This is a genomic window from Geothermobacter hydrogeniphilus, from assembly GCF_002093115.1.
Lineage (GTDB): Bacteria > Desulfobacterota > Desulfuromonadia > Desulfuromonadales > Geothermobacteraceae > Geothermobacter_A > Geothermobacter_A hydrogeniphilus.
The window spans coordinates 1-57,127 of sequence record NZ_NAAD01000004.1 but is presented as its reverse complement, the minus strand read 5'-3'; the positions used below and the strand labels follow the sequence as shown (position 1 = coordinate 57,127).

The following is a 57,127-nucleotide window of genomic DNA, read 5'->3' as shown; positions in this document are numbered from 1 at the left end:
TGGCGGAACGACATTGGCGCCTTACCCTGGACCGACAGGAATAGTCATCGGAGCTTACCGGCATCAACACCATCTGCGAATTTGGCACGGAACCTGTATAAACTTCGGGTACCTCCATACAATTCGCCTCCAGTCCTGAGCATGACAGAAAAAGGCTCTTTTTTTCTTCCCCTGTATCCCGGACGCCCCACCCCGCTGTCAACCTCGTTTCCCCGCTGCCCGCACAGATCTATCCCACGGTCGTTTCCCTCCGTCTGTCTCCGCGGCCGACCTCAGCAACAGAATCACGATCGCAACAACCTGTGGAATATTCCACGCTCTGCTGGGGATTATTCTCCAACAGACTTGCTGTCCACGGCTTACCCCCCCGAAATAAGCACTTATTGATCTGGCATTCAAATTGCTCCTTTACACCTTACAACTTACGTGTCCACTGCCGGGCGCCTGAATTTCAACCGGGGAGAGTCACCATGATGATTCGCATCAGATATCGGGACGGTCGTTTTGACATGGTCAAGGCGAACCAGATTGATTCGCTGCTGCGGTCGGGAAAGATCAACGCCTTCCGACGCGCTGACGGTTGGGCGGAACCCGACCGGGTTCCACTGCGGGGATATGCTGCCGATACCTATTATCTCGGATATGACCGTCGGGCACCACAGGGTCCGGCGCCATCTTCAACCGCCGTCATGGCCGAAACCGGGGAAACGGAGCAGTGAATGATTCTATGAATTCCTGTCCCGGGTGTGGAGGAATACGGCAGCAGTCACGGGACTTCTGCCCGAGGTGTCGTTCACTTCTGGAGTTCGGTCAAGAGGGGTTCGAAGAACGGGATCCGACGGCTGCAGCCAGGCCGGGCAGGCATCTGCTGCTCGCCGGCCTGCTCACCGCAATTCTTGTTCTTGCCGGACTGAATCGGGGGGATTTTCCCTGGTCAGACTCGGCCGGTTGCCGACAGGCGGCCTGCCCTCCGACAACTGAAAACTGCGTTTCCTGCTGAGTCTGCCACCGCAGATGGGCGTTTTCATTCGCCTGCCATGGCAATCGTTATCCACACGCGAGTTCCATCTTCAGGCAGCACTCCCGGTATCAGCGACCAGCGGCTTTTTCCCTGCATATAGTCCCGAACTGTCAGGGCCCGGTTCGGACAGACTGCTCCGACACACCCGTACAGACAAATGACACAGTTGGATGGATGCTGTTTGCCGATATAGACCAGGTCGAGTTTTTTCCCGCTCGTGTTGCTCAGAAATTCATCGGCAGACACGGTTTTACGACCGAAAAAGCCATCCCAGCTGACCGTCAACCGCAGCTTGGAACCCTGGGGCCGCAGGTCCGGATAGGACGAATCCGCATCCATCCGGCGCGTAAAACTGCGCTTGTCAAATTTCTCACCACGGGCGCCGAGGGTTGACAACGCGGCAGCAATTTCCTCATCGGTCGCCCAGGCGGAAAAGATTGCCACCCGGCCGACCGCCTGATTGGCCTGGGTGGCGCTGATGATCAGATGCCAGTGATCGGGATCGAAATTCCGCGCCGCCGGATCGGCCCGGGGCTGCCGCTCCCATAAGGAAGCGGTAACCACTGCGGCAAAAGTGATCGAACGCTGCTGCCAGTTGACATGCACCAGTTCCGGAAACTCCGGCCCGGCCGCGTTGACCTGACCCGCCACAAGCAGGCAGAGCGCAGAAATTGTTATCACCATCCACCGGAATCCGGCGCCGGCCTTCTTCTCTGCAGCCTTGGCCATCATCTCTCGGGCAGCTCAATCTTGCCGGCAACACGGGCCGGATCAACCACCGGCAGATCCGGATTATGCGCCCATTCGATCCAGGAACCGTCGTAGTTCTTCACCCGCGGATATCCCAGACCCAACAGCACCAGGGTGGCGTATGAAGAACGGATACCGGTCTGGCAGTGGGCCAGGATTTCCTTGTCCGGGGTAATCCCCCTGTCAGCCAACAGGCTCAACAATTCTTTTTTCGACTTCAGCACCCGAACCCCGTTGACTTCGGTCTGCAGTTCCGTCCAGTTCAGGTGAATCGCGCCCGGGATATGACCGCCGCGAGCGGCCCGCACCTCGGTTCCCTGATACTCACTGGTCCGCCGCGTATCCCAGACCAGGGTGTCGGGATGATCGAGACGGGTCAGAACATAATCTTCCTCGGCACGGATGTCGGGGGCATGCTTCAGGACATATTCTGTCGCGGCCGGCTGATCGGCCGACATCATTTCAGTTTTACGTCCCTCTTTTTTCCACTTGTCGTAGCCGCCATCAAGAACATAGGCCTTTTCATGCCCGTGGAAGCGCAGGGTCCAGACAAACCGGGCCGAATAGGAGCCGCTGTCGGAGGTATAGGCAACCACGGGGGTATCCGCCGTGATCCCGAGCCGGCTCATCAGGGCGACAAATTCATCCGCCGTCGGCACCAGGCTCTTGGTGCCGTTGCGGGTGGAAAGAAATTCACTCCGTTCGACATTCACCGCGCCGGGAATATGACCGAACAGGTACCCGGCAGCCTTGCGCACATCGACCACGCGTACCTTTTCAAGATTGTCGGCAAGCCACCCGGTTGAAACAAAGTAATCCTCCAGCGCCGCCTGGGCCTGGACAGCGCCTCCCGCAATCAGCAGCAGGACGATGATCAGTTTTTTAACCATTTCACGACTCCTTCCCCGTTGTTTTAATCAACTTTACGACAATAGTTCTTGATTTGACAAGTAAGTTTTTTTACGGTGGTTTTACCGGTGACTTGCAGTAGTTTATTCATAAACCTGCGCACGGGCGATACACCGCCATCCTTACCGTAAAAATTCGGCAGGCCGGTGATCACCCGTCGGGCGGTCGGGGAGCAGTCTCGAGAGATCGAAAACGTGACGTGTTGTTCGTCGGCACAGAAGAGGAAAGGGGAAGGGAAAGGGGAAGGGAAAGGAAGAACGGCGACCGGGCCGGTCATCCGCGGGAGCAGAAACCAAGGCTCCAGGCGGATGACCGGCGCGGCGGCTTCATTGTTTCTGGTCGAACACAAACTGCAGCAGGTAACTGGAACCCGCCTGCTTGAGCTGCGAGGAAGTGCGGCTTTCCACCACCAGCACCCGGCCGCGTTCCGCCCAGACACCCTGCAGGGGATTTTCCCGGTCGCCGGGCAGTCGCCCCTTTTCGAACAGGCCGTTGCGGAACTTGACAACAGCGACCCAGCTCTTCTCGATCGAGGGAAACAGTCCCTGAATCTTGATGGAATTCCCTTCCGCGGCCAACGCCACCAGTTCCAGCACCCCGTCTCCATCAATGTCGGCCACGGCCGGCGGCACTTCGAAATTAACGGTGCGATGCAGCAGATCGACGGAACCGGGATTGGTGTCGTAGGTCAGCGAATCAAGACTGCCGCCCATCTGTTCGGAGGACTGGTAAAGCTTCTTTTTTCCCGCAAAGATACTCAGGTAGCCGTGCCGGACAACGACCACCTCGGGTTTCCCGTCCCCGGTCAGATCAGCCATCAGGCTGCCGGGAACCGTGAATTCCTGCGGCAGTTCGAAGGGGACCGGCGTTTCTTTCAGGCTGGAACCGTCCAGGGACAGAGCCGCAACCTTGCCGTAGGTGGTATCCAGATCGAACCGCTGGCCGAGCAGGATCTCCGGCCGACCGTCCCCGTCCCGGTCGTAACTGCCGAGAAACCAGCGCAGCCGATTGACGACGGGCACCAGCTTGCCGTCCCGCCACTCGATCACCGCCCCGGCCATCCGGGTATAGACTTCATTACCGTAATTGCGATCATCTTCCTCGGCCCCGCTGACCACCAGGAAGAGGCGCCCGTTGGCCTGCGGCTGCCACCAGGCGACGGTCAGCGGCTGGACAACGCCTTTGCCGACCCGCGTTTCGCCAACCAGCCGCGGACCATCCGTCACGCGGTAAACCCGCAGACTCTTTCCATCCACCGTGGCCATCAGCAGGTCCTTTCCGGCACGATGAAAAGCGGCCATCCGCACCCGTTCCGCGAGTTCTCCGAGGTTGCCGAAACGGCCGTAATCAACCACGCCGCGCCCGGCGGGAGCGGTCTGCAGCGAGCCTTTCACCACCGGCACCGGTACCGGGGCGGGAACAGGAACCGATGTCACCCGCGGAGCCGGCGTCGGAACCACCGGCGGCGGCGCACCTGTCTTGGCTTTTTTGGTCGGCACGGCGTCGAAAAGCTTGAGATCATAACCGCGCACCCTGCCGCCCCTGGCGTCCATCAGGTTGAGGGTATCCCCGGTCAGGGCAAAGACCAGGTCGACCTCGGGCTGCTCCCCGGCAACAAACTGCCCCTGCCATTCCAGATCCGGCAGGGCCTTGCGGAGCGCATCGTAAAACTCCCGGTCACCGCCGACCAGGGCGGCACTCAGCGCCGAAAAACGTCTGCAGACGGCCCCGTTGCTGATCTTTTCCCGCTCATCAACCACTTCGGCATAGGAATAACCATTCTTGACCCGGGTCACCTTGAGAACCGCGGTCACCTCGTCAAGGCTGCCGAGGATCTTGCCGGTCACCGGATGAACCACGCGTTCCCCGGGCTTGATCACACTGATCAGGTCTCCGACCCTGGTGCCGCGGCTCGCGTCCAGGTCGATGAGATACTGGCCGTCAACCGGCATGATCACGTACCCTGAAGCGGGGGCGAGGTCATGGCCGACGGCCGCCACCAGGTCCACCGCCGCGGCGTTGCCGGCGGCAGAAAGCAGACCGATCGAACAAACGATTGCCAACATCAATCTTCGCATATCTCGACGTTTCCCTTCTCTTGTTTTCCTACCGGTCCTTCACCCAAATCAAGGACAGCGTTGACAAGGGATCCCGCGCCTCCCGCGGACTCCTTCACTTGGGTCATGGATCGGTGAAAAAAAGGCCGGGCACTCGGCCCGGCCTTGAGAATTAGCATAAAAAAGACTGCTTGAGCAAATCAGAACTTGTAGCGGACGCGGGCGGTGGTGCGGAAAATGTCCTCGTCGGCCTTGCCGTTCTGCTCAACTTCCCAGTAGTCCATGGCATCGTCGGCGGCCAGGTAGCCGGCGTTCAGAGCCACTTCGCAGTTCGGGTAGAGCTTGTACTTGACATAGGCGTCAACTTCCACGCCGATGGTGTCGCTGGCATAGTTGACACTACCCACGGAGTAGGTGATGTCTTCAGCGGTCAGCATGTAGAGCACGGCGCCGCCGACGGTCAGCTTGTCGGTGGCCTTGTGGTCAACGGCGACCTTGTTCATGATGAAGCCCTTGTCGAGCAGGTAGGGCATTTCGGTCGGGGCGTTGTCATCGGTGTAGCCGCCCTCGAACAGCACGACGCTGTCGAAACGGTCGACGTCAACCGACAGGAAGGCGTCGAGGTCCTGGTCAGCGGAGTTGTCGTCACCGGAAGCGTACCAGCCAGTGTAGGTCAGGCGGGTCTTGCCGAGGTTCAGGCCGACGTCGGCATGCACCAGGTAGGCGGACAGGTCGACGTCCTGGGCACCGTTGGTGGTCTGGTAGTTGTCGATGCTGCCGTTCTCATAGATGGCGTCCCACTTGACGAAGAAGTCGCCGGCACCGGTCGGGGTGCTGAAGGAGCCGTCGGTACCGATCGCCAGAACATTGAGCTCGGCGGTGCCGAAGGACTTGATCTCGTAGATGGCGGGATCAAGCGCAGCGGTACCGGTCGGGGCACCTTCGAACATGTAGCTGGCGAAGAAGCCGGCCTTGACGTTGTCCTGCTTCAGGTCGTAGCGGGCGGTCAGGGCGTCGAGGTCGTTGTCGCCCCAGCTGTCGCCGGAGGAAGTGATAGCTTCCTTGCCGCGCATCCAGGAGAGGTGCAGATTGTCCATGTTCAGAGCCACGCCCATGGCGGTCTCCTGCCAGAGGAAGCCGTTGATCTTGAAGGGCTGCAGACCCATGCGCACGCGGGCTTTCTGCGAGACGCCCGGCAGCTGGAAGTCGGTGTAGGCCCAGCGGGTCTCGACGTTGATGCCGTCACCGGAGAAGGCGCCACCCTTGGTTTTGTTGCCGTAGCGGACGGCACCGATCTCAATGGCGTACACGCCCTTGATCTTGCCGTCGTTGGTGGCGGCTTCGGTCCACAGGCGATACTTGATCTCACCCCAGGTGTCCTCGGCCTTGTCTTTGCCGATCGGAGCCACGCCGTCGGCCCGCTTGCCGTTCAGACGCTGCATGTTGCCGAAACCGGAGTAGAGGTCGGCATGGTTGGTGTAGAGATTGAAACGGTTGTTGAGGTCGCCGTGGAACTCGAAAGTGGCGGCCATCGCCGAACCGGCTGCCAGCATCAGCAGCACGACCAGCAGGGAAAGGACTTTTTTCATCTTTTGTTGCCTCCTGAATAAAAAGGTGTTGCGTTTTCGCCTCCCGCAAGCGAAGAGGCGTTGACCGGCCCCCATGGCCGGGACAATCACATTGTTGCTGATTAAACGTCTCCACCCGCCGGAAGCCTGACCTTCCGTCAGCGGGACATCTGACGCAGGTTTCTCACCATCGGGCTTCTTTCGTGCAGGTAACCCGAAAAACGGTGAGCATTCCGGCCAGCGAAAATCCAGCACACATTTTCATCGGTTCACCTCCTTTCGCACACATCGAGCGCGGACTCATCGGCGGCCGACGTGAAGCAGGTCGGCCCGCCTCTGACGCACTGGCCGGGGCCACGATTGAAAACTATTCGGTCCAGCTTCTATCTACAAAAAGGGTGCCACCGCCGTGGACAGCGATGAGGGGGCCGGGACTGCCCGATATCTCCTTGAATTTCAACCATTTAACGGCCCTTAATCAGGGCCAAACAAAAGTTTGCTCTGCAAAACTCCGTTGTTTTTACGCCACACTGTGGCAAAGCCACTACAGCAACCGGCAACGGAACGGATGGACGGGAATTACCCCTTGTCCCCCTTCTTCAGCATCGGCCTGATCAGGTTCTGCAACGCCTGAGAGGTCAGCAGACTCCCGTCGCGAACAATTTGAAACTCCCGGTTGACGACCAGCAGCCTGGGAATCAGGTAAACATTGTATTTCTGGCGCACCTGCCCATCATCAAGCAGCGGAATCAACTCCTCGGGGTGACGCTCCTTGGCCAGGTATTCCGTTATCATCTCCCTGGTATCCTGAAGGAAGACCTCGACCACCTTGATATTGTTCTTTTTCAGAAAGGGAGCGGCCTCGGCCAGCTCAAACGACTGCTGTTTGCAGGTCGGGCACCAGGTCGTCCCCAACTTGAGAATGACAATCTGCCCCCGGTGGTCCGACAGCCTGAAGGTCTTGCCGTCAAGCCCCGGCAACTCGAAATCCGGCGCGGGATCACCGAACTCGAGGGCGGAAGCCGTGACCGCTCCAAGGCACAACAGGACAGTTAAAAACAGAAATATGCGCGCGGCCTTCATAAGTACCTCCAGGTGCCGGGGCGATCCGGGGAGCAAAACCTTTTTCCCGCCGCCCAGTCTAACAATCCCCTCCGGCAGGTCAAGGGGCGAAAAAACTCCCACCGTTCTACAACCTGGTCAGGCTAACTTTCCATGAAAGTTCATGTCAAGCAAAAATGACTGATTTAGATAGGAATTTAATAATAGAACGCTTTTTCATCGAACATCGAAACAATTGAAAAATAAACCGGTTTCACGTCGACTGACAGAGCTCGGTCAGCACCCCGCCGGTGGCCCGGGGATGCAGAAAGGCGATGCGGGTGCCATGTGCCCCCTGCCGCGGCTGCCGGTCGATCAGGCGCACCCCCTGTTCCCGAAGCCGGTCCAGAGCGACGACAAGATCGTCGACCTCGTAGGCGATATGGTGAATCCCTTCACCATTTTTCGCGATGAAGCCGGCCACCGGTGAATCGTCCGCAGTCGGCTCCAGCAACTCGATCCGGCTCTCGCCGACAGCCAGAAACGCCACTCGCACCTTCTGCTCGGCCACCTCTTCACTCCCCTCGAAGGTCATACCGAGGACATCCCGGTAAAACGGCAGGGACGCCTCGATGTTTTTGACGGCGATACCGATGTGGTTGATTTTTTTGGTCATACGTCTCTCCTCAAGTCTTAAGGCTGCCACCAAGGCACCAAGGACACCAAGAAAACCCTCTTCAATCGTCAGGCACTAAACCGCAAATCGCTGGATGCCCTGTTTAAAAAGTGGCGAATGAAAATTAATCAGAAAACCTATTCTTTTCCTGGTCAGCTTCAGATAACTGATAAGCTGGGCCTGCCATAACGGATGTGATTTTTCAGCTGCCTTCAACTCGATCACAATCGTATCCTCGATCAGCAAGTCGAGCCGAAAACCTTCATCAAAAGACAGCTCGCCATAGACGATGGGTACGGGCACCTGCCTCTCCACCCTGAATCCGGCAGATTCCAATTCATAGGCAAGACATGCCTCGTAAACCCGCTCCAGCAATCCTGGCCCCAAGCGCCGATGAACTTTGAATGCGGCATCAACAACTGCCTTGGCAATCAAGTCTTCCTGACTTTTTCTCCCATCCATGGCTTTTGCCTTTCTTGGTGATCTTGGTGCCTTGGTGGCCCCAGAAGTCAATGCCGTTTGAACGCCTCCAGCAATCTCCGGGCCGCGGCGCCGGGAGTGGTGGTGCCGGCGGCGACAGCGTCCTGGACCTGGGGCAGCAGGGCTTCGACACGGGGGTCGCGGCGGAAGAGATCCCTGAGACTGTCCATCAGCAGGGACCACATCCAGTCACCGGCCTGCAGCCGGCGCTTGTCGGCGAACTCGCCGCTCTCCTGCAGGCGGGAGCGGTAATCCTCGATGGTCTGCCAAACCTCGGCAATCCCTTCATTGCGCAGGGCCGAACAGAGCATCACCGGCACGGTCCAGTTGGGACTTTTCGGCTGCAGGATGTGCAAAGCGGTTTCGATCTGCGACTTGGCCAGCGCGGCCCGGGAACGATTGTCCCCTTCGGCCTTGTTGATCAGGATCAGGTCGGCGATCTCCATCACCCCCTTCTTGATCCCCTGCAGTTCATCCCCGGCACCGGGAATCTGCAGCAGCAGGAAGAGATCGACCATCGAGGCGACGGTGATTTCCGACTGGCCGACCCCGACCGTCTCGACGATGACCACGTCATAGCCGGCCGCCTCGCAGATCAGCATGGTCTCTCGGGTCTTGCGGGCTACCCCGCCGAGGGTATCGCCCGAGGGGGAGGGGCGGATGAAGGCGTTTGGATCGCGGGAAAGCTCCTCCATGCGGGTCTTGTCACCGAGAATCGAGCCGCCGGAGAGCTGCGAGGAGGGATCGACCGCCAGCACCGCGACCTTGTGGCCACGACCGGTCAGGTAGAGGCCGAGGGCCTCGATGAAGGTACTCTTGCCGACCCCGGGGACACCGGAGATGCCGACCCGGATCGAGTTGCCTGAATCGGGGAGCAGTTCGTCAAGCAGGGTGGTGGCGGCCAGGGAGTGATCAGGGCTGCGGCTTTCGACCAGGGTGATCGCCTTGGCCAGGGAGCGGATGTTGCCGGTGCGGACACCGGCGGCGAGTTCTTTGATCTTGGGCACGGGAAAAACCTTTACAAGGCGGCCGCCAGGAGCCAATCCTTTTTAACGCAGAGGCGCAGAGAAGGAGAGTCGCGAAGAAAAACAGCAAATCGTTGATTCTGCCTTTCTCTCCGACTCTGCCTCTCTGCGCCTCTGCGTTGAGTCTCCTGACTATCCGCGTTTCTCCTCGATGGCGTCGAGGGTCTGGCCGGCGGAGACGGTGATCGGGGTGCCGGGACCGAAGATCCTGGCGGCACCGGCGGCGTAAAGCTGATCATAGTCCTGACGGGGAATGACGCCGCCGCAGACCACGGCGATGTCGTCGGCGCCGAGCTTCTTCAGCTCGGCGACCAGCTGCGGCACCAGGGTCTTGTGCCCGGCGGCCAGGGAAGAAACGCCGACGACATGGACGTCATTCTCCACCGCCATCTTCGCCGCCTCTTCCGGGGTCTGGAACAGCGGGCCGACATCGACATCGAAGCCGGCATCGGCGTAAGCGCTGGCCACCACCTTGGCGCCGCGGTCGTGACCGTCCTGGCCCATCTTGGCGATCAGGATACGCGGCCGCCGGCCTTCCTGCTCGCTGAAGGCGTCGATACGCTTTTTCAGCGCGGTAAAATCATCATCGCTGTCAACCACCGATCCGTACGCTCCTGAAACCAGTTTGATCTCCGCCTTGTGGCGGCCGAAAACCTTCTCCATGGCGTCGGAGATCTCGCCGACGGTGGCCCGCTGCCGGGCCGCCTCGACACAGAGGCCGAGCAGGTTTTCCTTCTCATTCTCGCATGCCGCGGTGATGGCGTCCAGCGCCGCCCGGCAGGCGTCGTTGTCGCGCTCGGCGCGAATCCGGTTGATGCGGGCGATCTGCGCCTCACGCACCGCGGCATTGTCGACATCGAGGACCTCGATCTGGTCTTCCTCGGCGAGCTGGTACTTGTTGACCCCGACGATGACGTCACGACCGGAATCGATGGCGGCCTGTTTCTTCGCCGCCGACTCCTCGATGCGCAGCTTCGGCATTCCCGACTCGATCGCCCTGGTCATACCGCCGAGATCATCGATTTCCTTGAGAATGATGCGCGCCTCGTCGACCAGCGAAGAGGTCAGGGACTCGACATAGTAGGAACCGCCCAGCGGATCGACCACGTTGCAGATCCCCGATTCCTCCTGGATGATCAGCTGGGTATTGCGGGCGATGCGGGCCGAGTGGTCGGTCGGCAGGGCGATCGCCTCGTCGAGAGCGTTGGTGTGCAGCGACTGGGTGCCGCCGAGGACCGCCGCCAGCGCCTCGAGGGTGGTGCGCACCACGTTGTTGTAGGGGTCCTGCTCGGTCAGCGACCAGCCGGAGGTCTGGCAGTGGGTGCGCAGCATGCTCGACTTCGGATTTTTGGGATTGAACTGGCTCATCAGCTCGGCCCAGAGGAAGCGCGCGGCACGCAACTTGGCGGCCTCCATGAAGAAGTTCATGCCGATGGCGAAGAAGAAAGAGAGCCGCGGCGCGAAGGCGTCAACATCGAGCCCCTTGGCGATCGCCGCCTTGACGTACTCGATGCCGTCGCCGAGGGTGAAGGCGAGCTCGAGGGCGTTGTTGGCCCCGGCTTCCTGGATATGGTAGCCGGAGATGGAGATCGAATTGAAGCGCGGCATGTACTTGCTGGTGTACTCGATGATGTCGGAGATGATCCGCATCGACGGCGCCGGCGGGTAGATATAGGTATTGCGGACCATGAACTCCTTGAGGATGTCGTTCTGGATGGTCCCGGCGAGCTGCTCCTGCTTCACCCCCTGCTCCTCGGCGGCAACGATGTAGTTGGCCATGATCGGCAGCACCGCGCCGTTCATGGTCATCGATACCGAGACCTTGTCGAGGGGGATCTCGTCGAAGAGGATCTTCATGTCCTCGACCGAGTCGATCGCCACCCCGGCCTTGCCGACATCGCCGACCACCCGCGGGTGGTCCGAGTCGTAACCGCGGTGGGTAGCCAGGTCGAAGGCGACCGACAGGCCCTGCTGGCCGGCGGCGAGATTGCGCTTGTAGAAGGCGTTCGACTCCTCGGCGGTGGAGAACCCGGCATACTGGCGCACCGTCCAGGGACGTCCGGCATACATGGTCGCCATCGGTCCGCGTACGAAGGGCGCCACGCCGGGCAGGGTGTCAGCGGTCTCGACACCTTCGAGGTCAGCCGCGGTATAGAGCGGTTTGACGGTGATGCCTTCCGGGGTCTCCCACTTGAAACCGGAAAGATCGTCGGTCTTCTTCTCTTTTTTCGCCTTCGCTTCCCAGTCGGCAAGCGTCGGCTTGGGGAATTTACTCATTGTTCCGATCCTTTGCAGTGAGAGGGACTGTCCCCCGAACGGGGACAGTCCCTTTGGAAATCCAAGAGCATCACTTTAACGGAGAGGCGCAGAGAAGGCTCCCCCCCCCCCCCCGAGGCTGATCAAAAATGTCCAGATGCCAGGCGCCCGAGTCCCCGCGGCATAAGGCGTACCGGAAGGTACGTCGTTGACGCGGGGGCGAGGGCAACGCCGCAGATGGGCGTTTTTCATCAGCCCTGCCGCAATCAGCGGGTTACTACCGCCAGCACTTGCACCTCCTCCCCCTCGCAGGCCAGCAGCCGGTGCTTGAGGGATGAGTCGAAGTAGACCGCGTCGCCGGCTTCCAGCACGATGCGTTCATCATCAAGTAAAATTTCCGCGCGACCCTGCAGGATAAGCAGGAATTCCTCTCCCTCGTGATTGTAGAGGGTCTCCTCCTGGGCACGCTCGGAGATGGTGAGCATGAACGGCTCCATCTTCTTGTTGCGCTTGCGATAGGAGAGAGCCTCGTAGGTGTAACCGTGTCCGGTTCCCTTGGAGGAGATCACCCTACTGACCACCCGCCGGGCGTCTTTGGGGACCACCTCGAAACGCAACTCTTCCTCGTCCTCCTCAAAGAAGTGGCCCATCTTGACATCGAAGAAGCGGGCGATCTTCGACAGGGTCGCGATCGGCGGCGAGACGTTGTTGTTTTCGATCTGGGAAATCAGCGCCGGAGAGAAGCCGGTCTCACGAGCGACATCCTGCAGCGTCAGCTTGCGGGCCTTGCGCAGCTTCTTGATTTTGGCGCCGATATTGTATTCGAGGGAGGTCATTCATCCATCCTGCAATAAAAAAGAGTTTTATCCTCGCGGATATATCGGAAATGGAAAAAATTGTCAACTTAAATAATTTACTAACGATAAAATCAATCCCGGTCGAAAAGAGAACTGCGGGACTGCCGCGGGGGGCTGATGACAGGCTGAAAAATGGGGTAAAGACGGACTTTGTCGACGTCAAAGCCAGGCCACTTTAATTTCAGCGATCTTAAAAATATTTCAAGTCCCCGACCACCTGACCCCGGCCTGGTCAATCTTCCTCCGGCAGCAACCGCCTTTGTTGACAGGGACTGCCGTTTTAACTACCCTGAAACCGTGGTCCCCAAACAGTGAACAGACGGACTCCGGACCCGTCTCATGAGTCGCGCGGACCGCGCAACGCAAGCGATCTGAAAGAAGAATCAACCCGGGGCAGCCCTCGTACGGGAAAACACCCTGACAGATGCCGATAACTGAAAAGGTCGTTCATTGAGCAAATCTCCCTTCGATTTCCCCCTGGGCATCCAGCCATGGCCACGCGAACTGCGCATCTACCGCCGACGGATGCGCGAGGGCTACCAGTTCGCGCAACTGGAGAATTCCAGCGATTGTTACCGGCTGACGGCCATGGCCGGAGCGGGCAAGATTCCCGCGTTGCTGCATGACTTTGCCCGCGTCTGCCTGGGAAACGAAGCTTTTCTGATTCTCGAATTTTATCAGGACGAGTGGCAGCAGGAAGACGGTTCACAACCGCCGCCGACGGTCTTTTACTCCCCCTACCTGCCGACCGATGAGTTGCTGGAGGTTATCGAACCTTACATGCAGCGTCTGATCCACGACGGCTTTGTCGGCTTCGGACTGGCCAACAATCGTCTGGGCATGGAGCTGTTTTATTCCGAAGAAAAAATGCTCACCTGTTTCACCGGCAACCAGATCCAGGTGATGAACCTCTTTGCCCGACATGGCCTGCCGCACAATCCGCAGCAGCTCTTTCCGGCCGACTTCGGCCATGATCATCTCTCGCTGCAATGCCACGGGCGGCAACTGCCCCCTTTCCTGGCAGGGTTCAGCCGCCGGGAACTGGACTACCTGGTGTTCTGCAACGAATTGACCGAACAACTCGACATGTATCCGGTTGAGGAATCCCTCTCCTTTTTCCTGTCCCGGAAGGAACAGGATCTGATTGAACAGCATCTGAAACAGCACGACGAATTCGCCGCCTTCGCCGAAGAGGATTTCGGGGCACTGATCCTCGACTGGAATGATTTCGTCGATGAATGCAGCCAGATCTTCGAAGGCGACCTGTGGGAATACCAGCAGGGGTTGAAGCTGCGCGACATGCTGCAGTACGTGATTGAGGCCATGCCCGACCAACTGCGGCAGAAACTGCAGGGAATTCTCGCCGACCCTGACGAACGCTTCCGCAAGGCTCTCGTCGACCGCCGCAAGCGGCTGCACGCCCCGCGCGATGTCAGGCTGCATGGCGAACAGTTCTGGTACCAGGGCGTGGTCCGCAACCAGGGTTCCAGCCTGCGCCGCGACCTGATCCGCCACGGCTGGTACAAATCCTGACCCGCCGCCATGCTCGCCCTGATCGCCGCCACCTCGTTTGAAACCAGACTGCTGCGAACTCGACTGCAGAAAAGCGACCCGTTGCCGGGCCGTTTTCCGCTGTTCCACGGCCAACTGGACGGGCAGGAGATCCTGCTCACCCACAGCGGCGTCGGCAAAGCCAATGCCGCCGCCTGCACAGCCATTCTGCTGAGCCACCGGAAACCTCGGGCGCTGCTCAATCTCGGCTGCGCCGGCGCCTACCCCGACTGCGGTCTGCGGATCGGCGACCTGGCCCTGGCCGACGGCGATATCCTCGCCGACGAGGGAAGCGACTCACCCGCGGGCTTCCTGGGCATGGAGGAGCTCGGGCTGCCCCTGCTGCGCCGCCCGGAGGGGGATCTCTTCAACCGGATGCCGACCGACCCCGAGCTGTTCCGCAACGCCGAATCCCTGCTGCGGGCATGGGCGAGCGAGCAGGATATCGGCTTTGCCACCGGTCCCTTCGCCAGTGTCTCGACCTGTACCGGCACCGACCAGCAGGGCCGACAGCGGCAGCAGGGAGGGGCCATCTGTGAAAACATGGAGGGCGCCGCCATCGCCCTGACGGCGGCGCGTTTCGGCTGCCCACTGCTCGAACTGCGCGGCATCTCCAACCTGGCGGCGCGACGTGATCCCGATCAATGGGACATCCCGGCAGCCTGCCGCAACGCCGAGCGCGCCATCCTCCACCTGTTGCGACACTGGCCGCGGAGCTGACGATGTCCAATCCTTTAAGCCTGGGTTACTCACCCTGCCCCAACGACACCTTCATCTTCTACGCCCTGGTTCACGGCAAACTGGCCGGCGCGCCAAAGGTCAGGGAACGGCTGGAGGATGTCGAAACCCTCAATCAGCTGGCCCGCCGGGGCGCTCTCGACCTGACCAAGATCTCCTATCACGCCCTCGGCCACCTGCGCCATGAATACGCCCTGCTGCGCAGCGGCGGGGCCCTCGGTCGGGGCTGCGGGCCGCTGCTGGTCAGCTCCCGGCCCTGCGATATCGAGGAACTGCGCACCACCTGTATCGCCATTCCCGGCGAACTGACCACCGCCAACCTGCTGCTGCAGCTGCACGGCGAGGGATTTTCCCGTACCCGCGCCATGCCCTTCGACCGGATCATGCCGGCGGTAGCGGCCGGTGAATTCGCCGCCGGGGTGATTATCCACGAATCCCGTTTCACCTACCGGCAGCACGGCCTGCACCAGGTTCTCGACCTCGGTCAGTGGTGGGAGCTTGAAACCGGCTGCCCGATCCCCCTCGGCGGCATCCTCGCCCGCCGGTCTCTCGGCGCCGGGCTGATCGGCCGGATCGATGCCGCCCTCAAGGCCAGCGTCGACTACGCCTTCGCCCACCCCGACGAGCCCCGCGCCTACATCCGCGAACACGCCCGGGAACTGGATGATGAGGTGACCGACAGCCACATCCAGCTCTACGTCAACGCGTTCTCCCGCGACCTCGGCGACGAAGGCATTGCCGCTGTCGAACAGCTCTTCTCCCGCGCCGAAGCCCGCGGATTGATCCCCCCCTGCGACCTCCCGCTGTTTGTCTCGGCGGGCTAAGGCAAAACGCCCATCTGCCGCGTTGTCCTCGCCCCGCGTCAACGACGTACCTGCCGGTACGCCTTATGCCGCGGGACTTCGTCCGCCTGGCATCTGGGCATTTTGGCTCAGCCCGGACCTCCGGGGGCGCCCCCGAGACAAGCGTCCTGGAAGGGCGAGGTTTTTGTGCCGGATCAAGGCGCGTTCCGATGAGTGCGGAGGCGTAACGGCAGCTACGTCGCACAAATGAAGAGGGGCGCAACACCGAGCTGGTGCAAAAGAGCCGCCCCCAAGACAGAAAAGCCCCGCCGTTTCCGGCGGGGCTTTTCTGTCTTGAATCACGTCGTTCGATCTCAGAGTACAGCGGCGAGATATTCACCGGTCTGCGCCCGTTTTTCCCGGGCGAGCTCCTTCGGATCAACTTCAACGAATTTCTCGTCCGGGGTGACCTTGAAGATCGGCTGACCCTTCTGGACAATGACACCGTCGCCGCCCTCGATAAGAATCTTGTCGACGGTTCCGGCGAAGGGCGCGGGGATCTTGTTGAACATCTTCATCACTTCGAGGATGAAGAGCGGCTGGCCGGCCTCGAAATGGTCACCTTCCTTGATGAAGGGCGGCATCCCCGGAGCTTCCTGGGCATAGTACATGCCGCCGCCCGGTGTGACGATCTCATCGGCTTTGGTCGCCGGCGGCGGAACCAGCACCTTCTTCATCGCCGCCTGCAGTTCGGGATCGTGCAGGTACTCGGGAATGGTCACTTCAAGGTCATCCTCAACCCGGAAGTCGAAGAAATCGGTCTTGCTGGCGATCATGAAGAGCATGCCGAACAGCTCGTTGCCGAGTTCGTAACCGCAATGGGCTTCCCGGATCGCCGTCCAGGTCTTCTGATCGTAGCCCCCCTGCGGCTCCTCCTGCTCCAGCAGCTCCCTCAGCTTGATGAATTCGCCCTTGTCCAGGCCGAACGCCTCGCGCAGCTGGGCATAGAATTTCAGCGCCCCCTGCAGCAGTTCGTTGTCGTGCGACCAGATCACCTCGGCTGCCGGGCGGGTTGCGTCATAGCTCATGTTGAGATACGCGTAGGTCTCTTCCAGCACCACCAGCGGATTGCGCAGCCAGACCAGCTTGCCGTTTTCGATGGCAAAACTCCTGCGGTTGAGGCTCAACCAGCCGGAGAGCAGATGCGGGTCACCCAGCAGCACCTCCATCGGCCGGGTCAGCAGGGTCCCCTTGCGGTCAAGGGTTTCGGAGGCGGCTTTGGCAGTCTCCTTGTCCCCGCCGTAGAGCTTGGCGAAATGCTTCTTCATCGAAATGAAGGCGTAGACAACATCAATTTTCTGCGCCTCTTCCTTGAGCCTGCCGACCAGGGTCAGGTAGGGAACGACAAAACGGGTGGTCGGCTTGGCCATCACATTCTGGCCGAGGAACCAGTTGACCAGGCCGTAATGAAACTCGAGGTTGGTGGCCAGGTTGGTGCCGCGCAACACGGTGTTGCGGAGGACTTTGGCGAGATGTTCGTAGCTGGCCCGGCGGTCATCCCCCTTGGTCAGCAACAGGGCGATGTTGGAGTCGTAGGCACCGGAAACGTTGTAGCGCATGAACAGACCGGTGTCGGGATTGGGAAAGCAGATCCCCTGGTCGTCGCGGATCTCGCCCTCGATCGGCTTCGACCAGTTGCGGATCACGCCGCCGGCACTCGGTGACAGGGAACAGTCGGTGGCGTTGAGGCGGGCTTCGACCGAGGCGCCGAACCGCGGCAGGCGCTCGGGGCGCGGCAGGCGGTCCTTGTGCTCGGCAAGCAGCGCCATCGCTTCGACCAGCGATTCGACGATAAAGAAATCATCCTTGTCCTCGGGGTTGGTGAACTTGAGCTTGTAGACCAGCTCGGTCACCCGGTGTTCGACCTGGATGCGGGTGTTGACCTCCATGAAGTAATGACGATCGCGGTCGACGATGCACTCGAAAGTCGAGGCCGAGTCGAGACCGACGGCGGTACCGAAACGCTCCGACTCCTCCTCCATCCGCTGCAGCACTTTCAGGTCGGTTTCCAGGGCCGCGGCCTGATCCTTGAGACCGTCCTTCCTGGCCTTCTCGATCTCCAGCGCCAGCCCTTCCTGGGTGACGGAGACTTCCAGCAGTTTCTGCTCGTGCATCTGCAACGAACAGTCGCGGCCGCCGAGAGCGATGCACCAGCTGCCGTTGCCGAGCAGCTGGATCTCGTTGTGGCGGGTCTGCTCGATATTCAGCTCGATCAGCACGTTCTTGTTGTCACCGACACCGTTGGCCTTGACTTCAAGCAGTACTTCACGGGTCAGTTCCGGAGCGTCCGCGGCCGCCTTTTTGATGTCGGCGTCGCTCGGGTTTTTCTTCGTCAGCAACGAGGCACCGAGAATCCGCTGTCCCTTGCCGCCGCCGCCGCCGATCGCCTTGAGGCGAATGCGGGCGCCGGGGTAGTTGCGGAACATCTCGGCACACTCTTTTTCCACCTGCGCGCAGAGTTCGTCGATGGAGAACAGGTCGATACCCTTCTCGTAGGAAGCAAAGAGGATACGGTCGGCCAGTTCCTCCAGGGAAAGTTTCTCGTCATCCAGAACCTTCTGATCGACCGTGAGGCCCTCGGCCTTGACCATCGACAACAGCGCCTCACGGCTCGGGTACTTGCTGACCAGAGTGCGGGCGGTGACATTGTCGATTCCCGGGGTGACCGAAACATTGACCTGCAACGCGGTCCGCTTGGCCTCGTCCTTCTTGCCGGCGGCACGCTGGGTGGCGGCGCAGGGGCCGATGAACTTCAGGCCGGCATCCTCGATGGCGGCAACAAACTCGTCATCCTCGGCCATGAAACCGTAACCGGCAAAGATCGAATCGTAGCCGTTGTCACGGGCGATGGAAATAATCTGGTTGATCCGCTCGACACGCTCTTCCTTCGAGGCACCGGAGTAATCGGGCACCCGGTGAACACGGCTGGTATCGGTCAGCCGCTTCAACTCGGGGGACAGGGCGTCCGGATAGACGATGGAATCCTTTTCCGAGAGCAGGATTCCGTAATGGCTGATGCCCATCTCCTCGTAGACCGTCATCGCCTCCAGGCGGATCGGTCCGCGGCAGACGATCAGCGGCTTGAGATTCTCACAGGAGAAGGACCGGACCCACTCCGAAGAGGCATTTCCCAGGCGGCGATCGCGGTGGATCAGCGGATTGTTCGCGTAATAGTCAGTTGTCTGTGCCATCGGTTTTATCTCCACGTCGAAACCTTGATTCGCTTTCATCATCAAATCCCTGTCGCCCCCTTAATGGAATTCACGCTGCACGCCCTGCCAGGCCGAAGGCTTGTAGTGGCGGAGCAGGAAATGCAGGTTTTCGCCCAGCACCTTGCGCAGATCGGCGGGCATGACAAGAGACGAGATCGAACCGAGCGCGAGGCCCTCCTTCGGATTCATCAGCTCTTTCTCGTAACGCAGATTCAGAGCCGCTTCCTCTCCCTTGAGCCACTCTGCCACTTCGGCCTCGGCGTCCTTCCTGGCCGCATCGCCCTCCATGCCGGCCTTGATGCGTTCTTCAGCCGCCTGCTGGACCCGTTGCGGAACCGAGCCGCGCAGTTTGCGCAGTTCGGACTTGTAGACGAATTCCTTGCCTGCCGGGCCCATGACCGCCAGGCGGGTGGTCGGCAGCGCCAGCACCACGTCGGCTCCGGTCGGGTAGTTGTTGTAGGAAGCGTAGGCACCGCCGAAGGCGTTGCGGAGGATCAGCAGGATACGCGGGGTGCGGACATCGACGATCGAGTCGAGCATCGAGCGGCCGGCCTGGACGATGCCCCGGGCCTCCTGGTCGCGTCCCGGCAGGAAGCCGGTGGTATCCTCCATGAAGATCAGCGGAATATTGTAGATATTGCAGAAACGCACGAAACGGGCGATTTTCAGCGCCGAATCGCAGTCGATCTGCCCCGAGGCGACCGCCGAGTTGTTGGCGACGAATCCGACCACGTGGCCGCCAAGTCGACCGAAGGCGGTGATCGCCTCGCGGGCGCGGGTCGGCTGCAGCTCGAAATAGTCGCCGTGGTCGCAGATCTGCTGGATGATGATCGAGACGTCGAACGGGGTGTTGAAGCCGGTCGGCGAGTTGAAGGCCTTCTTCAGCAGGGTATTGATCTCCCAGGTCTTGCGGTCCAGCGGATCGCTGGTCTCCTGGAAGGGCGCCAGGCTGTGATTGTTGTCGGGGATGTAGCTGAGCAACCGCAGCACGGTACGCAGGGCGGCGGTTTCGTCGGCCACCGTCAGGTCGGCCACCCCGGTGGCACCGTGGACCTTGGGCCCGCCGAGATCCTCGGGGGAAATATCCTCGCCGAGCACCGACTTGACCACTCCCGGGCCGGTCAGGCCGAAGAAGGTGTCTTCCGGCTGGATGACGAAACTCCCCTGGCGCGGCAGGTAGGAACCGCCGCCGGCATTGAAGCCGAACATGCACATGATCGAAGGCACCACGCCGCTGATCTTGCGCAGCGCGGTAAAGGCCTCGGCGTAGCCGTCGAGACCGCCGACCCCAGCCGGGACGAAAGCACCGGCGGAGTCGTTCATGCCGATCACCGGAATCCCTTTTTCGCCGGCCATGTTGAACAATCGGGCCAGCTTGCGGCCGTTGGTGGCATCGATGGAGCCGGCCCGCACGGTGAAATCGTGACCGTACAGCGCCACGTCACGCCCGTCGATATTGAGAATTCCGGTCACCAGCGAAGCGCCGTCGAGATTCTTGCCCCAGTTCTGAAAGAGGATGTTCGGCTCGTTCTGGGTCAACACTTTGATCCGCTCCCAGACCGTCATCCGCTGCTTGAAGTGCTGCTTTTCAATCTGGCCGACGGGAACCGACTTGATCGGGCGTTGAATGAGGTCGTAGCCTTCCTTCATGACCTCTTCATAACCACCGGCCTGGCCGGCAATCTCTCCCGGGATGGTGAACTCGACCTTCTCGGGCGGAGTCAGGGGATTTCTCAATGAGGGTTTAATCGCTTTCTGGGACATGGCACATCCTTCTATGAGATGGGATTACGCTGCCAGACGGCAGCCTGTTGACGTCACGCGCAGCCGACAACCGGGCCACAGATTTAGAACATCGTTTTTCGCAGATCGACCTAAAAAAGCAGAAAATGCGCTAAATTGTCAAGGAATTTTTAATCACAATAAAATTCAAACAGGCCCGCTGAAGAACCGGAACAGCCGGGGGATTGCCCATCATCCGCCGACGGATTCGAAGCGCGAAAGGGCGGCCTGAAACCGGTGACAACCCTTGATTCCGGCGAGTTGAAGCGGTTCAGCGAGGTTTTGTTTCCGGCCGCTCCAAATCCCGCCGGCGGACGGAGCGGCAATCACCCGGCAGGGGCGTCGAAGGCGAGATGGATATTTTCTTGTCATTAAAACCGGGTGCAGAGGGGAGCCTGCGCCCGACAAAAAAACCCCACCGCCTGTTTGGGGGGTGGGGTTTTCTGTGACGGCCGGAAGATACAGCTTTTTATTTGGGCAGGGTCACGGCACGGATGTAATCGGGCTGGATCGCCGCGGTGATTTCGGCGATCGTTGCCTCATCCACCCGTGAGTCGGTGGAAAAAACCACCAGCGCCTCGCCGCCCTTTTCACGACGACCGAGATTCATGTTGCCGATATTGACCCCCGCATCGCCGAGCAGGGTGCCGATCTTGCCGATCAGCCCCGGACGGTCCTGGTAACTGAGAACCAGCATATGCTCTTCGGGGCGGAAATCGGTATCGAAATTGCGCATCTTGACGATCTTCGGTCGTCCCTCGAAGAGAGTCCCGGCGATCACCCGCTTGCCGGTCGGGGTTTCCAGCGCCAGGCTGACAACATTGGAATAGGATTCGGTCTCGGTGGTCCGCACCGCTTCCACCTCGATGCCCATCTCGCGGGCGATCAGGCTGGCGTTGACCAGGTTGACCTCGCGCTCGGTGTGGCGGTTGAGCAGCGCCGCCAGGCCGCAGACGGTGAGAGGAGTGCAGTCGTAACGTGCCAGTTGCCCGCTGTAGGTGAAGGTGACCTTGCGCGGATTGGGCGGCGCCAGCTGCGAAATGAAGTTGCCGATGGTCGAGGCGAGCGCCATGAAGGGCTTCATGTGCTCCATCAGATCGGGATCGAAACGCGGAATATTGATGGCGTTGGTCAGCGGCTTGCCGTCGAGATAGGCGAGGATTTCCTGGCAGACATCGATGGCGACATTCTTCTGCGCCTCGAAGGTGTTGGCGCCGAGATGCGGCGTCACGACCATCTTCGGGTGCGCGATCAGCTTCTTCAGGGTGTCGCTGTCGGGCGGCTCCTGGCTCCAGACATCGAAGGCGGCGCCGATCACCTTGCCGCTTTCAAGCGCCTGCAGGGTTGCCTCCTCGACGTAGATGCCGCCGCGCGCGCAATTGACGATCAGCACTCCGTCCTTCATCCGCTCGAACTGCGCCGGGCCGATCATCCCCTTTGTCTCTTCATTGAGCGGCGTATGCACGGTAATGATATCGGCCAACCGCAGCAGGTCATCGAGCTGCACCAGCCTGACGCCGAAATCCTCGGCGCGCTTTTCGGAGATATAGGGATCGTAGACCACCACATCCATCTCGAACGCCCGGGCGCGACGGGCGACGCGGCCGCCGACCTTGCCCATGCCGATGATGCCGAGGGTCTTGCCGCGCAGTTCATGCCCGGTGAAGGGCGCCCGCTGCCAGTCGCCGCTCTTGAGGTTGTCATTGGCCACGGTGACATTGCGGCAGAGGCTGAGCAGCAGCGCGAAGGTGTGTTCCGCCGCCGAGTTGGTGTTGCCGGTCGGAGCGTTGACAACGATGATCCCACGCTCGCTGGCGGCGTCGATATCGACGCTGTCAACACCGACCCCGGCACGGGCGACAATCTTCAGGTTTTCGCCGGCTTCGAGCAGAGCCCGGTCGACCCGGGTACCGCTGCGGGTGATGATGGCGTCATAAGCGCCGATCTGCGCACGAAGTTCTTCGGCCGACAGCTTCAGCCGGACATCGACACTGACCCGGGGGTCCTCCTCCAGCAGCTGCAGACCGCTGTCGGACACTTCATCGGTAACAATGACCTTCATCTGAAAGGCTCCTTCAAAAGTCTGACGGGAAATGCCGGCCGGCCTCTCCCGTCGTGGAAATAATTGTTCAGGTCGAGCTGCCGGGATGCCAGGGGGGGGGCCGCTCTCGGCCCGGGTTCCGCCTGATCCGCCCGTTCCGGCGCATGGTTCGGTGATTCTAGGCCCCCGCCGGAGACCTGTCAATGCTTGCCGGCGAGCTCCGCGGCGGCCTGTTCGGGGATGGTGATGCAGAGACAGTCGGCCTCGGCATAGACCGTGTCACCCTTGCAGATCCGGCCGCGCACCATGACCTTGCGTCCGGACGTGGAGAGAATCTCGCTCTCGACCGTGACCACCTGCTGCAGCGGCAGCAGGTTGCGGAAATCGACATTGAGATTACCGACCACAATCGGGTAACCGGCCGCCCAGGCCGCCAGCCCGAGGACCTCGTCCATCACCGCCGCCATACTGCCGCCATGGGCATGACCGGGAGGTCCCTCGGTTTCGGGGCCGAACCAGATCCGCGCCCGCAGCGCGCCGTCGGCATTGCGATAATAACGGACCCGGTAACGGTCTCCCTCAGGCTCACCGGAGACGAAACGCAGCGAGGCGCCGACCAGCGAGGGGGCATCGAACTCGGTCCAGTTTGCTTCACCACTTAAGTCAACAGGGGGCATGGGCATCGTCAGTTTCTCCTCGATATTCAACGAACAAGATTTTATTTAACGCAGAGACGCGGAGCAAGGACCTGAAGGCGCAGAGAAAGACTGAAACTCCCCGGCAGAGCTTGATTCAGCCAAACTTTTGCGCTCTCCGGCTCTGCCCCTCTCCGCCTCCGCGTTGAAATTATCTTGCTTTCTCTAACCGTTCCTGCGGGCAAACTCTTCCATGAACTGCGCCAGTGCCTCGACCCCGTCCAGCGGCATGGGGTTGTAGATCGAGGCGCGTACCCCGCCCAGGGCACGATGACCCTTGAGAGCATAGAGCCCGGCGGCTCCGGCCTCGGCCAGGAAAGCGGCTTCCAGCTCCGGCGTCGGCAGGGTGAAGGTGACATTCATGATCGAACGATGCTCGACAGCGGCGCAGCCACGGTAAAAATCCCCCGCATCGATCACCCGGTAGAGCCGGGCGGCCTTCTGCCGGTTGCGCGCCTCGATGACATCGAGGCCGCCCTGCTGCCGCATCCATTCCAGCACCAGCTTGACCACGTAGATGGCAAAGGTATTGGTGGTATTGGTCAGCGAATCATCCTCAGCGGCGCGCGTGTAGTTGAGCAGCAGCGGGGTCTTTTCATCGGCACTGCCGAGCAGGTCGTCGCGTACCACCACCAGGGCCATCCCCGCGGGACCGAGATTCTTCTGCAACCCGGCATAGACCAGGCCGAAACGGCTGAAATCAAGCCGTCGACCAAGAATTTCCGAGGTCTGGTCGGTCACCAGCGGCACGTCGCCGGAATCGGGAAACTGCTGCCACTGGGTGCCGAACACGGTATTGTTACTGGTCAGATGCAGGTAGGCGGCCTGCGGATCGATCTTCTCCGGATCGACTTCGGGCAGGCGGGCATAACTGCAGTCGGCGCTGCTGGCGATCACCCGGACATCGGCGTAGGGAACAGCGTCGCGATTGGCGATTTTGGCGAAATTGCCGCTTTCGACATAGAGACAGGTACGCGAGGGGCTGCGTCCGGCCAGGTTCATCGGCAGGGCAGCAAACTGCATCCGCGCCCCGCCGTGGATGAACAGGATGCGGTAATTCTCCGGCAAGCCGGTCAGTTCGCGAAACAGATCCTTGGCCTCGTCGAGAACCGCCTGAAACTCCCTGCTGCGATGGCTGATCTCGACCAACGAAACGCCCATGCCGCCGAAATCAAGCCATTCCTCGCGGATGCGCTCCATCACCGGCGGCGGCAGCATCGCCGGCCCGGCACCGAAATTCCATACCTGAGACATGGTGTATCAAGCTCCTGTAAACGCAAATCTTAATGCCACCAAGACACCAAGGGCGCCAAGAAAGGCAAAACCCATTTAACAGAGGCAGAGAAAAAGCTTTCGGGATCATTTAACCCTGAATCCAGATTTGGGCTTGCTCCTGCGTTCTCTCCCGCTCTGCGCCTCTCCGTTAAAAAAGGTTTTCTTGATTTTCTTGGTGCTCTTGGCGCCTTGGTGGCTCAATCCTGTTTGATCTTCCGGCACTCCAGATAGAACCGCTTCTCGTCGGCCTCGCCCATGGAGAAGGTCTTGCGCGGCAGGGCGCCGTCGAGGATGATCGTCCGGAAGAGTTCGAACTTGGAAATCGCCGGCAGATAAAACCCGGCGTTGCCCGGTCGGCTGCCGAGTTCCGTGACCACGTCGGCACCGTGAATGTAATCGATGCGGACATCCTCCTGCGCCGCCAGCTGGTCCAGAAACGCCTGAAGCGTGCCGACCGCCAGGTTGCTGGCCGGTCGGCCGATCTCAACCACTCCGCAGCGGCCGCCGGCAATCAGCGGCAGCCGGTGAACACCCTCCTTGACCTCCTGATCAACTTCAGCCATGACCGCCTCGACCGAATCCAGCTCCTGCCAGACGAAGCCGCAGCCGAACTGCCGATAATAAGCCTCCATCCGCACCAGCAGCTGCGTCGTCTCGATACCGAACAGCACCCGGTGGATGGCTTCGAATTCGAGACCGGGATCATGCAGGTTGACCAGCTCGACCAGGGCCCAGCGGGCGGGATGATCCATGATCGCGGCCGGATCGGAAGCCTCGGCCTTGAGCTGCTCCCAGATCGCCTTGGCGGTGGCGAAGGAATGGTTGCCGTCCCCCATGGCGTACAGCAGCGGCGACTGGTTTTCGACCTGGTAACGCGCGGCAAAAGCTTTCGGTTCCGCCAGGGCGGCGAGAGCATCGGCAACCTGCCGCAGCAGTCGTTGTTCACTGACCTGCCAGCCGCGCAGGTGACCGCCGCCGGCCATCAGTTCGAAATCATACAGCGGCGGCAGCTGCTCTTTGAACAGCGGTTCGATCACCGTCTGCCCGGGATCGTCAATCAGCACCATGATGTGCGGCAACTCCAGACAGGCCTGTTCCCGCACCTGGATGCGCGGCGGCAACCGATCGAGAATGGTTCCCTCGGTGGCACGGATCAGGCTGCCGGAACCGGGCCGGTAATCGTACTGCTCAAGATCAAGGGCCACCATCAGCCCCTTGCGTGACGGCACCTGCGAGGTACGGCGATCAACCAGCACAAAGCCTTCCGGCAACGGACGCAGCACCCCCTGGTCAAGGTAGTCGCGCATTGTCTTGTTGATGGCACGGATCCGTTCCGCCTTGTCCGGCTGCTCAAGGTAGACCTCGGGAAAGGTCAGCTTCAGCGTCGACGGAGACTCGCCGACCTGTTCCGCGACCTGTTGCCAGTAGTCGGGCTGCGAGGTGTACTGGTCACAGGCGATGACCGCCCACCTGGCCAGGTCAACATTGTCCTGCGGCAGCAGGATCTGCGGGGCGCGCAGCCCGATAGCGGGAAAATTCATGGCAGTGTCCTCGATGGCTTGATGCATTCGCAAAAACTCTTGGGATGGCTGAGCCAGCCTATTTGATCCGCTTCAGATGACCGCCGGGCGACGGATCGGGCGACGGATCGGTTGGCGTTTCGGGTTCTTTTTCCGGCGCGAGTTCGGCATCCAGGTTCGGCAGGCTGCCTTCACCGAGCATGCGCTGAACGGCATCGGCAATGCTCAGGCACTGCTGCATGCAGACCTTGTGCGCCGGGCAGGTCGAACAGTCCGCCTGGCCGCCGGCGGCCCGGAGAGCGTGGATCACCAGTTCGACACTCTCGATCTGGGTCAGGGGAATCAGGTACATCTCTATCCCGCCTTTCAGTCCCCTGTCGCCAGGGAGCGTTCGGCCACCTCGGCATAGGCGGCCAGTTTTTTCATCATCGCGGCGAAATCAGCCGGTTTCAACGACTGCGGACCGTCGCTGGCCGCCTCCTCGGGACGCGGATGGACCTCGACGATCAGCCCGTCGGCTCCGGCCGCCACCGCCGCATAGCTCATCGGCGCGATCAGCCGGGCATGGCCGGTGGCGTGCGAGGGATCGACAATCACCGGCAGATGGGTCTGGCTCTTGAGGACCGGCACCGCCGAGATATCGAGGGTGTTGCGGGTCGCGGTCTCGAAGGTGCGGATGCCGCGCTCACAGAGAATCACCCGCCGGTTGCCCTCGGAGAGAATGTACTCGGCGCTCATCAGGTACTCCTGGATGGTGGTCGCCATCCCCCGTTTGAGCAGAATCGGCTTGTCGAGCTGGCCGAGCATCTTCAGCAGGGCGAAGTTCTGCACGTTGCGGGCCCCGACCTGCATCACATCCGCGTAGCGGGCGACCAGTTCGACATCACGCGGATTGACCACCTCGGTGACGATCGGCAGGCCGGTTTCCTCACGCGCCGCGGCCAGCAGCTTGAGCCCCTCTTCCTCCAGACCCTGGAAAGAATAGGGAGAGGTGCGCGGTTTGAAGGCGCCGCCGCGCAGCAGCCTGGCCCCGGCCGCCTTGACGGCATGCGCGCTCTGCAGGATCTGCGCCTCACTCTCGACCGAGCAGGGCCCGGCCATGACGATGAACTCATCCCCGCCGACGCTCAGGCCGGGAACGATCTCCACCAGGCTCGGTTCCGGCTTGACTTCGCGGCTGGCAAGCTTGAAGGGCTTGAGGATCGGCACCACGTTATCGACCCCGGACAGCGACTGCAGCGACTGCAGCACCGCCTTGCCGCGCTCGTCGCCGACGGCGCCGACCACATTGCGGGTCGCGCCATGGATAACGTGCGGCTTGTAGCCGAGTTCACGAATCCGTTTCTTGACCTCGGCCAGTTCCTGCCTGCCGGCACCCGACTTCATGACGATAATCATTTTTGTTCACTCCGTCTGCATCGATGTTGGGTTGCACCTGAATCAGTGAGTTTCTGTTGGCTGGAGAGTGCCTTGTGCTATCCGCCGACAAGGAGCTCACCGATTCAGGTTGCAGTCATCCCGGGCTGCCGGCACCCGGGGTCAACTTTCGTCCATCGATCCAAAACGAAAAAAACCACGGGAAGCCGGGGTCGGCCAGCCCATGGTTTGCGAATTGTAACAGAGCGCGGGGTCTAGAACATCGGCGTTACAATCGGTCCATGGCCGGGCGACCGCAGATAAAGCTGCCGCCGGAAAAAAAGCTCATAAACCAGAAGAAACGCTGATACATGTGACAGACTCCGTGTTGATGGAGCCTGTTTACTACCAGAATCGGCGCGGAATGGCAAGGATGAAACCTGAATCCGTGAAACCGTTGTCGATAGACAACGCAAGTCATTGATTCAGGTGAAAAGCCGGGCGAACCGGAAGCCGCGCCCCGCGAAACGGTCCTTGCCGCCCCCGTCCGTCAACCATGCATGTGGCCACGCAATGCCTTCAGGAACTGGCCGACCCAGCGATGCACGTCGTTGCGGCGCAGGTCGCCGCGCAGCCGCCGCATCCGCTGCTGGCGCTCTTCGAGCGGCATGTGAAAGGCATGGCAGATCGCCTCGGCGGTGCCGTCGACGTCGTAGGGGTTGACCAGCAGCGCGGCATTGCCCATCTGATCGGCGGCCCCGGCGAATTCACTGAGGATCAGCACTCCGTTGTTGTCAAGGGAACAGGCACAGTATTCCTTCGCCACCAGGTTCATGCCGTCCCGCAACGGGGTGATCAGGGCGATTTCACAGGTGCGATAATGGGCCAGCAGCTGCACCGGGTCGAGGGAGCGGTAATGGTAATGGATCGGCACCCAGCCGGCCTCGGAAAAACGACTGTTGATTCGCCCGGATTCGCGATCGAGAAGTTCCTTGAGATCACGATATTCCGGCACCAGCGTCCGGCTCGGAACCACCACCTGCAGCAACGAACAATGTCCCACCAGCGCCGGATCAAGTTCCAGCGCCCGCTCAAAAGCGAGAAACCGCTGCGGCAGCCCCTTGGTATAGTCGAGCCGGTCGATGCCGAGAATCAGCTGCCGCCCCGCCAGCTTTTCATGCAGGAACCAGGCGGCCTCGTCCACCTCGTGGGTGCGGGCCCGGTTTTCAAATTCACGGCTGTCAATACTGATCGGGAAATGACCCGCCTTGATCACCCGGTCACCGTAACGCAGCAACGAGTGGGATCGGCGGCGGCCGATTACCTCGACTTCCGGCAACAGCATGTTGGCACTGTTGACGAAGTTACGTCGGTCGCGCAGGGTCTGGAAACCGATCAGGTCGTAGGCCAGCAGGCCGCGCAGCAGTTCCTGCTTCCACGGCAGCCGGCGCAGCAGATCGGGTGACGGAAAGGGGATGTGCAGGAAATAGCCGAGCGCCTGCCGCACCCCGAGACGCCGCAGTTCCTCCCCGACCAGGGCCAGCTGGTAGTCCTGGACCCAGATCAGGTCATTCTCGTCGGCCCGCCCGGCAACGACTTCAGCAAAGCGCCGGTTGACCTGCTGGTAGGACCGCCAGTTTTCGGTCGAGAAGCGGCACTGGCCGAGCATATCGTGAAACAGCGGCCAGGGAGTTTCATTGGAAAAACCGAGGTAGAACCTGTCAACCTCCTGCTGGCTGAGAGGCACGGATGCCAGTTGATAGCCCTCGGCCTCGCCGAACTGGTCAAGCAGCGGTTCGACCGGCGCCTCGTCACCACAGCCCGGCCAGCCGACCCAGAGGCCCTTGTTGGCCTTGATGACCGGCGCCAGGGCGGTCACCAGACCACCTGCGCCGGCACTGACCTGCCAGCGATCCTCGTCCCGGCGAAGAACGATCGGCAGTCGATTGGAAACCACCAGCAGCCTCTGTCCCGATGTCATCATCTCACCCTCCATGGCGGCAGACCCTGAGCCAGGTCCGCAGAAATTCAAGCAACTGATCCGGCGGCCGCAGCCGGCACGACGCCCGACTGGCGCGCGGCTGTTCGCGCACCAGGATGCCGACATCCCCCTCGCCCAGGGCGGCAAAGGCATCCTCGTCGGTCAGGTCGTCGCCGAGATAGACCGCCAGGGTTCCCGGCGGTGATTCGGCACGCAATTCCCGCACCGCGTCCCCCTTGGTCCGGCCCGGACAGCGCAGCTCCAGGCCACCGTCAAAGGGGTGCAGCTGCAGGTCGTTGTCCGCCGCCAGAGATGCCCACTCGCGGCTGGCGACGTCCTCCAGCCGCGCTTTGCGCGCCTCATCGAGTCCCCGCCAGTGGATCGCCAGCGAGGCCGGCTTGCGCTCTAGGTGATCTTCGATCCCGGCCTTGACGGCCCGGCTCCAGGCCCGCTGCAGGCAACCTTCAACACTCACCGGCAGTTCAACCCGGCGGATGTCCCCGCCCGCCAGGCGCCGCTCCCAGCCGTGACAACCCCAGATCTCCGGCAGCGGCTCAAGCTGCAGCAGCGGCGGCATGTCGGCCACCGCCCGCCCGGTGACGATCACCAGCCGAGTCCGCTGCAGAACCAGCAGTTCGGACAGCAGTTCCCGAATCCCGGGATAGGGAAAAGCCCGATCCCGGTCGGGCACAAACGGCGCCAGGGTGCCGTCATAATCAAGCATCAGCAATCGTTGCGGAGCGTGTTCAACCCGCGGCCAGAAATCAGCGGGCAACCCGTCGGTCGGTATCTCGGACAAGGCTCTCTCTCCATGCCGGCTCCACCCCCACGGTGGATTCAGGGATTACCTGAATCAAATGAATTCCTGTTGGATGGAGAGTGCAAGTGCTTGGTCTGAATGGGATTTCCAGAAATCTGAAGCGCCCCCACAGGTTCGCCGGTGATTTTTGGGAAGCTCAGGCAGGCCGATGACTTGTGCTGTCCGCCGACAAGGGACTCACTGATTCAGGGATAAGTTATACCATACCTGGCGCCATCGACCGACCCCGTTCCCGCAACAGCCGATCGCGTCCTCTTTTTACTTGACACTCCCGGCACCTTTGGCTATAAACAGACCTCGTTTCGCCCAGGTAGCTCAGTCGGTAGAGCAGAGGACTGAAAATCCTCGTGTCGGCAGTTCGATTCTGTCCCTGGGCACCACGCAAATGTAGAAGCCCCCGCGATACCGACCGCGGGGGCTTTTTTGTTGCCCTGCCAGGAATTTTTCGAATTCTCCCTTGCGTGAGTCCAAATTATTTTCAGTGATATCACGAAATTGACGATAAAAGCCGTTATAATGGAAACACACAACCCTTTCAGGGTCTTCCGGAAACCCGAGCACGAGGAGAAACAATGATGAAAAAATTTGCTGCCTTGATTTTGACAGTTATGTTGGCCCTCTCCCTGGCTGCCTGCGCAACAACAAAGGGTGGCGAAAACATGAAAGTCAAGTGTCCCGCCTGTGGATATCAATTTGAAGTCCCGGCCGACGGCGGCAGATGACCCACAACCTCCGGGGGTAACGTTTCGGGCTGAAGTGCCGATCCACAACCCACGGACAGACACAGCCCTCGTGGTTTACGGCGGCCGGAAAACTTCTTTCCGGCCGCCGACTCATACCAGCAGCATCCGGTCTGAATCGAAAGTCTCCCCGCGAACGGCGTAAAATCTCTGCAGCAACCCCTCCACCGTCATCCGGCCCTTCTCCTCCCCCGAAATATCAAGAATAACCCGCCCGCCATGGAGCATGATCAGCCGGTTGCCGAGCTGCAGCGCCTGGCGCATGTTGTGCGTGACCATCAACGCCGTCAGGTGCAGTTCAGCAACCATTTTTTCGGTCAACTCCAGAACCTGCAACGCGGTCTTCGGATCGAGGGCGGCGGTATGCTCATCGAGCAGCAGGATCTGCGGCCGCACCAGGGTGGCCATCAGCAGGGTCAGGGCCTGTCGCTGGCCACCGGAAAGCAGTCCGACCTGGTCCTTGAGCCGCTCTTCAAGACCAAGACCGAGTTGAGCCAACTGGCGGCGAAAAACGTCACGGTCACGACGCCTCACTCCCAGGCCGAGACCATGCGGTCGTCCCCTCCGGGCGGCCAGGGCCAGATTCTGCTCGATGGAGAGACTGCCGCAGGTCCCTTTCAGCGGGTCCTGAAAAACCCGGCTGATCAACCGGGCCCGGCGATGTTCCGGCCAGGAGGTGACATCACAGTCATCAATAACGATCCTCCCGCCGTCAATCGGATAACTGCCGGCCAGACAGTTGAGCAGGGTGCTCTTGCCGGCGCCGTTGGAGCCGACCACGGTGATGAAATCACCGCGCCGCACCTGCAGATCGATGCCGCCGAGGGCCAGCACCTCGTTGACGCTGCCGCGGTGAAAATATTTGCACAATCCGCTGATGCCGATCATCTTTTCAACACCTTGCGCCGCACCTGCGGCAGAACCAGGGCACCGACCACCAGCAACGCGGTCAGCAGGTTGAGGTCGCTCGGGGTGAAGGAAAAAGATCCCAGCTTCAGGCTCAGGGCCAGGGCGATGGCGAGCCGGTAGACCGCCGAACCGAGCAGCGCCGCCAGCAACGCCCGACCGACACTGCGGCAGCCGAACAGGGTTTCACCGACGATCACCGAGGCGAGACCGGCAACGATGGTACCGATTCCCATGTTGACATCCGCCGCGCCCTGGCTCTGGCAGAGCAGTGCGCCGCTGAGCGCGGCCAGTCCGTTGGACAAACCGACGGTGAGGATGATGACCCGGTCGGTATTGACTCCCTGGCTGGTGATCATCTGCCGGTTGGCCCCGGTCGCCTGAATGGCCAGACCATAAGCGGTGTGCAGCAGCCAGAGCAGGCCAAGCAGGCCGAGGCAGGAAAGAACGCCGAACAGCAGCGGCGCGGCGACGAAGGGACCGAGGCCGGCATTCAGCAACGGATCAAGAACCGTCGGCTTGCCGAGCAGGGTGACATTCGGCGCCCCCATCACCCGCAGGTTGATCGAATAAAGGGCAATCATGGTGAGAATCGAGGCCAGCAGGTGCAGGATGCCGAACTTGGTATTGAGAATGCCGGTCACCATGCCGGCCAGGAATCCGGCACCGAGGGCCAGCAGCAGTGACACCCAGGGGTCAACGCCGGAGCTGATCGCCACCGCCGAGACCGCCGCTCCCAACGGCAGACTGCCGTCGACGGTGAGGTCGGGAAAATCCAGCACCCGAAAAGTCAGATAGACCCCGAGAACCAGGAAGCCGTAAGCGAACCCCTGTTCGAGGGCGCCCATGAAAGCGTAGAAAGTCATTTAGAGGCAGAATCCAGGAGCCAGAAAGCAAAAAAAATTTCGCCGCCCGCTCGCATTGCTCGCTTAAGACGCCAAGAACGCCAAGAAACCTGTTTTCAACAGCGAGGTGCAGAGAGAAGCGCCGGGTTGGGTTAAAAGCCAATAACCGATTTTAGTTTCTCTCCGCCTCTGCTTCTCCCCGTCTCTGAGCTGATGAGCCTTTGAATTTCTTGGCGCTCTTGGCGGCCAAAAGAATTTACTCGACGATTTTATCGGCGTTTTTCAGCTGCGCGTCGCTGATCTTCAGGCCCATTTTTTCCGCCGAGGCGGGATTGAGATGGATCTTGAACTCGCGCAGGGTCTCGACCGGCATGGTGGCGGGATCGGCACCCTTGAGAACCCGGCCGACCATCTCGCCGGTCTGACGGCCCATCTGGTAATAGTCGACGGCCAGTGCCGCGATGGCGCCTCGCTTCACCGAATCGGTGTCGGCAGCAAAAATAGGCAGCCGGTTCTGTTGTCCAACCTTGACGATGGCCTCGAAGGCCGAAACCACGGTGTTGTCGGTCGGAATGTAGACCGCGTCGGCACGACCGACCAGGCTCTTGGCCGCCTGGGTGACGCCGGCCGAATTGGAAACCGTCGCTTCCTCAACCTTCAGACCACGCTCAGCCGCTTCCTCCTTCAGCGCCTTGACGATGGTCACCGAGTTGGCTTCACCCGAGTTGTAGATCACGCCCAACGTTTTTACCCCCGGAAGAAAACTCTGAATCAGCTCAATCTGCCTGCCGACCGGGCTCATATCGGTGGTGCCGGTGATGTGCCCGCCCGGCTTCTCCAGCGACGTCACCAGCCCGGCGCCCACCGGGTCGGTCACCGCGGCGAAAACAATGGGGATGGTGCGGATCACCTGGGCGCAGGCCTGGGCGGTGGGAGTGGCGATACCGACCACGACATCCGGCTGTTCGCCGAGCATCTGCCGGGCAATCAGGTTGGCCGTGGCGATGCTTCCCTGGGCGATATGGTCATGGTAGCTGACCTGGAACCCCTCCGCCTTCAATTCATCCTTGATCCCCTGGCGCAGGGCATCAAGAGCCGGGTGCTCAACAATCTGGTTGAACGAAACGGTATAGCTGCGGGCGGCAGCCGGCACCGACAACAGCAGAAAGACAACAACAAGCAGGCGCTTCATAGTTTTACTCCTTCCTGAAGCAGTGGGTTCCTTGTCGGCCCTCCAACAGGAACTCACTGATTCAGGTCCTTGAAAAGTTCATGGTCAGAAAAAACCAGTCCAATCTATGCGAACCGGCGGGGAGGGTCAAGCCGGGAACCCGGTAACACGTTATTTTTATTCGTGCTATTTTTTCACTTGACAGAACAATTGGAATCTCCTAAAGTGCTACGAAATTTTCATTCGTGCTATTCACCGGATATTGAAGATCCCCACGCAACCCTCACCCTGTCGACTTCGGGACATTTTCATGCTGCGCACCCTGACACTGATTGTCGTCATTCTGCTTGGGACAGCCCTTCCGGCCCTGGCCGCCCATCCGGACACGAAGAGCGACATTGAAAACCTCAAGCAACGCATCCGCACCCTGGAAACGCAACTGGGGCAGAAGCCGGCAACGGAAGGCCCCTTCTCCCTGCGGTCCCTCAACAGGTACCTGACCTTCAGCGGCCTGCTGGAACTCGAAGCGAGCTACAACAAGGTCGAAGGGGGCGATGAAAGCAGCGACCTGAACCTGGCCACCGCCCAGCTTTCCACCGAGGCCGCCATCAACGATCGGGTCAACGGCCATCTTATCCTGCTGTACGAGGAGGACGGGTCCGGCAACGAGAGCATCAAGGCCGACGAGGCGGTCATCAGCCTGAGCTGCCCGCAATCCCTGTTCGGCCAGACTCCCGCCTTTCACGGCGGTAAAATGTACATCCCCTTCGGCAAGTTCAACAGCTCCATGGTCAGCGATCCCCTGCCCCTCGATCTCGGGGAAACCAACAACACCGCAGCCATGTTCGCCCTGGAAGGATCGTTGTGGAATCTGAGCCTCGGCGTCTTCAACGGGGAAACGGACAGTCGCGACGACAACAACCGGATCGACAGCCTGGTCGCCGCGCTCGAAATCAGCCCGCTCGAGAACCTGAGGTTCGGATTCTCCTGGCTCAGCGACCTGGCAGAGAGTGACGCCGGGCTGGTGGCGGACACCAATCTTTACAGTTCGAGTGTTGCCGCGGCCTCGGCCTTTCTCTCCCTGGCCTTTGACCATGTTGCCTTTGAAGCGGAAATCCTCGGCGCCCTGGACGATTTCGACCGACCGCTGGTCGGGCTGACCGACCTGAGCGGGGAGCGGCCGCTGGCCTGGGATATCGAGGCAACCTGGATGCCGACCGACCGGACGCAACTCGTGGCGCGGGCCGAGGGAGCCGATGATTTCCAGGACGACCCGCTCCGTTTCGGCGTCACCGGCTCCTACGGCATCTTTGCCAACACCGTGGTGGCCATGGAATATCTCTACACCGACCCGGAGACCGCCCCGAGGAACCACTCTGTGACCGGTCAACTCGCTTTCGAATTCTAAACCTGGAGGGCCCGATGCGAAAATCACTTATCCTGTTCACTGTCCTGCTGCTTGCCGCCACCCCCTGCTACGCGCATTTCGGCACCCTGATCCCGTCCGACGACATCATCACCCAGACCGACAACAAGACCCTCGGTCTGCAGGTGAAATTCATCCACCCGATGGAAGGCCATTATATGGAAATGGCCAGACCGAAGCAGTTCGGGGTGCTGCACAACGGCAGAAAAACCGACCTGCTCGACTCCCTGCGGGCGGTCAAGGGACAGGGCCCCGGTCAAAGTGGACAATTCACCTTCTGGCGCAGCGACTACAAGATCCGCCGCCCCGGAGACTACACCTTCTTCGTCGAGCCGACGCCCTACTGGGAACCGGCCGAGGACAAGTTCATCGTCCATTACACCAAGGTCTGCGTCGGTGCCCTCGGGCTGGAATCAGGGTGGGATCAGCCGGTCGGCCTGGAGACCGAAATCATTCCCCTGAGCCGCCCCTACGGGCTCTGGAGCGGCAACCTCTTCTCCGGACGGGTGCTGCTCAAGGGGAAGCCGGTCCCCTACGCCGAAATCGAGGTTGAATATCTCAATGAAGCCGCCGAAGGGGGTAAAATCCACCCGCCGTCCGACCCCTTTGTCACCCAGGTGATCAAAGCCGATGGCAACGGCGTTTTCCACTATGCCATGCCGAAGGCCGGCTGGTGGGGGTTCGCCGCGCTGTCCGATGCGGACTGGAAATTGCAACATGACGGTGTCGACAAGGATGTCGAAATCGGTGCCGTCTACTGGATCCACACCACGGAACTGCAATAGGAGAAAATTCATGCGTATAGGAAGTCTGTTGATTTTCACCCTGTTTCTGGGTCTCATGACGGCCGGTCCGGCCCTGGCCCACAAGGTCAATCTGTTTGCCTATGTCGAGGGCGGAAAGATCTACACCGAGAGCTATTTTCCCGACGGCAAAAAGGTCAAACAGGGAACGGTCGAAATCCGCGACAGCCATGGCAGGCGGCTGGTCACCGGGACCACCGACGACGAGGGCCTCTACAACTGCCCGATCCCCAAGGTCGATGACCTGACCATCGTCATCAAGGCCAGCATGGGGCATAAAAACAGCTACCTGCTGAAAAAGGCCGAAGTCGAGGACGGGCAATGACCGGAATCCGCCGCGCAACCCTTCTCTGGCTGCTCTTTTTCTGCCTCGTCCCCCCGATAACGGCCCTGGCCGTGGACGACTGCGCAACCCGGGTCGAACAGCTTGAACAGAAAAACGCCCGTCTGCACAAGCAATTGCGGCAGGTCAAAAGGGAGCTGGCGAAAGAGCAGACCGAGGAGCAGGAAGCCGGCTGGCCCCAGGTCCTCGGCGGCATCGGCATCATCTTCGGCCTCAGCGGTGTGGCGATGATGGTGAGCGCGAAGAGAAAGAGCCCATAAGTCAGGCTGCAAAGACGAAAAAAACACTTTCAACGCAGAGTTGCAGAGAAGCTGAAGCGGAGAGAAACCAAGGGATGAAATAAGTTTTTGACCTTTGGCCTTTAACCTTTGACCTTTAACCTTTAACCTTTGGCCTGACTTGCCATGCATATCTCCGACGGGGTTCTCCCCACCACAGTCGCCCTCGGCAGTTACGCGGCCAGCGCCGTCATCGCCGCCTGGAGCCTGAGACGCACCCGCCCTGAGGCCTTGCCCAAGGTGGCGGTGGTCACAGCGACTTTTTTCGTCGCCTCGCTGATCCACATCCCCTTCGGCCCGACCAGCGTCCACCTGCTGCTGCCCGGACTGGTCGGGGCGCTGCTCGGCGCCAGCGGTTTTCTCGCCATCCTGGTCGGGCTGCTGCTGCAGAGCCTGCTGTTTCAGTTCGGGGGTCTCACGGCGCTCGGCGCCAACGCCCTGATGATGGGACTGCCGGCACTGGCGTGCGGTTTCTGCTTCCATCGCTTCAAGGGAAAGACGGTGAAACGGCAGATGCTGGTCGGCGGTCTCTGCGGTGGTCTCGGCACCATGCTGGCCGCGGTGCTGCTGGCCTGTCTGCTGGCCACCGGAGGTGAAGATTTCTTCGGCGTCGCCAAGCTCGCCCTGGCCGCCCATGTACCGGTGATCATCATCGAGGCGATCGTCACCGCCCTGACCGTCTCTTTTCTCTCCCGCGTCAAACCGGAACTGCTGCAGGCTCCATTTCAAGCCGGTCGGGAGAGCCGATGACTCCGCAACCGATCATCCTGCCCGGCTGGAGCCTGGCCGGCGGCCTGCTGCTGTTGCTGCTGATGGGCGGCGCCAGCAGCTGGGGCATTCGACGCCTGGTCCGCGGCGCCCGGCAACGACGGAAAGGAGAGCCGGACTGGTCCCTGCCGCAGCTTGACGACGCCACCGCCGGCGACTCGCCGATCCATCGCTGGGAGGTGCGCTGCAAACTGGTCGGAATGCTCGGCTTCGCCTTCCTGGTTGTCTCTCTGCAGGATCTGCGAACGGCGGCAGCCGCCGGCGCCATCGCCCTGTCACTGCTGTTCGTCACCCGCCTGCCCTTCGACCGTTCCCTGGCGCGGCTGCTGGCAATGAGCGGCTTTCTCGGCATGTTTCTGCTGGTGATGCCCTTTTCCGCCCCCGCTCACCCCGGCGATATCCTGCTGCAGTTCGGCAACCTGGAACCTCTGCCCTGGAACCTGCGCGGTCTGCACAAGGCGGCGACCATCTGCCTCAAAGCCTGCGCCGTGGCCCTGCTGATGGAACCACTGCTGGCCACCGCGCCGCTCACCCGCACCCTGCAGGGCCTGCGTCGTCTCGGCGTCCCGGCCACCATCGGTCAGATGCTGCTGCTGGCGCATCGCTACAGCTACGTCTTCAAGCACGAAGCCTGGCGGATGGCAACCGGCATGCGGCTGCGCGGCTTTCAGCCCGGCAGCAACCGCCGCGCCCTCGGCGCCTACGGCAATTTCCTGGGGATGCTGTTCGTGCGCAGCTTCGAACGCACCGAGCGCGTTTACGACGCCATGCAGGCCCGTGGCTACCGCGACCGCTTCCCCGAACCGGAACCGCAACCGGCAACGACAAAGGATCTGCTGCTGGCCGGATTCTTCCTGCTGCTCGGCGTCGCTCTGCTGCTGGCCGACCGATGCTATTTTTCAACCTTTTAACGGAGAGACGGAGAGGTGCAGAGCGGGAGAGGCCACAGAGAAAACCAAAACCAGTTTTTGGTTTTAAACCCAAAAGGTTTTCTCTCTGCTTCTCCCCGTCTCTCCGTTAAAACAGGTTTTCCTGGCGCCTCAAGCGAGTAAAACGAGCGAGTGGGCCCCAGCTTTTTTGCCTTTAACCCTTGGCCTTTAGCCGCCTTTGAATTGACCCTTTATGCATGATCTCAACCGCCCCGCCCCCCTGCCGAACCCGAGCGACGCGCTGTTCGCCCTGCGCGGGCTGAGCTACGCCTATCCGGGCGATATCCAGGCCCTGCGTGACATCAACCTCGCCATCGCCCCCGGTGACCGGCTCGGGCTGGTCGGCCACAACGGCTCGGGCAAGACCACTCTGGTCAAGCAGCTCTGCGGGCTGCTGCAGCCGCAACGGGGCGAGGTCTTCTACAAGGGCGAAAAACTGCGGGGGGATCACCTGCAGCGCGCCCGGCTGGAGATCGGCCTGCTGTTCCAGGATCCCGACGACCAGCTCTTCTGCCACAGCCTGATCGAGGATGTCGCCTTCGGCCCGCGCAACCAGGGGCTGCCGGCGGCCACCGCCGAGGTTGCCGCGCGCCGCGCCCTGGAACAGGTCGAGCTGCTCGATCACGCCTACAAAGCTCCCCACGCCCTGAGCTACGGGCAGAAAAAGCGTGCCGCGCTGGCCGGACTGCTGGCGATGCGCCCCGAGGTGCTGATTCTCGATGAACCGACCGCCAATCTCGATCCCCGCCAGGAATGCCTGTTTCTCGACCTGCTGCGCGACTACTCCGGCACCCTGATCGTCATCAGCCACGACCTGCTGTTTCTCTATGAACTCTGCGACCGGGCGCTGGTACTCGATGCCGGCCGCAGCCATCATGACTACGGGATGCGTGACCTGGTCGCCCACCGGCCGTCACTGCGCGAACACGGGCTCGATTTTTCTTTCCGTTTCGCCGGCAATGAAGAAGACCCGTCTCCGCGGGACAACCCCGCTCCGGCCGCGATGCCGAAGAGTTCTGCGGCTCCAGCTTCGTCTACGCCGCTGATCGAGCTGGGCGGCTACCATTTCAGCTACCCGGACGGGACCGCCGCCCTCAAGGGCATCGACCTGCGGATTCACAGCGCTGAGCGGGTCGCCCTGGTCGGCGAGAACGGCGCCGGCAAAAGCACCCTGCTTGCCTGTCTGCTCGGCATCCACCGGGGAAAGGGGTTTTACCGCTACGACGGCAAGGAGATGGACAACCGGCGGCGGAAACAGCTCTGGAACCGGGTCGGCCTGGTTTTCCAGGACTGCGCCGATCAACTCTTCTGCCCGAGCGTTTTCGACGAGGTCGCCTTCGGGCCGCGACAGCGCGGTTATACGGAAATGGAGGTGGAACGACGGGTGACAAAGGCGCTGCGACAGGTCAGGCTGGAAGGCTTCGAACAGCGGGTGCCGCTCAAGCTTTCAGGCGGTGAACGCAAGCGCCTGGCGCTGGCCGGCGTTCTGGCGCTCGATCCCGAGGTGCTGATCCTCGATGAACCGACCGCCGGGCTTGATCCCCAGGGGGAAGAACTGCTGCTGCAGATCCTGCGGGAAGTCAAGGCGACCCTGCTGCTGGTCAGCCACGACATGTTCTTCGTCCGCAGGCTGACCGAACGCACCCTGGTGATGCACCGCGGCAGCATTCTGCGCGACTATCCGACCGCCAGTTTCCTCGACGACAGCGAACTGGCCTCCCTCAACGGCCTCGACTACACCTACCGCGACCGCTGCGCCATCGAGATCCGCAAAATCCAGCACGAGCATGAACACGAACACCGCCACAAGCACCTGCACGATCATCAGCACCGCCACGGCGACCTGCTCCACAGCCACCCCCACGAACATGAGCACGAGCACCGGCACCGCTTCCGCCACAGTCACGACGAGGAAGGCGGGCACAGCCACCCGCCGCAGCGGGAATTCCACGACCATCCGCACCCCGGCCACGAGGATGAACCGCATGACCACGAACATTGACGGCCTTGCCGCCACGCGGGATTACGGCCGATAGTAAGCGCCGGTCGGGGTCCCGAAAAAGGCTGCCAGGGGAATCTCCTCCTGCCTGATGCGCCCCTGCGCCGGGAGTTCGCCACGGGCCACAAGTTCGAGAACCGCGCAGGCGGCCGCGGCGGTCGTCCAGGAGATGGCGCGCCAGGACTGACCGGCGATCTGCCGGGGATAATAGGAACGCACAAATTCTTCGCGCCGCAGGTGGCCGTCCTGCATTCCCTCCACCGCGGCGTGGATATAAACAACGTCTTCATTGACCGGCGGCTTGGCGTCAACCAGAATCTCCCCGGCCCGTTTACGATCTTTCTTCATCTGCAGTTCTTCGAAAAAAAACCGCATCAAGCGGCAGTGCCCCGGATAACGGATGGTCTTGTAGTTCAACGTCTCGACCTTGCCGTTGAACGTTTCACACATCGAGCCGAGGCCGCCGGAGGTGGTGAAAGCCTCCAGCTGCAACCCGTCGATGTGAATGGTTTCCAGCCCTTCCATCGGCGGCACCCGGGTTGCCTTGCCGTCGGCAATCACATCGCAGGGATTGAGGTATTCGTTGACCACCCCTGCCGGAGACCAGTTGAAGGCATAGCCGAGCAACCCCCGCGGATGCTGCGGCAGGGCGCCGACCCGCAATTCGATGCTGCGCAGCCGGTCAAAGCGGGCCGCCAGGTCGGCCCCGACAATCGAGATAAACCCGGGCGCCAGCCCGCATTGCGGCGCCATCACCCCCCTGGCGGTCGGGGCCAGATCCTGAACCGCGCGGGTGGTCGCAACATCCTCGGTCAGATCGAAATAATGGCAACCCTGTTGATGGGCGGCCCGCGCCACCGGCAGGTTCAGATCAAAGGGCAGGCAGCTGACCACCGCGTCGTGATCTTTCAGGGCGGCAACCAGCACACCGTCCTTCGCGATCACCCCCTTCAGCAGGGCAAAGGGTGCCTCCGGCGGAGGCTGCCGATCCAGCCCGCTCACCCGGTAGCCCTCTTCCTGCAACAGGGTCGCGACCAGCTGTCCCACCTTGCCCAGGCCGACGACCAGGACCGATCGAATTCTTTTTTTCATCCCATGCTCCTTGCGGACGGAATCTCCGGACACCGTTGCCGGATCAGATATCGAACCTGATGCCCTGTGCCAGCGGCAGGCTCCTGCCGTAGTTGATGGTATTGGTCTGCCGGCGCATGTAGGCCTTCCAGGCATCGGAGCCCGACTCGCGGCCGCCGCCGGTCTCCTTTTCCCCTCCGAAGGCACCGCCGATCTCGGCCCCGGAGGTGCCGATATTGACGTTGGCGATGCCGCAGTCGGAACCGACCGCCGAGAGGAAAATCTCGGCCTCGCGCAGATTCTCGGTGAAGATCGCCGAGGACAGGCCCTGCACCACGTCATTGTGCAGGCTGATCGCTTCATCGACCTCGCCGCGATACCTGATCAGGTAGAGAATCGGGGCGAAGGTCTCTTCCTGGACGATCGCGTAATGGTTTTCGGCCTCGACCACCGCCGGCCTGACGTAACAGCCCGATGCGTACCCTTTGCCCGTGAGGACTTCGCCGCCGCAGATGACCCTGCCGCCTTCCTGCCGCACCCGCCGCAGCGCCTGCTGAAATGCCTCGACCGCGCCGGTGTCGATCAACGGCCCGACATGATTGCGTTCGTCGAGCGGGTTGCCGATCCTCAGACCACCGTAAGCCTTGACAAGCGCCTTCCTGACCCGGGCGTAGATCGCCTCGTGAATGATCAGCCGTCGGGTCGACGTGCAGCGCTGGCCGGCGGTGCCGACCGCGCCGAAGACAATGGCCGGCAGGGCCATCTTGAGATCTGCATCGGGGGTGAGGATAATGGCGTTGTTGCCGCCGAGTTCGAGAATAGTCCGGCCGAAACGTCCGGCGACCTGCCGGGCGCCGTGGCGGCCGACTTCGGTCGAGCCGGTGATCGAAATCAGCGGCAGCCGCCTGTCATTCAGCATCATTTCTCCGACCTGGGAACCGCGGCCGATGACGAGGCTGAACAGGCCTTCGGGCAGGCTGTTCCGCCTGATGGTCTCGGCAAGGATATTCTGAACCGCGATCGCGCACAATGGCACCCTGGTGGATGGCTTCCACAGGCTGGCGTCGCCGCAGACTGCCGCGAGCATCGCGTTCCAGGACCAGACTGCGACCGGAAAGTTGAAGGCGCTGATGATACCGACCACGCCGAGGGGATGGTACTGGTCGTACATGCGATGCTGTTCACGTTCGGAAACCATGGTCGAACCGTACAGCTGGCGCGACTGGCCGACGGCGAAATCGCAGATATCGATCATCTCCTGGACCTCGCCCCTGCCTTCCTGCAGCGACTTGCCCATCTCGTAGGAAACCAGGGAGCCGAGGGCCTCCTTGTATTTGCGCAGCTGCAGCCCGAACTGGCGGACCACCTCGCCGCGCTTCGGCGCCGGAACCTCGCGCCACTGCCCGAAGGCCTTTTCCGCGCGGGCGACAACCTTCTCGTAATCCTGTTTCGAGGCGAGGTAAACGCTGGCGATATGCCTGCCGTCAACGGGTGAGACAATGTTCAGTTCGCCCTGGTCGGTGGTCTCAGTCCACTCGATACCGGTCGCGGCTCCGAAGTTCTTTTTCCTGATGCCGAGTTCCTGCAAAAAATCCATAACCCTTCCCCTTTGGCCGGCAATCTGTCGAGGCATATCTATAACTATCAACGACAGGTAGGCTTTACGCAAACATTCCTGTTGAAATTCCGCCCCCGGCTGTCGCCGCGAGGCGTCTGTTTCAGGTCCGGGCCAGGGGGGGGAGGCGGCTAATGGCAGGGGCAGGAGGAAGTGGGGCGGGGTCGGGAAGTATCGGGGCAGGACGACGCTTTTTCCTTCTTCAGGTCAGACGTCAAGCACCCCGCCTAAACCTTCAAGAACCTCGGGGGGCATGATGTTCATTTTTTTCACCGCCTTGGCGGTGAACATGGCAAAGGTCCCGCGGCTTCGGGCACAGAGGACATCATCCTTGTAGATCCGACCCTCCATGACGACTTCCCGTTTTCCCGTCTGCTCAATGACACGCCCTTCAACCCGCAGGTCTTCACCGATATAAACCGGCTTGAGAAAATCCACCGTCATGGTTTTGGTCATGACAACGTGGCGGAGATTGTGAATGGCGCTCCAGCTCATGATCTCATCGAGGATGGTGGAAAGGACTCCGCCGTGGACGATTCCATTCCAGCCGCAGAGGTGCTCCGGAACGCTCAGCCAGGAACAGACAACGCTGTCACCTGCGTAAAAGCGCATCTTCAATCCATAGGGATTCTGCTGGCTGCAGCCGAAACAGTGCCCGTCACGACTGATGATTTCCTGCAAATTTTCTTTTTTCATCCTTCCCTCATGCCTCCTGCATAAATAAAACCGAAGCGGGTCTGCCTGGCAGATTGTTGAAAAAGTCACTTTCCCCAAGCTGTGCAAAAATGTCCAGATGCAAGGCGTCCGCAACCTCGCGGAACAAGGCGTACCGCAAGGTACGTCGTTGACGCTGGGTGAGGACAACACAGCAGATGGGCGTTTTTCATCAGCCTGCTACATGATCCGCTGCTGCTTGCGGTACACCATCCCCTGGAAAAGAGCCACGGTTTCGCCGGCATCGTCGGTGATGAGAACCGAATAGGAAGCCAGCTTTGGATTCAGCGCCTGCTCCCTGGCCTCGGCGTAGAGTGTTCCGCCCGTTGCCGCCCTGACAAAGGAGACGCTGGTGTTGATGCCCATGGCCAGATTGCCGTGGGAGTTGGACGCCACCGCGAAGGCGAAATCGGCCAGAGTGAAGATGGCCCCGCCATGGACCGTCCCGGCCCCGTTGAAATGATGCGGTCTGACTTCCATACGAGTTTTCGCGTAGCCCGGTTCAACCTCAAGCAGTTCGATACCGACATGCCTCGCGAACAGATCCTGCCGCGAAAAGAATTGTTTCACATCGTCCATGCTCAACCTCTTTATGCTTTCCTTTTCCCGGGGTGTTCGGCCACCCGCGGAGCGGTCGCAGATGAGTGTCCCTGAATATAGCATGGACCGGGGGGAGGCGCTTCTCCCTTATTCCTGGTCTTGCGATGCGGCTGTCATTTCTCACTGTTTACCCCCCTTCCCTTCGACCCAGTCCCAGAACTGTACCACCTCCGCCAGGAGCGTCGCTTTCTTGCCTCTGCCATGACAATAGCCCAAAAGTGGTAGCGTCCTGGATATCGGAAGCTGTAAGAATCAGCGTTCTGACGGGTCCCTGAATCAGGGATTTCCTGTTGGATGGAGAGTGCAAGTTCTTGATCTGAATGAGATTTCCAATGATCTAAAGCGCACCCATAGGTTCGCTGGTGATTATTGGGAAGCTCAGACAGGTCAATGACTTGCGCTATCCGCCGACAAGGGGCTCACGGAGTCAGGGGATCTAAAGGGAAGATCGGCCTTGGCACGTTGCGATATGGCAGCCGGTCGTAACGTGTGGTGCAAAGTGCGCCGCTGTCACAGACGATTATTTTTCCCGCAATCGGTTCGAAGGCAGCACGAAAGTGCTGCATCGACTTGAGTGCCACGACATCTTTGCCCCGCGGGTCAATACCAAAGGCTTTAAATTGCTGCAAATCGAGGATTTGTCGAGGGATAGTGACGACCAATATCTCAATGTCACCGACACGGATGACGGCACTGGGACCGAAGCTTCCGTGGAGTCCGTGGATCATTGGACCATCGCCAATGAAATGCCCGTCACTGAGAGAGACAAGTTCGGCCTCCACCGCAAGCGGGCCACCACCAAAGTCTGGATCGATCCTGCCACCGAGGGTTATTTCGACAGGTTGACCAACAACCGCAGTTTGCAGCGTCTGTACGGCCGTGCCATCCACCATGGGGGCAAAGCAGGCATTGCTCACACCCGCATCGAGCAGTGCGCGCAACAGCTCGGTTGAATCACCATAGCCGCCGGCGCCAGGATTGTCTGCATAATCGGCAATCACCAGCGGCCCCTTGTCTGGCTCGTAAGTTACGGCAATCGCTGCTGTTTCGTCAACGCTGAGATAATCGTTGAACACTTCAAAGCGGCGCTCCCAAATATCATCAGCGATCGTTTCGGCAAAAGCAGTGTGCGCCGCAAAATCCCCCTGTCCGGTCACCAGTACTGTTGGGCCAACCTCCCTGACATCGGCACTGGCAAACCCGGCATTGATGCTCACAGCGAAGACATCAGCCCGCTCCTCGTAAGTTCGCGCTGCGGCAATGCGCTCGATCATGGGGCCGATGTCGGTGCGGCCACCATTGACTTCTTCAAGCATGGGTCGGCTGACACGGATAGTGCGCGGCGTGATTTCACCGGCCATGGTTCTTTGGAGAATATCTCCAGCCTGGCGACCGATGTCACGCATATCAATATGCGGGTAGGTTTTGAACGAAACTATAATATCCGCCAAGTCACACATCCGCCTGCTGACATTTGCATGGGGATCAAGAGTGATGGCTATCGGCATTTCGTTGCCGACCAGGCTGCGGACGCGCCGCAGCAATTCGCCTTCACCATCTTCACGAAAATCGAGCCCCATCGCACCGTGCAAGCCGAGCAGCAGTCCGTCGAAGGAATACTTTTCCAGGTTGGCAAGGATCGGCTCACAGAGCCAGTCAAACGCCTTGCGCCTGACTTTACCGCTCGGGCCGGCGGCGGCACTGAGAGCATGGGTGATTCGCCAGCCATGCGCACGACCGGCATCAAGGAACCCGGCAAGTTCCGTATTCTCGTCACCACGCTCCTTGATAGCCGCTGCGCCCAGCAGGGCATAACGAGCCATGAAGGCTTGTTTACCGGTTTTGTGCAAACTGAAAGAATTGGTTTCATGGGAAATTTCAGCAGTCAGTACATTGAAGCTCATGGTGGAATCCTGGCCGGCAAGAGAAAAAAACTAAGCGAGGGGCGAAAATGAGTGATGCACCGATTCAGGTTAAAGCTTTGGATGCTCATCAGGAACCAACAACGTTCATCATATACTATTCCCTGAATCAGTGAGTCCCTCGAATGGAGAGGGCGTTATTTTTCTTGTCCGCTCCGTAAGTACGAAACCGGCCTCATGCTGGATAAATATGTGTCAGCCTCCCGTAAAATTCTAAAAATGTCTTTTTTCGGTTATTTCCTGACAGATTGTGCCGCAACGTGTTAAAGTTGCAACTTAAGCTCACCTCGTGGGAAGTTATTTCCACAGCATCCAACCTTAGTTGGGACTACTCGTTGACCATCGGCCAATCCTGGTCGGCACGATCCCGTCGCCTCCTCTGAGACCGATACTCAAAGGAGTAGACCATGTTACTCGTCCCGTCCGTCGTACCTTTAAAAGCGCCTGAATCCACCATTAAATTTGTTGCCAAAAACCACGAAGTGAAGTCCGTACCACTTCGCGCCACAGAAAACGATTCACGTGTTGCCACCGCAATCGTCTATTGTGAAGCCAATTTTGGTGAGATCGACGGCAAAACCGCCAATGGCCTGATCAGACGCTCTGAAAAGTATAAAATTCTTTCGGTTATCGACAGTAAAAAAGCCGGCCTTGATACGGGCATGGTCCTCGACAACAAGCCGAACGCGATTCCCGTCTGTCGCGATCTCGCTGACTCACTGGCACAGGCCGGCTCCGTCCCTGATTTCTTCATTTTCGGCATGGCTCCAGCGAGCGGCATGCTTTCGAAGTACGAGCGTGGTCTGGTGCTTGAGGCGATGAGCCACGGGATGAACATCGTCAACGGTCTGCATGAATTTCTCAACGATGACCCGGTCTTTGCTGCCGCATGTATCGCCGGCAAAGTGGAAATTATCGATATCCGCAAACCCCGCGACAAGAAAGATTTAAACCTGTTCAGCGGACGGATCGCCGAAGTCACCTGCCCGGTTATCGCTGTGCTCGGGACTGACTGCGCTATCGGTAAACGCACCACCGCCGGCATCATCACCAGCGCTCTTAATGAAGCGGGCATCAAAACGGTGATGATCGGTACCGGACAGACCGGGTTGATTCAGGGGGCACGCTACGGAGTTGCGCTCGATGCGGTTCCGTCACAATTCTGCGCCGGCGAGCTGGAAGCGACTGTCGTCAAGGCGTTCGAAAACGAGAGTCCCGATGTCATCGTTGTCGAAGGACAAGGCGCACTGAGTCATCCCGCCTTCTCCTCCACGTCTTTTATCCTCCGTGGCTGTTGCCCTGACGGCGTTGTGTTACAGCATGCGCCACGGCGTAGCGAACGCTGCGATTTTGAGAAAATGCCGATGCCGACGCCGGCCAGTGAAATCAATCTTATCGAGACCTTTTCCGATACCAAAATCATCGGCCTGACAATTAATCACGAGCAGATGAGTGACCCCGAGGTGAGTGCGGCAATCACCCGGTATGAACAGGAACTCAATATTCCGGTCACAGATGCTCTGACCCGTCCGTCTGAACGGTTGGTGGAAATGGTGCTTGCAGCCTTTCCTCTTCTCAAGGATAAACAGGCCGCTGACGCATGATGGCCGCACCGAGGCTGGAGATCGACCTCGACAAAATCGGCCATAACGCCCGCACCCTGGTAGAGCGCCTGGGCACGCGCGGCATCTCGGTGACCGGCGTGACCAAGGCAACCCTCGGTTCCGCTGAGGTTGCCGCCACGCTGCTGCAGGCCGGGGTCAATGGCCTGGGTGACTCGCGCATCGAAAATATCGAAGCGATGCGTATCGGGCAGCCGTCAGCACCAATGACGCTGATCCGGTCACCGATGCTGAGTCAGGTGCAACGGGTCGTCAGGTGTGCCGACGTAAGCTGCAATACCGAAATCGAGGTTATCAGAAGACTCTCGACAGAAGCACAACAGGCAGACTGTACCCACGGGGTCGTGCTTATGGTCGAACTGGGAGATCTCCGTGAAGGGATCATGCCTGATGACCTGCTGGACTGCGTCCGCGAGACACTCAACCTGCCGAATATCGATTTCAAAGGGATCGGTACCAATCTCGCCTGTCGCAGCGGGGTCGCACCTGACGCCCGGAATATGGCGATGCTGACCGAACTTGCGGAGCAGATCGAGACAACATTCGATTTGCGGATGGAGACCATCTCGGGCGGCAATTCCGCCAACCTGCAATGGGCGCTCAGTGGTGCGGAGATTGGCCGGATCAACGATCTGCGCCTGGGCGAAGCGATCCTGCTCGGCTGCGAAACCCTCCATCGGCAACCGCTCGACGGATTGTACACCGATGCCATCACGCTGATTGCTGAAGTGATCGAAGCGAAGGTCAAGCCAACTCTGCCAACAGGCCAAATCGCCCAAAATGCGTTCGGAGAAATCCCGACCGTTGCTGACCGGGGCCAGGTCACCCAGGCCATCCTGGCGATAGGAAGGCAAGATACGGACCCGTGCGGCCTGCAGGCACCTGCCGGCATCGACATCATGGGGGCCAGCAGTGACCACCTCATTGTGGAATCAAACGGCGACAACCTCTCTGTCGGCACAGAAGTGGCCTTCCAACTGAACTACAGCGCGCTGGTCCGCTCGATGACATCCCCCTTTGTCACCAGGAATATGAAACCGGCATGACACGCTACAGCTTTTCATGCGTATTCCGGAACCACCCGGCCCCGGACCTTCCCTGATTTGACATCGGCAAACATCCTCTGGGCTTCGGAGTGGTCGAAGACCAATTTGCCGCCCCCCCCCCCGGAAAGATCGTACTCCTCGACAATCTCCCAGCCCTTGGGCCCGCATACATTCGAATGCGGGCCTCGTGGTTCCCGGGTGATTCTCCACGGGCCTGCCCCTCTGTTGAAACTCTGATCCAAATTCCACCAGCCATTGATTAGTGGGCGAATGATTTGACCTCAAATATGATTTGCGTTAGCCTAGGTCACTGGCAGGGTGTTGAAAAAGTCACGTTCCCCAGGCTGAGCAAAAATGTCCAGATGCAAAGCGTCCGCAACCCCGCGGAATAAGTACGTCGTTGACGCGGGGTGAGGACAACGCAGCAGATGGGCGTTTTTCATCAGCCTGCCGGCGTTGACCGCTCCAACAGTCTCAGTGAATACCAATATCCCTTGGGAAAATATTAAAATGGATGTGATCCCTAAGATTGCTATCAAAAACCTGTATAAAATTTTCGGCCCACAACCGAAAAAAGCCCGCATGCTGCTGGAGCAGGGGCTGAGCAAGGAAGAAATCTTCGAATCGACCGAGACCACCATCGGGGTGCAGAACGCCAGCTTTAAGATCTACCCCGGTGAAATCTTTGTCATCATGGGCCTCTCCGGCTCGGGAAAATCCACTATTGTGCGCATGCTCAACCGCCTGATCGAACCGACCAGCGGCCAGGTCTTCGTTGACAACGAAGAGATCACCAGGATGAACCGGGGGCAACTGGTCCAGATGCGACGCAAGAAGATGAGCATGGTTTTCCAGTCCTTCGCGTTGATGCCGCACATGAACGTGCTTCAGAATGCCGCTTTCGGACTCGAAATGGACGGGATTGATCGCAAGACCCGCGAGGAGAGAGCGCTCAAAGCCCTGGAACAGGTTGGCCTTGAAGCCTGGGCAGAAAGCATGCCCGCCGAGCTTTCCGGCGGCATGCAGCAGCGGGTCGGACTGGCACGCGGACTTGCGACCGACCCCGAAGTGCTGCTGATGGACGAGGCCTTTTCAGCCCTCGATCCGCTGATCCGCACCGAGATGCAGGACGAATTGCTCAGGCTGCAGGCCAGGCAGAAAAGGACCATCGTCTTTATTTCCCACGATCTCGACGAGGCGATGCGCATCGGGGACAGGATCGCGATCATGGAGGGAGGGCGCGTGGTGCAGGTCGGCACCCCGGAAGAGATTCTCCAGAACCCGGCCGATGACTACGTACGCGCCTTCTTCCGCGGTGTCGACCCGACCAACATTCTCACCGCAGGAGACATTGCCCAGGATTCCCAGGTGACTCTTGTCATCGCCGATGGCAAGAGCCCCCGTGCAGCTCTCCAGCGACTGATCAAGAATGACCGCGACTATGGTTACGTGGTCGACAGCGAGCGCCGCTTCAAAGGGATTGTCTCAACCGATTCCCTGCGCGAGGTCATTGAGCGCCCCGAGGCCGAGCAGACCATCCCCAACGCTTATCTTCCTGAAGCCAGGCCTGCCTTCAGCGGGGATTCCATGCAGGACATCCTGCCGCAAGTCGCCAGCCATCCCTGGCCGTTGGCGATTCTTGATGATGACGGCAAGTATCTCGGGGCCATCTCGAAGAATCTTTTCCTCCGCACCCTCCACCGCGGTGAACAATCGGAAAATGGAACCCTGGAAGGGCCCGCCACGAAATGAATATTTTCAATTTCGATGAACAGCAAATTCCTCTGGATGAGTGGATCCAGACCTTCGTCGATTGGCTGGTAGCTAATTACCGCGACATCTTCCAGCTCATCAAGGCCCCGGTCGAGTGGAGCCTGAACGGGCTCGAATGGCTTTTCGCGACCCTGCCGCCCTGGGTGGTGATCCTGCTTTTCGCTGTCGCCGCCTGGCGGTTTGCCGGCAAACGGGTGACCCTCTTCACCCTGTTGACGTTCCTGCTGATTGGCTACCTGGGCCTCTGGGAAGACACCATGACGACACTGTCGATGGTCATCTGCTCGGTGGTCTTCTGTGCCGTCGCCGGCATCCCGCTGGGGATCATGGCCGGCCGCAGCGACCGTTTTGAAATGATCCTGCGTCCCTTTCTCGATGCCATGCAGACCACCCCGGCCTTTGTCTACCTGGTACCGGTGGTGATGCTGTTCAGCATCGGTACCGTCTCCGGCATCCTGGCAACCATCGTCTTCGCCCTGCCGCCAATCATCCGCCTCACCAGCCTCGGCATTCGCCAGGTTCACCCCGAACTGGTCGAAGCAGCCCTCGCCTTCGGTGCCACCAACTGGCAGGTGCTGCGCAAGGTCCAATTTCCGTTGGCTATGCCGTCAATTATGGCCGGGTTGAATCAGACCATCATGATGGCCCTGTCGATGGTGGTCATTGCGGCCCTGATCGGCGCAGGTGGACTTGGCAACCCGGTGGTTCAGGGGCTCAATACCCTGGAAATCGGCATGGCGACTGTCGGCGGGCTGGCAATTGTGCTGCTGGCAATGGTCCTGGACCGCATCACCCAGGGGATTGGCAAAAAGTAAGAAACTCATTGAGCGATACCGCTCCTTCACCCTGAAGGAGAAGGGTCACAGACCGGCTGAGAAGAGTCATTCCCCGGCCTTTGTGTGAACTGTTCGTCCATTCGTCTGGATCGCAGACTCAACAATATTGCGATTCCTTGTCAGCTGAACTTAGTTTCCAAGAAAGAGGAGGTATTATGAAACGGCTGCTGTTTGCATTCCTGATTCTAGCCCTGGCCATACCAGCCTACGCAAGGGCAGACAAGCCGGGCAAAGGTGTTAAGGTTCAACCCGCACGCGCCACCTGGAATACCGGTTATTTTCAGGCCGCTTTGGTCGAGGAAGGGCTTAAGGAACTGGGTTTCAAGCTCAAAAAAACGAAGGAACTGCAAAATCCGCTCTTCTATCAGGCGGTCGCACTTGGTGACGTCGACTACTGGCCGAACGGCTGGTTCCCGAACCACACCAGCCAGATGCCGAAAGGGTGGCAGGACAAGGTTGAAATTGTCGGTTATGTTGTAAAGGCCGGTGGTCTGCAGGGATACCTGGTCTCCAAGAAAGAAGTTGAAAAATTCAACATCAAGTCACTGGATGACTTCAAACGCCCCGAAGTCAAAAAGGCCTTTGATGACAACGGTGACGGCAAAGCGGACCTGACAGCCTGTCCTCCCGGCTGGGGCTGCGAAAAGGTCATCAGCCACCACCTGGACGTTTACGGCCTGAAAGACGACATCAATCCGATCAAAGCCGGCTACTCCGCCAGCATGGCTGACACACTGGCCCGCTACAACGCCGGCAAACCAGTCTTCTTTTACACCTGGGCACCGAACTGGACGATCGGCAAACTGAAACCGGGCAAAGACGTGATGTGGATCAACGTACCGAAGATCATGCCCAAAGAATCCCAGATGCCGGGTAAGGACCGAATGACTGTCAGCGGCATCAAGGGGGCCGTTACCGATCCCCTCAAGGCAGGCTTCGTTGTCAGCGACATTCGGATTGTTGCCAACAAGAAGTTTCTCGCCAAAAATCCGGCAGCGAAAAAATTCTTTGAGGTTTTCACTCTGCCGCTTTCCGATATCAACGCACAGAACACCCGCATGCAGGATGGTGAAAACTCACGGAAAGATATCAAGCGTCACGTCAAGGAGTGGATCCAAAAAAACCAGCAAAAATGGAACAGCTGGCTTGAAATGGCACGCAACGCCGCCAAATAGATCTAACTAGAAGAAAAAACTGTATGAGACGGAAGGATTGTCCTTCCGTCTCTTTTTTATGGCGTTTGCCAGTCCATGCATAGACATCCGAATTAAAGCTCTGAGGATAAAGAACCGGTCTCAAGCACAGGCGCCGCCTCAATCTGTCGGGCCTCCATCAGGTCAACCAGCTTTTCGAGCGACATGGTGATAGAAACCTGCTCAATTTCCGGCAGTTCTACCAAGGCACTGGACAGGGTGTCCTGGAGGAGAGAGGGAGCCGTTTCAACCAGTTGCCGTCCAGCAGAGGTTGTCGAAATATGGACCTGACGCCGATCTTTGCTGTTACGGTTGCGTTCTATCAGGCCTTTCTCTTCGAGTCGATCAATAATTCCAACGACTGTGCTTGGACTCAAGTAAACTTTCTTGGCAAGGTTGGCACTTGTCAATGGCCCCTCTTCGTTGATCGCAAGCAGGCAGGCAAGTTGCGGCCCGGTGATATTGTGCTGCGTAGAGAGTTTATGAGAATGGATATCGACAGCACGGATAATGCGCCTTAACGCCTGAAGAATACGGAGTTCGTAGCTCCCTTTCGGGACCTGAGGTTGTGGTAGGTTTTCCAGTGTCGTATTCATATGGTCAGTACCTTCTCAGGAGTCAAAGCGTAAAGGCCTCAAGGCAGTGCTGTATCATAGCCAGTGTTACCACGCCAGACAAGAGCTATTACTCCGCTGTACCTTCCAGCTGGACAGAGGATCATTCACAATCCTGAATCAGTAAGTTTCTGTTGGATGGAGAGTGCAAGTGCTTGGTCTGAATGAGCTTTGCAAAAATCTGAAGCGCACCCATAGGTTCGCTGGTGATTTTTGGGAAGCTCAGGCAGATCAAGGACTTGTGCTATACGCCGACAAGGAGCTCACTGATTCAGGACAATATTATAAGAATTGGCCACTAAAATGATCGGATATTTCCGGTCCATCACCCTCACCCCAACTTCCGGTCCAGCCCCCGGTACTGCACCGCCTCGGCCAGATGCGGCTGGCGGATCTTCTCTTCCCCGGTCAGATCGGCGATGGTCCGTGCCACCTTGAGGATGCGGCTGTAGCTGCGGGCGGACATGCCGAGCCGGTCGACCACCATCTCCAGCAGTTTTTCTCCCTCTGAGTCCAGCCGGCAGAATTGTTTCAGGTGCCGGGCCTGCATCTGGCTGTTAGTGTGCAGGCCGAATTTCTCCAGCCGGTTGCGCTGAATCTGCCGTGCCGCTTCAACCCGGGTGCGGATAGCGGCGGATGATTCGGCGCTGCAGGTCGTGGCGAGATCCTTGTGGGCAACCCGCGGCGCCTCGATGTGCAGATCGATGCGGTCGAGCAGCGGGCCGGAGAGACGGCTGCGGTAACGCTGGGTCATCAGCGGGGTGCAGGAGCAGGGGTGCTGGGGATCGCCGAGAAATCCGCAGGGACAGGGGTGTGTGCCCCTTTTCCAACAGATCCAACGCAGTTCACCGGGTTTTTTCCATCGCCACCGAACTGAAAAGTCCCCTGCCTCCCGAATTGGAAACCGAGCCGAAAACCCTGGGCGAGAAGCTGCGCCGGCGACGGATCGAGTTGGGCCTGCAGCAGAAGGAAGTCGCCGCCAGGCTCAGCGTCACCACCTCGACCGCCTGGAACTGGGAGCATGGCTGGGCGATCAGGAAGAAATTTGTCCCCCGGATTGTTCAGTTCCTCAGGAAAGAACCCAACCTCCCCCCGGAAACCATTGAGCGTTAAACGTTTGCTCACTGGTCACAGCAGTGCATAGTGGTATTAAAAACCCGGAGATAAAAGCCACTGTCTCCTCAAGAGAAATAAAATCATCGGTCAGTTTGTTCCGGTTCCAAAAGGCTCGCCATTGAGCCTGTTTTGAGGGGTCGTTATAAAAATCTTCACAAAACGCCAAAGGAGAGCTCGTCGGAACCTCGATTTTACGTCTGGCAAAGGTTTGCTCTATTGCCCGAGCAAGCAATGGGCCATCAAATTCAAAGAGCCTGGCCAGAATCCACACATCGTAAAAATCTTTCATGCGACTGTTGGCCATGCCCAAAACGACCATTGCGTGAAATTTTTCAGCGATTACTGTTTCTCGCGGGTAGGCTCTGATTCGAGGTGCAGGCAAATCGAACAATGATGGGTACGTTATTTCTTGTGGATCCGGATTGACAACATCACCAAAACCGACATCAATCTGCAACCCGATCCGGGCCTTTTCAAGGTAGGCATTGAATTTGATTCTGACACCGCCATACTCCAGATCTTCTCTGATTTCTTCCGCAACAATACTGTCCAGGTCGAACCGCAGACCGTCATCTTCAATCTCTCTCGACAGGACCTCACGCACAACCTCTGCCAATTTCTCAGTCGCACCCTCTCCGAACCCCAGCAGATCAATATCCCTTGTCGGTCGATGTTCATCGATCTCCCAGTATGGAAACAGCATCGCCCCCTTCAAAATGAAGCGCTGCCGGTACTCTGAACAGCCAAGACGGTATAAAAATCGCTCAAGCCCGTAGCGGATCAACAAGAGTTGGACATCTTCTTTATGTTCCCGAGAACGATCAAGCAGACGCTGCTTAACCGAGGCCGCCATATTTTTCTTGCGCGCACTCATGTCAGCATAGCTTCCAGATAGGGTTGCATCACCCTGTTGACCCGATTGACTTTACCAAAATGCCAGAGCTCATCTGGCGTACATTGTCCGTCAGCAAGGCAATCTTTAAGCGCTTCAAGTGCGACATCCAGACCAATTTTGTTGCGGAATTTAAAGCAGTCCGTCACCGTTTTGGCAGGGCTGAAAATCTTCACCGGCGTTCCATCCACGTCAACAATCTGAATTCCTTCGGTCATTGCTGCCCCAGAAAGACGGACAAACCGCACCGGCAGATCAGTTATGGGCCTATGGGCCTTAACATCAATCGCCAGCCAGACTTCAAACGGGTTTTGGGTTGTCAGGTTGTGGTAACGCAGAGCGGAAAGGAGGCAGACCACACCCTTGGGGAACTTTTTGCACACCTCCGCGAGGGTTTGATTTTCACTGAAAGGTCGGTTCGGTTGCCGATAGAGACCATGCCCCACCCGTTCAAGAAGTCCCTGACGACAAAGGCGGCGCAGGATTTCGCGCGGCACACCGATGGCGTCCAGGTCTCGAGGTCTCAACAGGCCCCGATCTTCGAACAACTGCAGAACCTTTTGCTGTTGGATACTCTTAGAAGTCACAATCTTTTCCGTTACTAAACCTCGGTACATATAAACATATATATCGCTTTCGCAACAAGAAGAATGTTGTATTTGCCCTCACTTTCATCCCAGCCTTTCCACTTGATGCGCCATGCGCAACACGCTATACATCTTTCCATGATCAAGTCATTCAGGCACAAAGGACTGCGCCGTTTTTACGAAACAGTAAGGAATTCCGGGGACATAATACCCATTAATTGAGTCACTCCGGGAAGAAGGGAAAACAGGTATTATGTCCCCAGATTTCAGGACGGCAGCTTCGTCCCCTTCTCGCCATCCCGGATCGAAAGTCTGGCGCGCGGTGACATCGCCTACCGCTACGCCCTGATCAAGGGCAATCCCTTTGCCGTGCTGGGACTGGACTATTCCGCCTTCAACACCAACGGCGAACTGGACCTTTACGATCCAAGCACCGGCAAGGGCCGGTTGACCAACATGTACCTGGCCGACCGGGCCGAATACCTTGCCAACCTGCTGTACGCCAACAGCAACGACACCACCGACAGCGGCACCGATGTGCAGTATGTCGATCTGAGCGACCGGGTGACCCTCAACCAGCCGCTGTTGCTCAACCCGGAGAAGAAAATCTCCTTCGGCACCGACACTGCGGATCTCCTGGAGGGCAGCTGGTCGGTGTTGGCGGGAGACAATGTTGTTGACCATCTCTACGGCATGGGCGGCAACGATGCGATGCAACATTGCGTAAACATTGACGCATAAATCATTGACGATTGCTTATTAACTTGCTATGAAAAGGACCGATTGATTAAGCTCGACAAATCAATGGAGGGGGGAGCAGCAAACGGACAAGACCGCGCCAGAAAGCCGTGATGGGTTTTTCTTG

52 protein-coding genes and 1 tRNA gene (1 of these 53 cut by a window edge) are annotated in these 57,127 nt (G+C 59.6%); 21 read left to right on the top strand and 32 right to left on the bottom strand.

The genetic code is table 11. The features are described 5' to 3' along the window. Positions 1–44, top strand: partial view of a hypothetical protein gene (locus tag B5V00_RS04755; RefSeq protein WP_139800656.1) — the end only. The gene continues 181 nt to the left of window position 1, outside the view; 44 of the gene's 225 nt are visible here — the last part of the coding sequence; its start codon lies beyond the left edge, outside the window; its stop codon occupies positions 42–44. Positions 45–470: 426 nt separating this feature from the next. Further along, the gene (locus B5V00_RS04750) at positions 471–719 is read left to right on the top strand and encodes a GSU3473 family protein (protein WP_085009617.1); all 249 of its coding nucleotides are present in this window, start codon (positions 471–473) and stop codon (positions 717–719) included. 305 nt (positions 720–1,024) lie between these two features. Here the strand turns inward: B5V00_RS04750 and B5V00_RS04745 are convergent, their stop codons facing one another. The 10 genes from B5V00_RS04745 to B5V00_RS04700 all read right to left on the bottom strand — a co-directional run bounded on the left by B5V00_RS04745 (position 1,025) and on the right by B5V00_RS04700 (position 12,619). Next, positions 1,025–1,750, bottom strand: coding sequence for a hypothetical protein (locus B5V00_RS04745; protein WP_139800655.1), 726 nt, complete (start codon positions 1,748–1,750; stop codon positions 1,025–1,027). Then, positions 1,750–2,661 (bottom strand): sulfurtransferase, encoded by a 912-nt coding sequence (locus B5V00_RS04740; RefSeq protein ID WP_085009615.1) that lies wholly within the window; start codon positions 2,659–2,661, stop codon positions 1,750–1,752. Before B5V00_RS04740 ends, B5V00_RS04745 begins: the two co-directional genes overlap by 1 nt. Before the next feature lie 345 nt (positions 2,662–3,006). After that, a complete protein-coding gene (locus B5V00_RS04735; protein WP_085009614.1) occupies positions 3,007–4,746 on the bottom strand; it encodes an FG-GAP repeat domain-containing protein in 1,740 nt (579 codons plus the stop codon). Between the two features lie 191 nt (positions 4,747–4,937). Beyond that, positions 4,938–6,326: an alginate export family protein gene (locus tag B5V00_RS04730; RefSeq protein ID WP_085009613.1), complete on the bottom strand. Its 1,389-nt coding sequence runs from the start codon at positions 6,324–6,326 to the stop codon at positions 4,938–4,940. Positions 6,327–6,884: 558 nt separating this feature from the next. Beyond that, on the bottom strand, positions 6,885–7,388 hold the full coding sequence (locus tag B5V00_RS04725; RefSeq protein ID WP_085009612.1) for a TlpA family protein disulfide reductase: 504 nt from the start codon (positions 7,386–7,388) through the stop codon (positions 6,885–6,887). 232 nt (positions 7,389–7,620) lie between these two features. Beyond that, positions 7,621–8,022, bottom strand: a complete 402-nt coding sequence (mce, locus tag B5V00_RS04720; protein ID WP_085009611.1) for a methylmalonyl-CoA epimerase — start codon at positions 8,020–8,022, stop codon at positions 7,621–7,623. A gap of 75 nt (positions 8,023–8,097) precedes the next feature. Beyond that, the gene (locus B5V00_RS04715; protein WP_085009610.1) at positions 8,098–8,484 is read right to left on the bottom strand and encodes a GxxExxY protein; all 387 of its coding nucleotides are present in this window, start codon (positions 8,482–8,484) and stop codon (positions 8,098–8,100) included. A gap of 47 nt (positions 8,485–8,531) precedes the next feature. After that, positions 8,532–9,509 (bottom strand): methylmalonyl Co-A mutase-associated GTPase MeaB, encoded by a 978-nt coding sequence (gene meaB, locus B5V00_RS04710; protein ID WP_085009609.1) that lies wholly within the window; start codon positions 9,507–9,509, stop codon positions 8,532–8,534. A 150-nt stretch (positions 9,510–9,659) separates the two neighbouring features. Beyond that, a complete protein-coding gene (scpA, locus tag B5V00_RS04705; protein ID WP_085009608.1) occupies positions 9,660–11,804 on the bottom strand; it encodes a methylmalonyl-CoA mutase in 2,145 nt (714 codons plus the stop codon). A 245-nt stretch (positions 11,805–12,049) separates the two neighbouring features. Then, positions 12,050–12,619 (bottom strand): helix-turn-helix domain-containing protein, encoded by a 570-nt coding sequence (locus B5V00_RS04700; RefSeq protein WP_085009607.1) that lies wholly within the window; start codon positions 12,617–12,619, stop codon positions 12,050–12,052. A 471-nt stretch (positions 12,620–13,090) separates the two neighbouring features. On the opposite strand from B5V00_RS04700, the gene B5V00_RS04695 reads away from it, so the two are divergent. The 3 genes from B5V00_RS04695 to B5V00_RS04685 are packed head-to-tail and all read left to right on the top strand — an operon-like array spanning position 13,091 to position 15,753. Further along, a complete protein-coding gene (locus B5V00_RS04695) occupies positions 13,091–14,173 on the top strand; it encodes a hypothetical protein (RefSeq protein WP_085009606.1) in 1,083 nt (360 codons plus the stop codon). 9 nt (positions 14,174–14,182) lie between these two features. Beyond that, on the top strand, positions 14,183–14,911 hold the full coding sequence (mqnB, locus tag B5V00_RS04690; RefSeq protein ID WP_085009605.1) for a futalosine hydrolase: 729 nt from the start codon (positions 14,183–14,185) through the stop codon (positions 14,909–14,911). Between the two features lie 2 nt (positions 14,912–14,913). After that, on the top strand, positions 14,914–15,753 hold the full coding sequence (locus B5V00_RS04685; protein WP_085009604.1) for a menaquinone biosynthesis family protein: 840 nt from the start codon (positions 14,914–14,916) through the stop codon (positions 15,751–15,753). Between the two features lie 332 nt (positions 15,754–16,085). Here B5V00_RS04685 and B5V00_RS04680 read toward each other — a convergent pair whose 3' ends face one another. From B5V00_RS04680 to otsB, 10 genes are all read right to left on the bottom strand, one after another. Continuing rightward, positions 16,086–18,962: a biotin/lipoyl-containing protein gene (locus tag B5V00_RS04680; RefSeq protein WP_085009767.1), complete on the bottom strand. Its 2,877-nt coding sequence runs from the start codon at positions 18,960–18,962 to the stop codon at positions 16,086–16,088. 60 nt (positions 18,963–19,022) lie between these two features. After that, positions 19,023–20,747 (bottom strand): acyl-CoA carboxylase subunit beta, encoded by a 1,725-nt coding sequence (locus B5V00_RS04675; RefSeq protein ID WP_085009603.1) that lies wholly within the window; start codon positions 20,745–20,747, stop codon positions 19,023–19,025. Between the two features lie 487 nt (positions 20,748–21,234). Beyond that, on the bottom strand, positions 21,235–22,827 hold the full coding sequence (gene serA, locus B5V00_RS04670) for a phosphoglycerate dehydrogenase (protein ID WP_085009602.1): 1,593 nt from the start codon (positions 22,825–22,827) through the stop codon (positions 21,235–21,237). 179 nt (positions 22,828–23,006) lie between these two features. Beyond that, a complete protein-coding gene (locus tag B5V00_RS04665; protein WP_085009601.1) occupies positions 23,007–23,489 on the bottom strand; it encodes a PaaI family thioesterase in 483 nt (160 codons plus the stop codon). Positions 23,490–23,666: 177 nt separating this feature from the next. Continuing rightward, on the bottom strand, positions 23,667–24,755 hold the full coding sequence (serC, locus tag B5V00_RS04660) for a 3-phosphoserine/phosphohydroxythreonine transaminase (RefSeq protein ID WP_085009600.1): 1,089 nt from the start codon (positions 24,753–24,755) through the stop codon (positions 23,667–23,669). A 218-nt stretch (positions 24,756–24,973) separates the two neighbouring features. After that, a complete protein-coding gene (locus B5V00_RS04655) occupies positions 24,974–26,317 on the bottom strand; it encodes a DUF1015 domain-containing protein (RefSeq protein ID WP_085009766.1) in 1,344 nt (447 codons plus the stop codon). A gap of 58 nt (positions 26,318–26,375) precedes the next feature. Next, a complete protein-coding gene (locus tag B5V00_RS04650) occupies positions 26,376–26,648 on the bottom strand; it encodes a hypothetical protein (protein ID WP_085009599.1) in 273 nt (90 codons plus the stop codon). A gap of 14 nt (positions 26,649–26,662) precedes the next feature. Continuing rightward, positions 26,663–27,694: a 3-deoxy-7-phosphoheptulonate synthase gene (aroF, locus tag B5V00_RS04645; RefSeq protein ID WP_085009598.1), complete on the bottom strand. Its 1,032-nt coding sequence runs from the start codon at positions 27,692–27,694 to the stop codon at positions 26,663–26,665. A 508-nt stretch (positions 27,695–28,202) separates the two neighbouring features. Further along, positions 28,203–29,636, bottom strand: a complete 1,434-nt coding sequence (locus B5V00_RS04640; protein ID WP_085009597.1) for an alpha,alpha-trehalose-phosphate synthase (UDP-forming) — start codon at positions 29,634–29,636, stop codon at positions 28,203–28,205. Between the two features lies 1 nt (position 29,637). Beyond that, a complete protein-coding gene (gene otsB / locus B5V00_RS04635) occupies positions 29,638–30,432 on the bottom strand; it encodes a trehalose-phosphatase (protein ID WP_085009596.1) in 795 nt (264 codons plus the stop codon). Positions 30,433–30,757: 325 nt separating this feature from the next. Here otsB and B5V00_RS04630 point away from each other — a divergent pair. Beyond that, positions 30,758–30,833: transfer RNA gene (locus B5V00_RS04630), tRNA-Phe, on the top strand. Between the two features lie 192 nt (positions 30,834–31,025). After that, complete coding sequence (locus B5V00_RS17130) at positions 31,026–31,175, top strand: hypothetical protein (RefSeq protein ID WP_172399623.1); 150 nt, start codon at positions 31,026–31,028, stop codon at positions 31,173–31,175. A gap of 111 nt (positions 31,176–31,286) precedes the next feature. On the opposite strand, the gene B5V00_RS04625 is transcribed toward B5V00_RS17130, so the two are convergent. The 3 genes from B5V00_RS04625 to B5V00_RS04615 form a co-directional block, all read right to left on the bottom strand. Beyond that, complete coding sequence (locus B5V00_RS04625; RefSeq protein ID WP_085009595.1) at positions 31,287–32,081, bottom strand: ABC transporter ATP-binding protein; 795 nt, start codon at positions 32,079–32,081, stop codon at positions 31,287–31,289. After that, the gene (locus tag B5V00_RS04620) at positions 32,078–32,965 is read right to left on the bottom strand and encodes an ABC transporter permease (RefSeq protein ID WP_085009594.1); all 888 of its coding nucleotides are present in this window, start codon (positions 32,963–32,965) and stop codon (positions 32,078–32,080) included. Before B5V00_RS04620 ends, B5V00_RS04625 begins: the two co-directional genes overlap by 4 nt. Positions 32,966–33,200: 235 nt before the next feature. Beyond that, positions 33,201–34,136: an ABC transporter substrate-binding protein gene (locus tag B5V00_RS04615; RefSeq protein WP_085009593.1), complete on the bottom strand. Its 936-nt coding sequence runs from the start codon at positions 34,134–34,136 to the stop codon at positions 33,201–33,203. A 289-nt stretch (positions 34,137–34,425) separates the two neighbouring features. Between B5V00_RS04615 and B5V00_RS04610 the strand changes: the two genes are divergently transcribed. The 7 genes from B5V00_RS04610 to B5V00_RS04580 all read left to right on the top strand — a co-directional run bounded on the left by B5V00_RS04610 (position 34,426) and on the right by B5V00_RS04580 (position 40,664). Then, positions 34,426–35,523: an LbtU family siderophore porin gene (locus B5V00_RS04610; protein WP_085009592.1), complete on the top strand. Its 1,098-nt coding sequence runs from the start codon at positions 34,426–34,428 to the stop codon at positions 35,521–35,523. 14 nt (positions 35,524–35,537) lie between these two features. Further along, positions 35,538–36,326, top strand: a complete 789-nt coding sequence (locus B5V00_RS04605) for a DUF4198 domain-containing protein (RefSeq protein ID WP_085009591.1) — start codon at positions 35,538–35,540, stop codon at positions 36,324–36,326. Positions 36,327–36,336: 10 nt separating this feature from the next. Continuing rightward, on the top strand, positions 36,337–36,669 hold the full coding sequence (locus B5V00_RS04600) for a hypothetical protein (RefSeq protein WP_085009590.1): 333 nt from the start codon (positions 36,337–36,339) through the stop codon (positions 36,667–36,669). Further along, entirely contained in the window at positions 36,666–36,947 is a 282-nt protein-coding gene (locus tag B5V00_RS04595; RefSeq protein ID WP_085009589.1) for a hypothetical protein, read from the top strand. The genes B5V00_RS04600 and B5V00_RS04595 overlap by 4 nt, the downstream gene beginning before the upstream one ends. A 144-nt stretch (positions 36,948–37,091) precedes the next feature. Beyond that, positions 37,092–37,715 (top strand): cobalt transporter CbiM, encoded by a 624-nt coding sequence (cbiM, locus tag B5V00_RS04590; RefSeq protein ID WP_085009588.1) that lies wholly within the window; start codon positions 37,092–37,094, stop codon positions 37,713–37,715. Then, complete coding sequence (cbiQ, locus tag B5V00_RS04585) at positions 37,712–38,644, top strand: cobalt ECF transporter T component CbiQ (RefSeq protein WP_085009587.1); 933 nt, start codon at positions 37,712–37,714, stop codon at positions 38,642–38,644. Before cbiM ends, cbiQ begins: the two co-directional genes overlap by 4 nt. Positions 38,645–38,855: 211 nt before the next feature. After that, the gene (locus tag B5V00_RS04580) at positions 38,856–40,664 is read left to right on the top strand and encodes an ABC transporter ATP-binding protein (protein WP_085009586.1); all 1,809 of its coding nucleotides are present in this window, start codon (positions 38,856–38,858) and stop codon (positions 40,662–40,664) included. A 21-nt stretch (positions 40,665–40,685) separates the two neighbouring features. Here B5V00_RS04580 and B5V00_RS04575 read toward each other — a convergent pair whose 3' ends face one another. The 5 genes from B5V00_RS04575 to B5V00_RS04555 form a co-directional block, all read right to left on the bottom strand. Beyond that, positions 40,686–41,753, bottom strand: coding sequence for a saccharopine dehydrogenase family protein (locus tag B5V00_RS04575; protein ID WP_085009585.1), 1,068 nt, complete (start codon positions 41,751–41,753; stop codon positions 40,686–40,688). A gap of 43 nt (positions 41,754–41,796) precedes the next feature. Next, on the bottom strand, positions 41,797–43,329 hold the full coding sequence (gene amaB / locus B5V00_RS04570; RefSeq protein WP_085009584.1) for an L-piperidine-6-carboxylate dehydrogenase: 1,533 nt from the start codon (positions 43,327–43,329) through the stop codon (positions 41,797–41,799). A gap of 225 nt (positions 43,330–43,554) precedes the next feature. Next, positions 43,555–44,043 carry a PaaI family thioesterase gene (locus tag B5V00_RS04565; protein ID WP_085009583.1) on the bottom strand — a complete coding sequence of 163 codons (489 nt, stop codon included), beginning with the start codon at positions 44,041–44,043 and terminating at the stop codon, positions 43,555–43,557. Positions 44,044–44,241: 198 nt separating this feature from the next. Next, complete coding sequence (locus B5V00_RS04560) at positions 44,242–44,640, bottom strand: PaaI family thioesterase (protein ID WP_085009582.1); 399 nt, start codon at positions 44,638–44,640, stop codon at positions 44,242–44,244. 440 nt (positions 44,641–45,080) lie between these two features. Then, on the bottom strand, positions 45,081–46,565 hold the full coding sequence (locus B5V00_RS04555) for a M81 family metallopeptidase (protein ID WP_085009581.1): 1,485 nt from the start codon (positions 46,563–46,565) through the stop codon (positions 45,081–45,083). 425 nt (positions 46,566–46,990) lie between these two features. On the opposite strand from B5V00_RS04555, the gene B5V00_RS04550 reads away from it, so the two are divergent. From B5V00_RS04550 to proX, 5 genes are all read left to right on the top strand, one after another. Further along, positions 46,991–48,187: an N-acetyltransferase DgcN family protein gene (locus B5V00_RS04550; RefSeq protein WP_085009580.1), complete on the top strand. Its 1,197-nt coding sequence runs from the start codon at positions 46,991–46,993 to the stop codon at positions 48,185–48,187. Further along, on the top strand, positions 48,184–49,251 hold the full coding sequence (locus B5V00_RS04545; RefSeq protein WP_216355454.1) for an alanine/ornithine racemase family PLP-dependent enzyme: 1,068 nt from the start codon (positions 48,184–48,186) through the stop codon (positions 49,249–49,251). The genes B5V00_RS04550 and B5V00_RS04545 overlap by 4 nt, the downstream gene beginning before the upstream one ends. Positions 49,252–49,770: 519 nt before the next feature. Next, on the top strand, positions 49,771–51,003 hold the full coding sequence (proV, locus tag B5V00_RS04540; RefSeq protein ID WP_085009765.1) for a glycine betaine/L-proline ABC transporter ATP-binding protein ProV: 1,233 nt from the start codon (positions 49,771–49,773) through the stop codon (positions 51,001–51,003). Beyond that, positions 51,000–51,839, top strand: coding sequence for an ABC transporter permease (locus B5V00_RS04535; RefSeq protein ID WP_085009578.1), 840 nt, complete (start codon positions 51,000–51,002; stop codon positions 51,837–51,839). Before proV ends, B5V00_RS04535 begins: the two co-directional genes overlap by 4 nt. 176 nt (positions 51,840–52,015) lie before the next feature. Continuing rightward, positions 52,016–53,035 (top strand): glycine betaine/L-proline ABC transporter substrate-binding protein ProX, encoded by a 1,020-nt coding sequence (gene proX / locus B5V00_RS04530; RefSeq protein ID WP_085009577.1) that lies wholly within the window; start codon positions 52,016–52,018, stop codon positions 53,033–53,035. 92 nt (positions 53,036–53,127) lie between these two features. On the opposite strand, the gene B5V00_RS04525 is transcribed toward proX, so the two are convergent. Together B5V00_RS04525 and B5V00_RS04520 are read right to left on the bottom strand one after the other, a co-directional pair. Further along, a complete protein-coding gene (locus B5V00_RS04525) occupies positions 53,128–53,649 on the bottom strand; it encodes a MarR family winged helix-turn-helix transcriptional regulator (RefSeq protein WP_103114374.1) in 522 nt (173 codons plus the stop codon). Between the two features lie 349 nt (positions 53,650–53,998). After that, on the bottom strand, positions 53,999–54,424 hold the full coding sequence (locus B5V00_RS04520; RefSeq protein WP_281249654.1) for a magnesium chelatase subunit ChlI family protein: 426 nt from the start codon (positions 54,422–54,424) through the stop codon (positions 53,999–54,001). A 56-nt stretch (positions 54,425–54,480) separates the two neighbouring features. Between B5V00_RS04520 and B5V00_RS04515 the strand changes: the two genes are divergently transcribed. Next, positions 54,481–54,780 (top strand): helix-turn-helix domain-containing protein, encoded by a 300-nt coding sequence (locus B5V00_RS04515; RefSeq protein ID WP_085009576.1) that lies wholly within the window; start codon positions 54,481–54,483, stop codon positions 54,778–54,780. Here the strand turns inward: B5V00_RS04515 and B5V00_RS04510 are convergent. Continuing rightward, positions 54,737–55,657 carry a nucleotidyl transferase AbiEii/AbiGii toxin family protein gene (locus B5V00_RS04510; RefSeq protein WP_085009575.1) on the bottom strand — a complete coding sequence of 307 codons (921 nt, stop codon included), beginning with the start codon at positions 55,655–55,657 and terminating at the stop codon, positions 54,737–54,739. The genes B5V00_RS04515 and B5V00_RS04510 overlap by 44 nt on opposite strands. Continuing rightward, positions 55,654–56,262 carry a type IV toxin-antitoxin system AbiEi family antitoxin domain-containing protein gene (locus tag B5V00_RS04505; RefSeq protein WP_245803907.1) on the bottom strand — a complete coding sequence of 203 codons (609 nt, stop codon included), beginning with the start codon at positions 56,260–56,262 and terminating at the stop codon, positions 55,654–55,656. Before B5V00_RS04505 ends, B5V00_RS04510 begins: the two co-directional genes overlap by 4 nt. A 369-nt stretch (positions 56,263–56,631) precedes the next feature. On the opposite strand from B5V00_RS04505, the gene B5V00_RS04500 reads away from it, so the two are divergent. Continuing rightward, positions 56,632–57,003: a hypothetical protein gene (locus tag B5V00_RS04500; RefSeq protein ID WP_085009573.1), complete on the top strand. Its 372-nt coding sequence runs from the start codon at positions 56,632–56,634 to the stop codon at positions 57,001–57,003. The last annotated feature ends 124 nt before the right edge of the window (positions 57,004–57,127 follow it).

Coding starts and splice junctions, on each gene's coding strand:
- B5V00_RS04715 (WP_085009610.1), bottom strand. CDS start 8,484: ATGGATGGGAGAAAAAGTCAGGAAGACTTGATTGCCAAGGCAGTTGTT.
- B5V00_RS04685 (WP_085009604.1), top strand. CDS start 14,914: ATGTCCAATCCTTTAAGCCTGGGTTACTCACCCTGCCCCAACGACACC.
- B5V00_RS04575 (WP_085009585.1), bottom strand. CDS start 41,753: ATGAAAAAAAGAATTCGATCGGTCCTGGTCGTCGGCCTGGGCAAGGTG.
- B5V00_RS04750 (WP_085009617.1), top strand. CDS start 471: ATGATGATTCGCATCAGATATCGGGACGGTCGTTTTGACATGGTCAAG.
- B5V00_RS04680 (WP_085009767.1), bottom strand. CDS start 18,962: ATGGCACAGACAACTGACTATTACGCGAACAATCCGCTGATCCACCGC.
- B5V00_RS04565 (WP_085009583.1), bottom strand. CDS start 44,043: ATGAAAAAAGAAAATTTGCAGGAAATCATCAGTCGTGACGGGCACTGT.
- B5V00_RS04560 (WP_085009582.1), bottom strand. CDS start 44,640: ATGGACGATGTGAAACAATTCTTTTCGCGGCAGGATCTGTTCGCGAGG.
- B5V00_RS04615 (WP_085009593.1), bottom strand. CDS start 34,136: ATGAAGCGCCTGCTTGTTGTTGTCTTTCTGCTGTTGTCGGTGCCGGCT.
- proX (WP_085009577.1), top strand. CDS start 52,016: ATGAAACGGCTGCTGTTTGCATTCCTGATTCTAGCCCTGGCCATACCA.
- B5V00_RS04740 (WP_085009615.1), bottom strand. CDS start 2,661: ATGGTTAAAAAACTGATCATCGTCCTGCTGCTGATTGCGGGAGGCGCT.
- serA (WP_085009602.1), bottom strand. CDS start 22,827: ATGAAGGTCATTGTTACCGATGAAGTGTCCGACAGCGGTCTGCAGCTG.
- cbiQ (WP_085009587.1), top strand. CDS start 37,712: ATGACTCCGCAACCGATCATCCTGCCCGGCTGGAGCCTGGCCGGCGGC.
- B5V00_RS04510 (WP_085009575.1), bottom strand. CDS start 55,657: ATGAGTGCGCGCAAGAAAAATATGGCGGCCTCGGTTAAGCAGCGTCTG.
- B5V00_RS04650 (WP_085009599.1), bottom strand. CDS start 26,648: ATGTACCTGATTCCCCTGACCCAGATCGAGAGTGTCGAACTGGTGATC.
- cbiM (WP_085009588.1), top strand. CDS start 37,092: ATGCATATCTCCGACGGGGTTCTCCCCACCACAGTCGCCCTCGGCAGT.
- B5V00_RS04675 (WP_085009603.1), bottom strand. CDS start 20,747: ATGTCCCAGAAAGCGATTAAACCCTCATTGAGAAATCCCCTGACTCCG.
- mce (WP_085009611.1), bottom strand. CDS start 8,022: ATGACCAAAAAAATCAACCACATCGGTATCGCCGTCAAAAACATCGAG.
- B5V00_RS04735 (WP_085009614.1), bottom strand. CDS start 4,746: ATGTTGGCAATCGTTTGTTCGATCGGTCTGCTTTCTGCCGCCGGCAAC.
- B5V00_RS04625 (WP_085009595.1), bottom strand. CDS start 32,081: ATGATCGGCATCAGCGGATTGTGCAAATATTTTCACCGCGGCAGCGTC.
- B5V00_RS04700 (WP_085009607.1), bottom strand. CDS start 12,619: ATGACCTCCCTCGAATACAATATCGGCGCCAAAATCAAGAAGCTGCGC.
- scpA (WP_085009608.1), bottom strand. CDS start 11,804: ATGAGTAAATTCCCCAAGCCGACGCTTGCCGACTGGGAAGCGAAGGCG.
- B5V00_RS04605 (WP_085009591.1), top strand. CDS start 35,538: ATGCGAAAATCACTTATCCTGTTCACTGTCCTGCTGCTTGCCGCCACC.
- B5V00_RS04580 (WP_085009586.1), top strand. CDS start 38,856: ATGCATGATCTCAACCGCCCCGCCCCCCTGCCGAACCCGAGCGACGCG.
- B5V00_RS04745 (WP_139800655.1), bottom strand. CDS start 1,750: ATGGCCAAGGCTGCAGAGAAGAAGGCCGGCGCCGGATTCCGGTGGATG.
- B5V00_RS04550 (WP_085009580.1), top strand. CDS start 46,991: ATGTTACTCGTCCCGTCCGTCGTACCTTTAAAAGCGCCTGAATCCACC.
- B5V00_RS04525 (WP_103114374.1), bottom strand. CDS start 53,649: ATGAATACGACACTGGAAAACCTACCACAACCTCAGGTCCCGAAAGGG.
- B5V00_RS04600 (WP_085009590.1), top strand. CDS start 36,337: ATGCGTATAGGAAGTCTGTTGATTTTCACCCTGTTTCTGGGTCTCATG.
- mqnB (WP_085009605.1), top strand. CDS start 14,183: ATGCTCGCCCTGATCGCCGCCACCTCGTTTGAAACCAGACTGCTGCGA.
- B5V00_RS04555 (WP_085009581.1), bottom strand. CDS start 46,565: ATGAGCTTCAATGTACTGACTGCTGAAATTTCCCATGAAACCAATTCT.
- amaB (WP_085009584.1), bottom strand. CDS start 43,329: ATGGATTTTTTGCAGGAACTCGGCATCAGGAAAAAGAACTTCGGAGCC.
- B5V00_RS04640 (WP_085009597.1), bottom strand. CDS start 29,636: ATGATGACATCGGGACAGAGGCTGCTGGTGGTTTCCAATCGACTGCCG.
- B5V00_RS17130 (WP_172399623.1), top strand. CDS start 31,026: ATGATGAAAAAATTTGCTGCCTTGATTTTGACAGTTATGTTGGCCCTC.
- B5V00_RS04595 (WP_085009589.1), top strand. CDS start 36,666: ATGACCGGAATCCGCCGCGCAACCCTTCTCTGGCTGCTCTTTTTCTGC.
- B5V00_RS04545 (WP_216355454.1), top strand. CDS start 48,184: ATGATGGCCGCACCGAGGCTGGAGATCGACCTCGACAAAATCGGCCAT.
- B5V00_RS04725 (WP_085009612.1), bottom strand. CDS start 7,388: ATGAAGGCCGCGCGCATATTTCTGTTTTTAACTGTCCTGTTGTGCCTT.
- aroF (WP_085009598.1), bottom strand. CDS start 27,694: ATGATTATCGTCATGAAGTCGGGTGCCGGCAGGCAGGAACTGGCCGAG.
- serC (WP_085009600.1), bottom strand. CDS start 24,755: ATGTCTCAGGTATGGAATTTCGGTGCCGGGCCGGCGATGCTGCCGCCG.
- B5V00_RS04535 (WP_085009578.1), top strand. CDS start 51,000: ATGAATATTTTCAATTTCGATGAACAGCAAATTCCTCTGGATGAGTGG.
- B5V00_RS04730 (WP_085009613.1), bottom strand. CDS start 6,326: ATGAAAAAAGTCCTTTCCCTGCTGGTCGTGCTGCTGATGCTGGCAGCC.
- B5V00_RS04610 (WP_085009592.1), top strand. CDS start 34,426: ATGCTGCGCACCCTGACACTGATTGTCGTCATTCTGCTTGGGACAGCC.
- B5V00_RS04665 (WP_085009601.1), bottom strand. CDS start 23,489: ATGCCCATGCCCCCTGTTGACTTAAGTGGTGAAGCAAACTGGACCGAG.
- B5V00_RS04655 (WP_085009766.1), bottom strand. CDS start 26,317: ATGAATTTTCCCGCTATCGGGCTGCGCGCCCCGCAGATCCTGCTGCCG.
- B5V00_RS04620 (WP_085009594.1), bottom strand. CDS start 32,965: ATGACTTTCTACGCTTTCATGGGCGCCCTCGAACAGGGGTTCGCTTAC.